49 protein-coding genes and 2 pseudogenes (1 of these 51 cut by a window edge) are annotated in these 55,846 nt (G+C 73.5%); 30 read left to right on the forward strand and 21 right to left on the reverse strand.

Annotated elements, in window-relative coordinates; genetic code table 11:
- Together ACIO5E_RS33635 and ACIO5E_RS33640 are read left to right on the forward strand one after the other, a co-directional pair.
- Nucleotides 1-156, forward strand: a pseudogene (locus ACIO5E_RS33635) (aminopeptidase P family protein); the annotation flags it as partial.
- A complete protein-coding gene (locus ACIO5E_RS33640) occupies nt 153-2,945 on the forward strand; it encodes a LuxR C-terminal-related transcriptional regulator (RefSeq protein WP_400675344.1) in 2,793 nt (930 codons plus the stop codon). The pseudogene ACIO5E_RS33635 and the gene ACIO5E_RS33640, both read left to right, overlap by 4 nt.
- A gap of 11 nt (nt 2,946-2,956) precedes the next feature.
- On the opposite strand, the gene ACIO5E_RS33645 is transcribed toward ACIO5E_RS33640, so the two are convergent.
- Complete coding sequence (locus tag ACIO5E_RS33645) at nt 2,957-3,874, reverse strand: LLM class flavin-dependent oxidoreductase (RefSeq protein ID WP_400675347.1); 918 nt, start codon at nt 3,872-3,874, stop codon at nt 2,957-2,959.
- A 341-nt stretch (nt 3,875-4,215) separates the two neighbouring features.
- Between ACIO5E_RS33645 and ACIO5E_RS33650 the strand changes: the two genes are divergently transcribed.
- Nucleotides 4,216-6,330: a phosphocholine-specific phospholipase C gene (locus ACIO5E_RS33650; RefSeq protein ID WP_400675349.1), complete on the forward strand. Its 2,115-nt coding sequence runs from the start codon at nt 4,216-4,218 to the stop codon at nt 6,328-6,330.
- A gap of 152 nt (nt 6,331-6,482) precedes the next feature.
- Here the strand turns inward: ACIO5E_RS33650 and ACIO5E_RS33655 are convergent, their stop codons facing one another.
- Nucleotides 6,483-8,378, reverse strand: coding sequence for a sensor histidine kinase (locus ACIO5E_RS33655; protein ID WP_400675351.1), 1,896 nt, complete (start codon nt 8,376-8,378; stop codon nt 6,483-6,485).
- Nucleotides 8,368-9,084: a response regulator transcription factor gene (locus ACIO5E_RS33660; RefSeq protein WP_400675353.1), complete on the reverse strand. Its 717-nt coding sequence runs from the start codon at nt 9,082-9,084 to the stop codon at nt 8,368-8,370. Before ACIO5E_RS33660 ends, ACIO5E_RS33655 begins: the two co-directional genes overlap by 11 nt.
- 229 nt (nt 9,085-9,313) lie before the next feature.
- On the opposite strand from ACIO5E_RS33660, the gene ACIO5E_RS33665 reads away from it, so the two are divergent.
- Together ACIO5E_RS33665 and ACIO5E_RS33670 are read left to right on the forward strand one after the other, a co-directional pair.
- Entirely contained in the window at nt 9,314-10,279 is a 966-nt protein-coding gene (locus ACIO5E_RS33665; protein ID WP_400675356.1) for a M20/M25/M40 family metallo-hydrolase, read from the forward strand.
- 25 nt (nt 10,280-10,304) lie between these two features.
- Nucleotides 10,305-11,729, forward strand: a complete 1,425-nt coding sequence (locus ACIO5E_RS33670; protein WP_400675358.1) for a M1 family metallopeptidase — start codon at nt 10,305-10,307, stop codon at nt 11,727-11,729.
- Nucleotides 11,730-11,795: 66 nt separating this feature from the next.
- On the opposite strand, the gene ACIO5E_RS33675 is transcribed toward ACIO5E_RS33670, so the two are convergent.
- The gene (locus ACIO5E_RS33675; RefSeq protein WP_400675360.1) at nt 11,796-12,761 is read right to left on the reverse strand and encodes an NAD-dependent epimerase/dehydratase family protein; all 966 of its coding nucleotides are present in this window, start codon (nt 12,759-12,761) and stop codon (nt 11,796-11,798) included.
- A 202-nt stretch (nt 12,762-12,963) separates the two neighbouring features.
- Here ACIO5E_RS33675 and ACIO5E_RS33680 point away from each other — a divergent pair, with 202 nt between their 5' ends.
- The gene (locus tag ACIO5E_RS33680) at nt 12,964-13,971 is read left to right on the forward strand and encodes a cytochrome c oxidase assembly protein (protein ID WP_400675362.1); all 1,008 of its coding nucleotides are present in this window, start codon (nt 12,964-12,966) and stop codon (nt 13,969-13,971) included.
- 72 nt (nt 13,972-14,043) lie between these two features.
- The gene (locus ACIO5E_RS33685; protein ID WP_400675364.1) at nt 14,044-14,676 is read left to right on the forward strand and encodes a YdcF family protein; all 633 of its coding nucleotides are present in this window, start codon (nt 14,044-14,046) and stop codon (nt 14,674-14,676) included.
- A gap of 25 nt (nt 14,677-14,701) precedes the next feature.
- Here the strand turns inward: ACIO5E_RS33685 and ACIO5E_RS33690 are convergent, their stop codons facing one another.
- From ACIO5E_RS33690 to ACIO5E_RS33705, 4 genes are all read right to left on the reverse strand, one after another.
- Nucleotides 14,702-15,934 carry an RICIN domain-containing protein gene (locus tag ACIO5E_RS33690; protein WP_400675366.1) on the reverse strand — a complete coding sequence of 411 codons (1,233 nt, stop codon included), beginning with the start codon at nt 15,932-15,934 and terminating at the stop codon, nt 14,702-14,704.
- 246 nt (nt 15,935-16,180) lie between these two features.
- Nucleotides 16,181-18,403 (reverse strand): NADP-dependent isocitrate dehydrogenase, encoded by a 2,223-nt coding sequence (locus ACIO5E_RS33695; protein ID WP_400675368.1) that lies wholly within the window; start codon nt 18,401-18,403, stop codon nt 16,181-16,183.
- A gap of 166 nt (nt 18,404-18,569) precedes the next feature.
- Nucleotides 18,570-18,926, reverse strand: coding sequence for a DUF4180 domain-containing protein (locus tag ACIO5E_RS33700; RefSeq protein ID WP_400675370.1), 357 nt, complete (start codon nt 18,924-18,926; stop codon nt 18,570-18,572).
- Nucleotides 18,927-18,997: 71 nt separating this feature from the next.
- Nucleotides 18,998-19,426 (reverse strand): helix-turn-helix domain-containing protein, encoded by a 429-nt coding sequence (locus tag ACIO5E_RS33705; protein WP_400675372.1) that lies wholly within the window; start codon nt 19,424-19,426, stop codon nt 18,998-19,000.
- 236 nt (nt 19,427-19,662) lie between these two features.
- Here ACIO5E_RS33705 and ACIO5E_RS33710 point away from each other — a divergent pair, with 236 nt between their 5' ends.
- Nucleotides 19,663-19,971 carry an SAV_915 family protein gene (locus tag ACIO5E_RS33710; protein WP_400675374.1) on the forward strand — a complete coding sequence of 103 codons (309 nt, stop codon included), beginning with the start codon at nt 19,663-19,665 and terminating at the stop codon, nt 19,969-19,971.
- The gene (locus ACIO5E_RS33715) at nt 19,968-20,312 is read left to right on the forward strand and encodes a hypothetical protein (RefSeq protein WP_400675376.1); all 345 of its coding nucleotides are present in this window, start codon (nt 19,968-19,970) and stop codon (nt 20,310-20,312) included. The genes ACIO5E_RS33710 and ACIO5E_RS33715 overlap by 4 nt, the downstream gene beginning before the upstream one ends.
- A 31-nt stretch (nt 20,313-20,343) precedes the next feature.
- Here the strand turns inward: ACIO5E_RS33715 and ACIO5E_RS33720 are convergent, their stop codons facing one another.
- Complete coding sequence (locus tag ACIO5E_RS33720; protein WP_400675378.1) at nt 20,344-21,207, reverse strand: DMT family transporter; 864 nt, start codon at nt 21,205-21,207, stop codon at nt 20,344-20,346.
- Between the two features lie 297 nt (nt 21,208-21,504).
- On the opposite strand from ACIO5E_RS33720, the gene ACIO5E_RS33725 reads away from it, so the two are divergent.
- Nucleotides 21,505-22,440: a serine/threonine dehydratase gene (locus tag ACIO5E_RS33725; protein ID WP_400675380.1), complete on the forward strand. Its 936-nt coding sequence runs from the start codon at nt 21,505-21,507 to the stop codon at nt 22,438-22,440.
- 124 nt (nt 22,441-22,564) lie between these two features.
- On the opposite strand, the gene ACIO5E_RS33730 is transcribed toward ACIO5E_RS33725, so the two are convergent.
- Nucleotides 22,565-24,286 (reverse strand): FAD-dependent oxidoreductase, encoded by a 1,722-nt coding sequence (locus ACIO5E_RS33730; protein ID WP_400675382.1) that lies wholly within the window; start codon nt 24,284-24,286, stop codon nt 22,565-22,567.
- Nucleotides 24,287-24,491: 205 nt separating this feature from the next.
- Between ACIO5E_RS33730 and ACIO5E_RS33735 the strand changes: the two genes are divergently transcribed.
- The 9 genes from ACIO5E_RS33735 (at nt 24,492) to ACIO5E_RS33775 (ending at nt 31,559) form a co-directional block, all read left to right on the forward strand.
- Nucleotides 24,492-25,658: a SchA/CurD-like domain-containing protein gene (locus ACIO5E_RS33735; protein WP_400675384.1), complete on the forward strand. Its 1,167-nt coding sequence runs from the start codon at nt 24,492-24,494 to the stop codon at nt 25,656-25,658.
- 30 nt (nt 25,659-25,688) lie between these two features.
- Nucleotides 25,689-26,114: a cupin domain-containing protein gene (locus ACIO5E_RS33740; RefSeq protein WP_280686108.1), complete on the forward strand. Its 426-nt coding sequence runs from the start codon at nt 25,689-25,691 to the stop codon at nt 26,112-26,114.
- Nucleotides 26,111-27,367: a beta-ketoacyl-[acyl-carrier-protein] synthase family protein gene (locus ACIO5E_RS33745; protein ID WP_280686107.1), complete on the forward strand. Its 1,257-nt coding sequence runs from the start codon at nt 26,111-26,113 to the stop codon at nt 27,365-27,367. The genes ACIO5E_RS33740 and ACIO5E_RS33745 overlap by 4 nt, the downstream gene beginning before the upstream one ends.
- Nucleotides 27,368-27,372: 5 nt before the next feature.
- Nucleotides 27,373-28,614, forward strand: a complete 1,242-nt coding sequence (locus ACIO5E_RS33750; protein ID WP_400675387.1) for a beta-ketoacyl synthase N-terminal-like domain-containing protein — start codon at nt 27,373-27,375, stop codon at nt 28,612-28,614.
- Between the two features lie 33 nt (nt 28,615-28,647).
- Nucleotides 28,648-28,944, forward strand: a complete 297-nt coding sequence (locus tag ACIO5E_RS33755; protein WP_400675389.1) for an acyl carrier protein — start codon at nt 28,648-28,650, stop codon at nt 28,942-28,944.
- Nucleotide 28,945: 1 nt separating this feature from the next.
- Nucleotides 28,946-29,401 carry an SRPBCC family protein gene (locus ACIO5E_RS33760; protein ID WP_280686105.1) on the forward strand — a complete coding sequence of 152 codons (456 nt, stop codon included), beginning with the start codon at nt 28,946-28,948 and terminating at the stop codon, nt 29,399-29,401.
- A gap of 5 nt (nt 29,402-29,406) precedes the next feature.
- A complete protein-coding gene (locus ACIO5E_RS33765; protein ID WP_280686104.1) occupies nt 29,407-29,727 on the forward strand; it encodes a TcmI family type II polyketide cyclase in 321 nt (106 codons plus the stop codon).
- Nucleotides 29,728-30,095: 368 nt separating this feature from the next.
- A complete protein-coding gene (locus ACIO5E_RS33770; protein WP_400675392.1) occupies nt 30,096-30,686 on the forward strand; it encodes a hypothetical protein in 591 nt (196 codons plus the stop codon).
- A 96-nt stretch (nt 30,687-30,782) separates the two neighbouring features.
- Nucleotides 30,783-31,559, forward strand: a complete 777-nt coding sequence (locus ACIO5E_RS33775; protein WP_400675394.1) for a class F sortase — start codon at nt 30,783-30,785, stop codon at nt 31,557-31,559.
- A gap of 89 nt (nt 31,560-31,648) precedes the next feature.
- Here ACIO5E_RS33775 and ACIO5E_RS33780 read toward each other — a convergent pair whose 3' ends face one another.
- Both ACIO5E_RS33780 and ACIO5E_RS33785 read right to left on the reverse strand, forming a co-directional pair.
- Nucleotides 31,649-32,677 (reverse strand): methyltransferase, encoded by a 1,029-nt coding sequence (locus ACIO5E_RS33780; protein ID WP_400675396.1) that lies wholly within the window; start codon nt 32,675-32,677, stop codon nt 31,649-31,651.
- A gap of 100 nt (nt 32,678-32,777) precedes the next feature.
- On the reverse strand, nt 32,778-33,854 hold the full coding sequence (locus ACIO5E_RS33785; protein WP_400675398.1) for a nitrous oxide reductase family maturation protein NosD: 1,077 nt from the start codon (nt 33,852-33,854) through the stop codon (nt 32,778-32,780).
- 330 nt (nt 33,855-34,184) lie between these two features.
- On the opposite strand from ACIO5E_RS33785, the gene ACIO5E_RS33790 reads away from it, so the two are divergent.
- Nucleotides 34,185-35,126: a deoxyribonuclease IV gene (locus tag ACIO5E_RS33790; protein ID WP_280686099.1), complete on the forward strand. Its 942-nt coding sequence runs from the start codon at nt 34,185-34,187 to the stop codon at nt 35,124-35,126.
- Between the two features lie 84 nt (nt 35,127-35,210).
- Here ACIO5E_RS33790 and ACIO5E_RS33795 read toward each other — a convergent pair whose 3' ends face one another.
- A complete protein-coding gene (locus ACIO5E_RS33795) occupies nt 35,211-35,417 on the reverse strand; it encodes a hypothetical protein (protein ID WP_400675401.1) in 207 nt (68 codons plus the stop codon).
- A 401-nt stretch (nt 35,418-35,818) separates the two neighbouring features.
- Between ACIO5E_RS33795 and ACIO5E_RS33800 the strand changes: the two genes are divergently transcribed.
- The 3 genes from ACIO5E_RS33800 to ACIO5E_RS33810 all read left to right on the forward strand — a co-directional run bounded on the left by ACIO5E_RS33800 (nt 35,819) and on the right by ACIO5E_RS33810 (nt 39,610).
- Nucleotides 35,819-37,231 (forward strand): amino acid permease, encoded by a 1,413-nt coding sequence (locus tag ACIO5E_RS33800; RefSeq protein ID WP_400675649.1) that lies wholly within the window; start codon nt 35,819-35,821, stop codon nt 37,229-37,231.
- A 214-nt stretch (nt 37,232-37,445) separates the two neighbouring features.
- A complete protein-coding gene (locus ACIO5E_RS33805; RefSeq protein ID WP_400675403.1) occupies nt 37,446-38,879 on the forward strand; it encodes an MFS transporter in 1,434 nt (477 codons plus the stop codon).
- Nucleotides 38,880-38,944: 65 nt separating this feature from the next.
- Complete coding sequence (locus ACIO5E_RS33810; RefSeq protein WP_400675405.1) at nt 38,945-39,610, forward strand: cysteine hydrolase family protein; 666 nt, start codon at nt 38,945-38,947, stop codon at nt 39,608-39,610.
- Here ACIO5E_RS33810 and ACIO5E_RS33815 read toward each other — a convergent pair.
- Entirely contained in the window at nt 39,607-40,056 is a 450-nt protein-coding gene (locus ACIO5E_RS33815) for a MarR family winged helix-turn-helix transcriptional regulator (RefSeq protein WP_400675407.1), read from the reverse strand. The genes ACIO5E_RS33810 and ACIO5E_RS33815 overlap by 4 nt on opposite strands.
- Nucleotides 40,057-40,134: 78 nt before the next feature.
- A pseudogene (locus ACIO5E_RS33820) lies at nt 40,135-40,921 on the reverse strand (alpha/beta hydrolase); the annotation flags it as partial.
- A 181-nt stretch (nt 40,922-41,102) separates the two neighbouring features.
- On the opposite strand from ACIO5E_RS33820, the gene ACIO5E_RS33825 reads away from it, so the two are divergent.
- The gene (locus ACIO5E_RS33825; protein WP_400675651.1) at nt 41,103-41,396 is read left to right on the forward strand and encodes a hypothetical protein; all 294 of its coding nucleotides are present in this window, start codon (nt 41,103-41,105) and stop codon (nt 41,394-41,396) included.
- Nucleotides 41,397-41,731: 335 nt separating this feature from the next.
- Complete coding sequence (locus tag ACIO5E_RS33830) at nt 41,732-43,846, forward strand: glycoside hydrolase (protein ID WP_400675409.1); 2,115 nt, start codon at nt 41,732-41,734, stop codon at nt 43,844-43,846.
- Between the two features lie 163 nt (nt 43,847-44,009).
- Here ACIO5E_RS33830 and ACIO5E_RS33835 read toward each other — a convergent pair whose 3' ends face one another.
- Both ACIO5E_RS33835 and ACIO5E_RS33840 read right to left on the reverse strand, forming a co-directional pair.
- Nucleotides 44,010-45,734 carry an amidohydrolase gene (locus ACIO5E_RS33835; protein ID WP_400675411.1) on the reverse strand — a complete coding sequence of 575 codons (1,725 nt, stop codon included), beginning with the start codon at nt 45,732-45,734 and terminating at the stop codon, nt 44,010-44,012.
- A 580-nt stretch (nt 45,735-46,314) separates the two neighbouring features.
- Nucleotides 46,315-46,683: a hypothetical protein gene (locus tag ACIO5E_RS33840; RefSeq protein WP_400675413.1), complete on the reverse strand. Its 369-nt coding sequence runs from the start codon at nt 46,681-46,683 to the stop codon at nt 46,315-46,317.
- Nucleotides 46,684-46,881: 198 nt separating this feature from the next.
- On the opposite strand from ACIO5E_RS33840, the gene ACIO5E_RS33845 reads away from it, so the two are divergent.
- The 3 genes from ACIO5E_RS33845 to ACIO5E_RS33855 are packed head-to-tail and all read left to right on the forward strand — an operon-like array spanning nt 46,882 to nt 50,323.
- Nucleotides 46,882-47,466 carry a hypothetical protein gene (locus ACIO5E_RS33845; RefSeq protein WP_400675415.1) on the forward strand — a complete coding sequence of 195 codons (585 nt, stop codon included), beginning with the start codon at nt 46,882-46,884 and terminating at the stop codon, nt 47,464-47,466.
- A complete protein-coding gene (locus tag ACIO5E_RS33850; RefSeq protein WP_400675417.1) occupies nt 47,391-48,929 on the forward strand; it encodes a flavin monoamine oxidase family protein in 1,539 nt (512 codons plus the stop codon). Before ACIO5E_RS33845 ends, ACIO5E_RS33850 begins: the two co-directional genes overlap by 76 nt.
- Nucleotides 48,926-50,323: a glutamate-cysteine ligase family protein gene (locus ACIO5E_RS33855; RefSeq protein ID WP_400675419.1), complete on the forward strand. Its 1,398-nt coding sequence runs from the start codon at nt 48,926-48,928 to the stop codon at nt 50,321-50,323. The genes ACIO5E_RS33850 and ACIO5E_RS33855 overlap by 4 nt, the downstream gene beginning before the upstream one ends.
- Nucleotides 50,324-50,604: 281 nt before the next feature.
- On the opposite strand, the gene ACIO5E_RS33860 is transcribed toward ACIO5E_RS33855, so the two are convergent.
- Nucleotides 50,605-52,098, reverse strand: a complete 1,494-nt coding sequence (locus tag ACIO5E_RS33860) for an SDR family oxidoreductase (protein WP_400675421.1) — start codon at nt 52,096-52,098, stop codon at nt 50,605-50,607.
- Between the two features lie 276 nt (nt 52,099-52,374).
- Between ACIO5E_RS33860 and sigK the strand changes: the two genes are divergently transcribed.
- The gene (sigK, locus tag ACIO5E_RS33865) at nt 52,375-52,938 is read left to right on the forward strand and encodes an ECF RNA polymerase sigma factor SigK (protein ID WP_400675653.1); all 564 of its coding nucleotides are present in this window, start codon (nt 52,375-52,377) and stop codon (nt 52,936-52,938) included.
- Nucleotides 52,935-54,020, forward strand: coding sequence for an anti-sigma factor domain-containing protein (locus tag ACIO5E_RS33870; RefSeq protein WP_400675422.1), 1,086 nt, complete (start codon nt 52,935-52,937; stop codon nt 54,018-54,020). The genes sigK and ACIO5E_RS33870 overlap by 4 nt, the downstream gene beginning before the upstream one ends.
- Here the strand turns inward: ACIO5E_RS33870 and ACIO5E_RS33875 are convergent.
- The 3 genes in view from ACIO5E_RS33875 to ACIO5E_RS33885 are tightly spaced (at most 16 nt apart) and all read right to left on the reverse strand, a layout consistent with a single transcriptional unit that may run on beyond the window.
- Nucleotides 53,974-54,624, reverse strand: a complete 651-nt coding sequence (locus ACIO5E_RS33875; protein WP_400675424.1) for a VWA domain-containing protein — start codon at nt 54,622-54,624, stop codon at nt 53,974-53,976. The genes ACIO5E_RS33870 and ACIO5E_RS33875 overlap by 47 nt on opposite strands.
- 16 nt (nt 54,625-54,640) lie before the next feature.
- On the reverse strand, nt 54,641-55,780 hold the full coding sequence (locus ACIO5E_RS33880; RefSeq protein ID WP_400675426.1) for a hypothetical protein: 1,140 nt from the start codon (nt 55,778-55,780) through the stop codon (nt 54,641-54,643).
- Nucleotides 55,777-55,846 carry the 3' end of a protein phosphatase 2C domain-containing protein gene (locus tag ACIO5E_RS33885; RefSeq protein WP_400675428.1) on the reverse strand. The gene runs 1,121 nt beyond the window's last position, so the window shows 70 of its 1,191 coding nt (coding positions 1,122-1,191); its start codon lies off the right edge, out of view; it ends in the stop codon at nt 55,777-55,779. The genes ACIO5E_RS33880 and ACIO5E_RS33885 overlap by 4 nt, the downstream gene beginning before the upstream one ends.

A 55,846-nucleotide genomic window follows, 5' to 3' on the forward strand; every position in this document is an offset into this window, starting at 1 on the left:
CAGAGCGACGACCTCACCGTCCCCGAGGAATACCGCGGCATCGGCATCCGCATCGAAGACGACATCCTCGTCACCGACAACGGCAACGAAAACCTCTCCACCACCCTCCCCCGCACACCCGACCAGGTCGAAACCTGGATGGCGACGCTGCGATGAGCAGGCGCAGCCCGCTGGTGGAGCAGGTCTGCGGACAGCTGCGGCAGGGCGGCGCGGTGGCGGTGGTCGGGCCGACCGGGTTCGGCAAGTCCGAGGTCCTGGACGCCGTGAGCACCCAGTGGCAGGCGGCCGGGGAACCGGTGGTCCGGCTCAGCTCGGCCCCCGCCGACGCGCACATCGCCTACGCGCCCCTGGTGGACCTGTTCGCCGTCTGCCCGGCCGAGGTGTCCGGCCAACTGTCCGATCTCCAGCGCTCGGCGATGGATTGGGTGCTGCGCCGCGTCGCCGGGCCCGAGCCCGATGCCTCGACCTTCCGGGTCACGGTCCTGTCCTGCCTGCAGGCGTGGGGGCGCCGGGCCCGGCCGCTGCTGGTCGCCGACGACGTGCACTGGTGGGGGCCGGGCAGCCTGGACGTGTTCGGCTTCGCCGCACGACGCAGCCGCGGCAGCGTGTCGCTGCTCGCGGCGCTGCGCCCCGACGGCCCGTCGCCGCACGACGTCCTGGGCGGCGGCGCGGTCGAGATCGGGATCCCCCCGCTCAGCCCGCAGGAGTCGGCGGCCATCGTGCGCTCCTACGGGCTCCCGCTGCGGACCGCCGGCCGGATCCACGCCGCGACGGGCGGCAATCCGCGTCTGGTCTCGGACATCGCCTGCGGACTGGCCCGCGCCGGGACGTCCGCGACCGCGCTGGACGTCCGGCCGCTGGCCCCGCACGCGCGCAAGGCGACGCACGCCTGGCTGGCCGATCTCGCCGAACCGGTGCGCCGGGTCCTGCTGTTGGCGGCGCTCGCGGCGGATCCGTCCCTCGACGCGATCCGCCGCGCCGCCGGTGTGACCGCCGACGCGGCGCTGGCGGCCGCCGAGGCGGCCGGGCTGATCCGGGTGGCCGACGGGGCGGTGCTCTTCCCGGCGCCGGTCGTGCGGGAGGGCGTCATCGCCGAGGCCGGCGGCGAGGCCGTGGGCCGTGCCCACCGCGCCCTGGCGGAGGTCTCGGCCGGAGCCGACGACCGGACCTGGCACGAGGCCTCCGCGCTGGCCCCCGCCTCCAGCGCCCCGCGCCTGGTCCCCGGGCTGGCCGACGCCGCCGCGGCCGCGCGCGAGCGCGGCGACCGCGCCCGGGCCGCCGAGTTCGGCCTGCTGGCGGTCGACCGCGCCGACGGCACCCGGTCCGACCTGCTGGTCGAGGCCGCCCGGGACGCCGCGGCCGCCGGGCGCCTCGACCTCGCCTGGACGGCCCTGGACCGGCTGGAGCGGACCCAGGCCGGGCCCGCGGCGTCGGCCCGGGCCCGGATCGCCGTCGTCGACGCGGCCGGGCGGGGCGCCGCGCTGCTGGCGGACGTCGCCGCCCAGGCCCTGGCCGACGCCACCGCCGCCGGCGAGCCGATGCTGGTCTCGGCGGCGCATCGGCGGCTGGCCTGGAGCACGCACGTGAACCGGGGCTACCCCATCGAGGCACTCGCCCACGCCCGGCACGCCGTGACGTGGGCGGAGCGGGCCGGCGACCGGGCCGGACACGCGGCCGCCGTGACCCTGGCCGCCCGCATCCAGCAGGGCCGGGGCCTGACCGGCGACGCCGGGGCGTTGCGTCTCGTGCTGGAGTCGGGCGGGGAGATCGGGCTGGGTGGGGCCGGCGGGTCCGGCCGGGCGAACGGGTCGGGCGGCGTGTTCGCCTCGGCCGGACCGGACTGGTCGGCCGGGGGCAGTCGGATCGACGACGACCCGCGGTGGGTCCTCGTCCGCTTCGCCCTGCTGGACGACCGACTCGGCGAGGCCGGCCTGCTGCTCGACGAGCTCACCCGGACGCTCGGACGCGACGGTGGCCCCGCCGACCTGAGTCGGCTGGTGGGCATCGCCGTGCAGATCCACGCGCACAGCGGGGAGGGTCACACCGCGCGCGAGGAGGCCGGCCGGCTGCTGGACCTGGGCCGCGAGCTGGGCGCGGCCCCCGGTCCGCCCTGGTACGCCGCGGCGACCGCCGAACTCGCCGGCGGGACCCTGGAACAGGCGCTCGCGTACGCACGGCTCGGCCTGTCGGCGTCGGAGGAGGAGGCGGACATGGTCTTCGTCGCCCAGTGCCTGCAACTGACCGGCATGACGCGGCTGCTCCTGCGGGACACCGCCGGCGCCCTGGCGGACCTGCTCCGGGTCCGTGAACTGGCGCGGGACCTGGCCATCGGGGATCCGGCGGCGATCCGCTTCGACGCCGATCTCGCCGAGGCCCTGGTCTCGGCCGGGGATCTCGACGCGGCGGCGCGGACGGTCTCGGCGGCCCGGCACCGGGCCGAGGAGCTGGGACGGCGGGGCGTACTGGCCTCGCTCGACCGCGCCGAGGCGCTGTGCCGCACCGCGACCGGCGACTTCGGCTCGGCCGAGGAACTGCTGGTCCGGTCCCTCGACGCGTTCGCGGAGTTGGGATACCCCCTGGAGTGCGGCCGGGTGCTGCTGACGCATTCGGCCGTCGAACACCGACGCAGACGCCCGGCCCGCGCCCGGGAGTTGCACGCGCGGGCCGAGGAGGTGTTCCACCAGGCGGGGGCGCCGTTGTGGGGGCCGGGCCGGCCGGAGCAGGCCGGGACGCCGTCCTGGCTGGCCGGACTGACGGACGCGGAGAAGCGGATCGCCGAGCTGGTCGCCGAGGGGTACGGCAACCGGGACATCGCGGCCGCCCTGTACGTCAGCGTCAAGACCGTCGAGGCGATGCTCACCCGGATCTACCGCAAGTTCGGGGTGCGGTCGCGGGTCCAGCTGGTGGCGCTCGCCCGCAAGGACGAGCGCCACCAGGGCCGATGACCGCGGCCAGGTCAGGCGCGAGCGCGGTTCGCCGGCGCGATCTGCTCGAGGACGTGCGCGGGAGTGGCGAAGTGCCCCGACTCGCGCGGGTAGTGGACCACGATGTCGGTGAAGCCCAGCTCCGCACAGCGCCCCGCGACGTCCTCGAAGGACTGCGCCGACTGCATCGTCGGCAGCGGCGAGAACCCGGTCAGCAGCGTCCGGCGCAGCGACTTCGGGTCGCGGCCCTCCTGCTCGCACGCCGTGTCGAGTTCCGCCATCCGGCGCGCGAGGATGCGCCAGGTCGACGCCTCGGTCCGCTCGACGTCCCTCGGCCCGTCCGCGTCGTCGGTGGCCACCCACGACGCGCCGTACCGCGCCACGGTCCGCATCCCGACCGGGCCGCTCGCCGCCAGCACGAACGGCACCCTGGGCCGCTGCACGCAGCCCGGCTCCATCCGGGCGTCGATCGCGTCGTAGTACCGGCCGCGGAAGGTCGTTCGCGGCCGGCCCTCGGGACCGGCGGTCAGCAGCAGGTCCAACAACTCCACCGACTCGCGGAACCGGCCGCCGCGTTCCCGCACCGACCAGCCCTTCCCGTCCTCGCCCTGGCCGACCACGGTGGCGTCGTTGTCGATCGAGCCGGCGCCGAAGCCGAGGACGAACCGGCCCTCGCTGATGGTGTCCAGCGTGAGCACGTCCTGTGCGAGCGGCACCGGATGCCGGTAGTTCGGCGAGGACACCAACGTCCCGAGCCTGAGCCGCGAGGTCACCACGGCAGCCGCGGCCAAGGTGGGAACGGCCCCGTACCAGGCGCCGTCCGGCAGACCCGCCCAGGTGATGTGGTCATAGCTCCAGGCGGTGTCGAACCCCAACTCCTCCACCCGCCGCCACATCGACACCGCCTCCTGGAACGGACGGTCGGGCAGGATACAGACGCTGATACGCACAACGGACTCCAGACGGTGATCGGTTTCTCCTCCGTCCCTGATACCCAGGCCCACCCCGATCCACCTGCGCCTCCTGTGCCCCGCCGGATTTCCTGACCGCTGCCAGCCCACGGGGGGAAGGCGGCCTCCCCCAACGGCCCGCGCCCCGCGCCCCACGGCCCGCGCCGCAGGGCCCGACGCGCGGCCGCCCGCCGGGATCCGGCGAAGTTGGCTGAACAGGAATTGGTCGAACGCTCATGCGGCGTTCGCCGGAGCACCGTGTACGGCCCGGTCGTTGCGCCTATGTTCGAACCTTCTTGGCACCCGTACACCTGTGCACCCGAGACAGGAAAGGACATCACGTGGCCTCCATCGACCGACGCCGATTCCTCCAGCTGGGCGGCGCATCCGCCGCCGCCGCCGGCCTGGCGGCGTTCCCGCCCGTGGTCAGCAAGGCCCTGGCAATGCCCGCGATCAGCAGGACCCGGTCGATCGAGGACGTCGAGCACGTCGTCATCCTGATGCAGGAGAACCGTTCCTTCGACCACTACTTCGGCACCCTGCGTGGCGTGCGCGGGTTCGACGACCCACGCCCCACGCTGCTGCCGAACGGGAAGCCGAACTGGCGCCAGCCCGCCGCCGGGGTGAAGACCGGCCGCTACCACGACCGCGGCCTGCCCGCCTCCGAGCAGGAGGTGCTGCCCTGGTACATCGACCCCGGGAACACCACCGAGTACCAGGCCGGCACCGACCACGGGTGGAGCAGCGGCCACCTCGCCTGGAACGAGGGGCGCCACGACCAGTGGGTGAACCAGAAGCAGGACGTCATGACGATGGGCCACCTCAAGCGCCAGGACCTGCAGTACCACTTCGCCCTGGCCGACGCCTTCACCGTCTGCGACGCGTACTTCTGCTCGGTGCACGCCGACACCGCCCCCAACCGCATCTACCTGTGGACCGGTACCGGCGACCCGCGCAACGCGTACGGCCGCAAGCCGAACGGGCCGGGCCTGTGGGAGCGCAACAACACCAACGGCTACACCTGGACCACGTACCCGGAGCGCCTGGAGGCGGCCGGCGTCAGCTGGAAGCTGTACCAGGGCGGCTCCGGCGAGCCGGGCACCCCCACGGACAACTACACCGACAACTCCCTGATGTTCTTCGAGCGGTTCCAGGTCGCCGAGGGCGCGTCGGGCCCGCTGGTGGACAAGGGCGCCACCGACCACACGCTCAAGGAGTTCCGCGCCGACGTCCAGCAGGGCCGGCTGCCGCAGGTCTCCTGGATCGTCCCGCCGTACAAGTACAGCGAGCACCCGTCCGCCACGCCCACCGACGGCGCCTACTACATCAACCTCGTGCTGGACGCGCTCACCTCCAACCCCGAGGTCTGGGGAAAGACCGTCTTCCTCATCGACTACGACGAGAACGACGGCCTGTTCGACCACGTCGTCCCGCCGATGCCGCCGGTCGTCAGCGGCCCGGGCGGCCAGGGCATGGTCTCCCGCAGCCTGGAGGCGAGCCTCGGCGACGAGCTGCTCGACCTCGGCAAGTACCCGGGCGAGATGAGCCCGCTGGTCCCCGGCGCCGATCCGGGCGGCCTGCAGCCGATCGGCCTGGGCCCGCGCGTGCCGCTGCTGGTCATCTCCCCGTGGTCGCGCGGTGGTTGGGTCTGCTCGGAGACCTTCGACCACACCTCGGTCCTGCGCTTCCTGGAGGCCAGGTTCGGCATCGCGGAGCCCAACATCAGCGCCTGGCGCCGTTCGGTCTGCGGCGACCTCACCTCGGCCCTCGACTTCTCCGGCGCCGACCCGAAGCCGGTCTCGATCCCGGTGCCCGCGCCGATCGCCTCGCAGGGCAAGCCCTACCAGGTGCCGCTGCCCCAGCAGATGCCCACCCAGGAGCGGGGCACCCGGCCGGCCCGCGCCCTCCCCTACGACCTGCGGGTCAACGAGGACGAGACGGACACCCCGGGGCAGTTCCGGCTGGAGCTGGACAACTGGGGCGACGCGGGTGCGTGGCTCTACGTCTACGACCGGACCGCCCCCAAGGCGGCCCCCCGCCGCTACACCATCTCGGCCTACGACAACTTCAGCGACTTCTGGCCGCTGACGGACGCCGGCGGCTACCACCTCGCCGCCCACGGCCCGAACGGTTCGCTGCAGGAGTTCGAGGGTGAGATGCGCGCCGAGTTGGTCGCGCGGTTCACCCCGCACGGCACCAGGGTGAAGGTCCAGGTCCGCAACAACGGGGAGGCGACCCGCACGGTGACCGCCGCCGACGCCTACGCGAAGGGCCCGTCCGCGCCGGGCCACCGCATTCGCCCCGGCGACTCGGCGCAGTTCACCTTCGACGTGGACGCCCACAGCCGCTGGTACGACATCACCGTCGCCGCCGTGGACGGACCGGCGTTCCGCCGCCGCTGGGCCGGCCACCTGGAGAACGGCCGCCCCGGCACCAGCGACCCCGGCCCGCGCTGACCCGGTCTGCCCCGACCACGCCCGTGCCCCGTCGCCGAGCGGCGACGGGGCACGGGCGTCGGTGCGGGCGCGGGCCGGGGCAGAGCGCCGGCCCGGGTCAGTCCTCCGCCAGGACGCGTACGCGGCGCCGGGCGGGGAACCCGATGCGCGGGTCAGGGCGATCGGGAGTCCCGCACGATGCCGGTACAGGTACGGTCCTCCGGGCCGCGGGAGCCCGACGGCAGCCGCATGGTGAACACCGACCCCGCGCCCGGGGTGCTCGCCACGTGGACGCCGCCGCCGTGGAGTTCGGCGAGCTTGCGGACGATGGCGAGGCCGAGACCGCTGCCGCCGGTCTGGCGGTTGCGGGACTTCTCGGCCCGCCAGAAGCGCTCGAACACCAGCGGCAGGTCCGCCGCGGCGATGCCGGTACCGGTGTCGGCGACCTCGATGAGCAGGGCGCCGGCCCGGGCGCGGGCCCGCAGGGTGACCGCGCCGCCCGCCGGGGTGTGCCGGACGGCGTTGGCGACCAGGTTGCCCACCGCCTGACGCAGGCGCACCGGGTCCGCGAAGACGTCCACGCCGGCTGCGGCGCCGACCGGCTCGACGGCCAGGGCCACGCCGGACGCCTGTGCCTGCGCTCCGTGCGCGGTGGCGACCTGCGCCAACAGGTCCTCGACGTCGACGGGTTCGCGGTACAGGGCCAGTTCGCCCGCGTCGGCGGCGGCGAGGTCCCGCAGGTCGTCGATGAGGTGCTGGAGCAGCAGGGCCTCTTCGAGCAGGGAGCCCGTCAGGGCCCGGTCAGCGGTGGCGACCCCGTCCTCGACGGCCTCCAGCCAGCCGCGGATGTTGCTCAGCGGGGTGCGCAGCTCGTGCGCGATGTCGCCGACCATCGCCTTGCGCAGGTCCTCCAGTTGCCCGCGCCGTTCGGCCATGGCGTTGAAGGCGGCGGCGAGTCCGGCGATCTCGTTGCGGCCGGTCACGGTCACCCGGGCCGAGAGGTCCCCGTCGGCCATCCGCCGGGCCGCGTGGGTGAGCGCGTGCAGCGGCCTGGAGAGCCGTAGTCCGACCGTCACCGTGATCGCCACGGTCACCACCAGCACCAGGGCGGCCACCTCGGTGACCCGCCCGGGGTGGGCGGAGGTCAGCACGGGGGCCGCGCCCCCGGCGCCGACCGGGGCGCCGACGAACAGCAGCACGGGCGGCGCCACGTACTGGACGAGCTGCTGCCGGCGGGCGTTGGTGAGGCAGGCGGAGGTCACCTGGTCCTGGTGCGGGTCGCCGGACGGGGTCCCGTCCGGCCCCAGGGTCAGGGTGACGGGACGGATCTGCTGGCGTGCCAGGCAGGCGTTGACGAGGCCGGTGAGGTCGGCGAGGGCGGCCGTCTCGGTACGGGTGGGAGCGTTCACCACCACGGGGGCCACACACCGCACGCCGAGGGCACGGTCGTCGGCGGTGCGCAGGTGCGGCCGCCCGGCGGGGTCGTCGGTGACGGTCACCTCGATGCCGAGCGCCGTGCGCAGACAGTCCGCCTGCTTCACCAGGCCGTCCTCCAGCGCCGCGCGCTCGGCCGGGGTCAGCCGGAACGGGCCCACCGCGCGGGCGTCGATCCGGTCGCTCGGCGCGCCGGGCAGCATGGCGAGGTCGACGGAGAGCGGGTCGACGATGGTGGTGGGCGTACGGGGCAGGGCCACCCGCTCGACGGCCTGGCCCTGGGTGGCAGCCGTGCCCGACCCGGCGGACGCAGCGGGGGCGGGGCCCGCCGCGGAGTCGATGACCGGTTCGAAGCGCGGGGTGGCCAGCACGATGCGCTGCCCGGTGGCGGCCGCGAGCCGCCGCACGGTCTCCTGCGCGCCGTTCCAGTCGGGGTGGGTCGCGGCGTAGCCGAGCAGTTCGTGGTAGATCCGGGTCTGGTCCGCGAGGACCTGGGTCTGCTCCTGCTTGATCGCGCCGGTGGTGGTGCGGGCGGCCAGCCAGGCCGTCGCGGCGATGGAGCAGAGGGAGACCAGCGCGGAGAGCGCGAGCAGTCGGACCGTCAGGCTGCGGCGCAGCGGGGTGTCACGACGCAAGGCGCGGTTCCTCCGCGAGCTTGTAGCCGATGCCGTACACCGTCAGGAGGCTGACGGGGCGGCGCGGGTGCGGTTCGATCTTGCGGCGCAGGTTCATCACGTGGGTGTCGACGGTACGGGTGGTGATGTACCGGTCGATGCCGTGCAGGTGTTCCAGCAGCTGGGCGCGGGTGAAGACCCGGCCCGGCTGGGCGGCCAGCACCTCCAGCAGCCGGAACTCGGCGGGGGTGCAGCTGACGGGCCGTCCGTGGGCGGTGACCTCGTGGCGCAGGGGGTCGACGGTGAGGGGCCCGACGCTCAGTGCGGTCGCCGGCGCGGCGGCGTCCCGGGGAGGGGCCGTCGGGGAGCCGCGGCGCACCAGGGCGCGGACCCGGGCGACGAGTTCCCTGGGGCTGTAGGGCTTGGTGAGGTAGTCGTCGGCGCCGAGGTCGAGGCCGAGCAGCAGGTCCTCCTCGGCGGAGCGGGCGGTCAGCATCAGCACCGGCAGGGCGGACTCGGCGCGCAGGACGCGGCAGACGTCGAGGCCGTCCAGGACGGGCATCATCACGTCCAGGACCAGGAGTTGTGCCGGGCCGCGGCGGGCTTCCTCCAGCGCGGCCCGGCCGTCGTGGACGACGACCACGTGGTGCCCTTCACGTTCCAGGTACAGGCGGATGAGGTCGGCCTGCTTGGGATCGTCCTCGGCGACCACGACATGTGCGCACATACGGATGATCGTAGAGCGCCCGCGAACGGCTCTCGACCTGGCCGTCGGGCCGGGCCGGCGGTCGGGGTCCGCACCAACCCGGTACGAACCATGCCACTTCACCACCACTTCCAGATCATGCTCCGACCGCTTCCCGACCGCTTCCTGACAACTTCCTGACACCGACCGGCCAGTGTGGCGGGATCCGCCGGGGGGCGAACCCCCCGGCCCCGCTCCGAAAGGTCCCCGCGTGAAGTCGTCCTCCCGCCTGCTGCCCCTCGCCGCCCGCGCCCTCGGGGCGGCCCTGGTCCTGTCCACGGTCCCCGTCGCCGCCACCACCGTCGCCGCCACCACCGTCGCCGCCACCACCGCCTCGGCCGCGTCCGTCGAGGGCGTGCGGGCCCCCGCCGCCCCGACCGTCTCGGAGCAGGACGTGATGCCGCACCTGCGCGCCCTGCAGCGGATCGCCGACCGCAACGGCGGCAACCGCGCGCACGGCACCCGGGGGTACGCGGAGTCGGTGGCGTACGTGCGGCACGCGCTGGACCGGGCCGGCTTCCACACCGAGCTGCGCCGCTTCGACCACGGCGGCGAGGCCGGCTACAACCTGATCGCCGACTGGCCGGGCGGCGACCCGAACCACGTGCTGCTCACCGGCGCCCACCTGGACAGCGTCAAGCAGGGCCCGGGGATCAACGACAACGGCTCCGGCTCGGCGGCGGTCCTGGCCACCGCCCTCCAGGTGGCCGAGGCCCGGCTCAAGCCCGCGCGGCACCTGCGGTTCGCCTGGTGGGGGGCCGAGGAGGTCGGGCTGGTCGGTTCCGCCGACTACGTCAAGGGCCTGTCCGCCGACGACCGCAAGGCGATCGACCTCTACCTCAACCTCGACCAGGCGGGCAGCAAGAACACCCAGCAGTGGTTCGTGGTGAAGGACGGACAGCAGGCCGACAGCGCGGCCGGGCAGGCCTTCGAGGGATGGTTCGCCGCACACGGCCACGCCACCTTCGACGTCGGCGTGGGCGGCTCGGACAACGAGTCGTTCGGCAAGGCCGGCATCCCCTCCTCCGGCTTCAGCACCGGCATCTCGGACTGCATCCACGAGGCCTGCGACAACCTCGCCAACGTCGACCCGGCCACGGAGGCCGTCAGCACCAACGCCCTGATCGGCGTGGTGTGGCAGCTCGCCGCCACCACCCCCGCCGCCACCCGGCCCTGACCACCCGACACCCCAGGAGGCACAGATGCGCAGCATACCGACGACCCGCCGCCGGACCGCCGCCGCGCTGGCGACCGCGACCGCCCTCGGCGTCGCCCTGACGGCCCTGCCCGCCTCGGCCGCGACCGGCATCGGGGACCCGTACTTCCCCGACGACGGCAACTCCGGCTACGACGTGGGGCATTACGACGTCCGGATCGCCTACGACCCGGCGCGCACCGACCACCTGGACGGCGACACCACCGTCACCGCCCGGGCCACCCGGGCGCTGGAGCGCTTCAGCCTGGACCTGAAGGGCTTCACGGTCGCCTCGGTCACCGTGAACGGCGCGCCGGCGAAGGCGTTCTCGCGCTCCGGCGAGCACAAGCTGGTCGTCGTCCCGGCCCAACGGGTCGCCCGGGGAGCCACGTTCGCCGTCCGGGTGACGTACGCCGGCACGCCCGACCCCGAGGGCTGGCACACCCTGACGGACGGCGGCGCGAACGCGGCGGGCGAACCGCACTCCGCGACCTCGTGGTACCCGTCCAACGACCACCCGTCCGACAAGGCCACCTTCGCCCTCACCGCGACCGTCCCCGACGGCTGGACCGCGATCGGCAACGGCCTGCCGGGGCCGACCACCACCGACAACGGCACCACGACCTTCCGCTGGCACGAGGACCGCCCGATGGCGACGTACCTCAGCACGGTCGCCATCGACCGGTTCACCGTCCGCCGGGCGCAGCTGCCCGACGGCAAGCCGGTCATCTCGGCGTACAGTCCGGGCGTTGAGATCGACGCGGCCCTGGATGCCGCGCAACCGGAGATCCTGGCCTTCCTGGCCTCGAAGTTCGGCCCGTACCCGTTCTCCTCTGCGGGCTCGATCGTGGTCGGTCCGGCCACGACGCCCAGCCGCGGCGCGGGGGCCCTGGAGACACAGAGCCGGCCGACGTACAAGGAGATGATCTCCGACGAGGGGGTGGTCCACGAGAGCACCCACCAGTGGTTCGGCAACAGCGTCTCGTTCACCGACTGGCGTGACGGCTGCATCGCCGAGTGCTTCGCCCAGTACGCCAACCAGTTGTGGGACGAGCACAAGGGCGCCGACCTGGACACCGGCTTCTACGCCCACACGGTCGCCGACAACAAGGACAACCCCTCGTACTGGTCCACGAAGCTGTACGACCCGGGGAAGGGCAGGGAACTCGACCCCGCCCTGTACTTCAAGGGCTCCCTGATGCTGCACGCCCTGCGGCGCACCGTCGGCGACGACGCGTTCTTCGCCACCCTGCGCCGCTGGACCGCCGACCACGCCTACGGAAACGCCTCGTTCCCGCAGTTCGAGGCGCTGGCGGCGCAGGTGTCGGGCAAGGACCTCAAGGGCTTCTTCGACGCCTGGGTCCACGGGACGACGGTCCCCGCGAAGGAGTACCTCTACCCGGGCGCCCTGGCCGCCCTGGCCGGCCGGTAGCCCTCCCCGGGCCGGTGCGGCTCCGGACGGAGCCGCACCGGGTTCGCCCCGGCGAACACGGGCCGGCTACGAGCCGACGGCGAGCCCGAGCGCCCGGCGGTACCAGGGCGCGGCGGCGGGCAGCCCGGCGAGGGGTCCGGGGCCGGGCGGGCAGGCGGCGCGGCGCCAGACGTCGTCGCTGCGGTACCAGTGGTCGCGGGCGATCAGGGCGAACTGGCGCTCGGAGACCCGGCCGGGAGTGGCGGCGAGCAGCCGGCGGCACTCCTCCCAGGGCGTGTCCGGACCGTCCAGGGCGGGCAGCAGGCCGAGCCCGGCCAGCGCGCCGAGCAGGTCGCCGGCCCGGACCGGCTCGGGGTGGCTCGCATGGTGGACGCCGGGCGGGACGACGTGCTCGTCCAGGGCGAGGGCGGTGATCAGCCGGGCCAGGTCGGCACGGTCCACCACGGAGAGCCGGGCGTTCCCGCCCGCCCAGGGCACCGGCACCCGGCGGACCAGATCGGCCAGCGCGGGCACCACCCAGCGGTCGCCCGTCCCGGTCACCAGGCCGGGCCGCAGCACGACGGCGCCGGCCGCCAGCGCGACGCGTTCCCCGAGCAGTCGGGTCCGGCTGGCCTCGGAGACCGGGGCGGCCGGTATCTCGTCGACCCCTATGCCCGCGTGCGGCCCCTCGCCGTAGACCGCCGTCGTCGACAGGTGGACGATCCGGCGCACCCCGGCCCGGGTCGCGGCGGCCGTCACCGCCTCGGTCCCGAGCACGTTCACCGCCTCGCACTCCTCGGCGCCGCCGGAGACCCGGGAGGCCAGGTGGAGCAGCACCTCGGCGCCCTCGCAGAGCGCGGCCAGCGCCGCCTCGTCGGCGAGGTCGCCCGGCACCCAGGTGGTGGCGCCGCGCTCCGCCGGCACCGCGCGGGCCAGCGCGCGCACCCGCGCGCCGCGGGCGGTGAGGGCGGCCAGCACGGCGGAGCCGATGAAGCCGGTCGCCCCGGTCAGGGCGACCGTGGTCCGCCCCTGGTGTTCCTGTCCCGCCGCCATGGCACCGTCCCTCCCCGTCGACCGGCCGACCAGTCTATCCAGCCGTCGCCCACCCGGCGGCCACCCGTACGGAGGGGGCGGGGCACGGCCCGAGGTAAGGCCCGCCTAGGCTGTATGCCAAGCAAAACGGGCGAACCGGACCCTCCCCAGGGGCCACGAGGACGGAAAGCAGGGCCCCCCGATGGGCGACGGAATGTCAGGCATGCACCACCACGGCGGGATGACCCAGCTAGGCCCGTTCACCCTCTCCAACGTCTGGACCTGGTCCCCCGACTGGGTGTTCCTGCTGGGCGGTCTGGTCGCCCTGGCGCTCTACGCGGCGGGCGTGGTCCGGCTCCACCGGCGCGGCGACCGCTGGCCGATCGGCCGGATGGTCGGCTGGGCGGCCGGTGTCGGCTCCATGATCCTGGTCACCTGCACCGGGCTGAACGACTACGGCATGGTGCTGTTCAGCGCGCACATGATCCAGCACATGGTGCTCTCCATGCTGACGCCGATCCTGATGCTGCTGGGCGCCCCGATCACGCTGGCGCTGCGCGCGCTGCGGCCGGCCGGCAAGGGCCGCCCGCGCGGGCCGCGCGAGCTGCTGGTGGCGCTGCTGCACAGCCGGTACGTCCGGGTGGTCTCGCACCCGGCGTTCACCATCCCGCTGTTCATCGCGAGCCTGTACGGGGTCTACTTCACCCCGCTGTTCGACTTCCTGATGCAGTACCGCGCCGGGCACATCTTCATGATGGTGCACTTCCTCCTCACCGGCCTGGCCTTCTTCTGGCCGATCATGGGCGTGGACCCGGGCCCGCACCGCCCCGGCCACGTGATGCGGATCATCGAGCTGTTCATGGGGATGCCGTTCCACGCCTTCTTCGGCGTGGCGGTGATGATGGCCGCCCACCCGCTGGTCACCACCTTCACGGTGGAGGGCGCACCACCGGGCACCGACCTCCTGGAGGACCAGAAACTGGCCGGCGGCATCACCTGGGCCTTCGGTGAGATCCCGACCGCGATCGTGCTGATCGCGCTGGTGTACCAGTGGATGCGCTCCGAACAGCGGCAGGCCCGCCGCAGCGACCGCGCCGAGGAGCGCAGCGGCGACGCCGAGCTGGAGGCGTACAACGCCTACCTGGCCTCGCTGCACAAGCGCGGTCCGCGCGCGGCGGCCCCCGCCGCCACCCCGGCCGCCCCCGTGACCCCGGCGGCCGACGCGGGCTGAGCCCGCCGCCGCCCGCTGCGGAACCCCCGTTCCGGTCCGGAACGGGGGTTCCGCTGTAGACGTTCGGATGGTATGCACGCTCTGCTGATCGTCGCCGCCCTGCTCTGCGGGTACGTCCTGCTCTGGCTGCTCGGCTTCCTCGGCTGCGCACTGCGGCAGCGACGCCGACCCGTCCCCGCCGGGGCCGACTACCTGGTCGTCCTCGGCGCCGCGCTGGACGGCTGCGAGCCCGGACCATCGCTGGCGGCCCGGCTGGACGCCGCACTGGAACGTCTCACCGCCGAGGAGGCCGCGGGCCACACCCCGCTGCTGCTGGTCACCGGCGGGAAGGGCCCGCACGAGGAGTGCACCGAGGCCGCCGCGATGGCCCGCTACCTGGCCGCCCGGGGCGTCCCGGCCGACCGGATCCGCCGCGAGGAGCGGGCCGTGAACACGGTCGAGAACCTGCGGTTCAGCGCGGCCCTGATGGCCGCCGAACGGACCGGCTACCGGTGCACGGTCGTCACCAGCGGTTTCCACACCGTACGCGCCGCCCTCGCCGCCCACCGGGCCGGCGCCCCCGCCCGGGTGGTCGGCGCGGACGGACTGCTCGCGCACGGCCCGTACGCGCTGCTCCGGGAGGCGGTCGGGACGGCGCTGGCCTACCCGCGCGCCAACGGCGCCGCCCTCCTGCTGCTGACCGGGACCGGGGCCCTCCTGGGCTAGGTCCAGGCCCCGGACACGCCGGCTCCTACTGGAGACTCCACTGCTGGTTCCAGCCGTTGTTGCAGGTCCAGACGCCCAGGGCCTTGGCGTCCTCGTCGTAGGTCAGGCAGTCCTGGTCGGTGATCCGGATCTGGTACTGGCCGTCGCCCTGGCCGACGAGCTGCCACTTCTGCTCGTCGGCGCCGGTCCACGGCTTGGCGTCGGCGACGTAGCCCTTGGTGTTCTCGGTCAGCGCGAGGCCGGACACCGCACTGGTGATCTTGTAGCGGCCGTTGCCCACCGCGGCGAACCGCCAGCCGGTGTTCTTGGGGCCGCTGCTGCCGGCGAGGATCGAGGGGCCCGACGCGGCCCCGGTGGCCACCGGGCCCCGGCCGGTCTTCACCTTCGGGTACAGCAGGCCGGTCACGGTGTCACCGCCGCCACCATCGCCACCCTGGTGCGCGGGGACGCCGGGGGTGGCGGGGGTGCCGCCCGTGCTGACGCCCGGCACCGTACCGGGCTTGGCGGGGACGCCCGGGGCGGGGGTGCCGCCCGTGCTGACGCCCGGCACCGTACCGGGGGTACCGGGGGTCACGGGGACACCCGGGGTGCCGGGGGTCCCCGCGATGTCGGCCGGGATCTCGCGGGCCGGGAAGTGGATGATCCGCTTGCTGTCGGTGCAGCGGATCAGCACGCAGGACCGGGTGGTGCTCACGGTCCGGTCGGAGTCGTTGCCGACGAAGGCCCAGTTCCCGAAGCCGCCGTCGCCCTTGTTGGTGAAGGTCGAGTCGCCCGCGAAGACCCAGATCCGGAAGTCGTCGTAGCCGGCCGGGCCACCCTCCGAGTCGTGGTGCTCCAGCTTCACGGTCTGATCGATCAGCACCCCGTGCATGTCCGCCTCGTAGACGTTGCGGAACCAGATGGTGTCGTAGAGGTCGGTGCCGTCGTACTTGAACACCATGACGTTGAACCCCGGTGCCGCAGCGCTCAGTTGGCTGGCCATCCCCTGGGTGAACGCCGCGTTGTCGGCCTGCGCGGTGCGGGCCGCGCTGCGGAAGGCCCCGATCATGGTGCCGATGGAGTTGATCAGCGCGCTGTAGCAGTTGCCGTTGCCGATGTTGGCCGGCCCGCCGACTCCCGGTTCTATGCCCGGGCAGTCGGTCGCCGCCGAGGCCTGCTGCGGCACGGCCATCAGGCCGGTCGCGGCCAGAGCCGTCAGCAGGGTGCCGGCGACGGCCCGTTGGGTGACCCTGGTCGTCCGGCGGGAGGAAACGCGCATGCTGAAGTGCCCCGATCATTCGGCGTGGTGACGTCCGCCTGCGGATCCGCAGCGGAGAAACGGTTCTTCGGATGTTAGGGCCGCTCAGAGACCCCGCCCAGGGTCCTTGACGGCTCCCTGACGGAGCACTTCGATCTTCTTCCGGCCGGGCCCGGCCGGATCCTCGGGACACGCCCCGAAAACGCGGGGAGGCCCCCGGGTCCAGTACGGACCCGGGAGCCTCCCGGTGCGTCAACTCCCCTGATATCAGGCGAGGTTGGCGAGCGCCTCGTTGAAGGTCTTCGACGGGCGCATCACGGCCGCGGCCTTGGCCGGGTCGGGCTGGTAGTAGCCACCGAGGTCGACCGGCGAGCCCTGGACGGCGATCAGCTCGTCGACGATGGCCTTCTCCTGCTCGCCGAGGGTCCTGGCCAGGCCCTCGAACGCCTGGGCCAGCGCGGCGTCGGCGGTCTGCTTGGCCAGCTCCTGGGCCCAGTACAGGGCCAGGTAGAAGTGGCTGCCGCGGTTGTCGATGCCACCGAGGCGGCGGCTCGGCGACTTGTCCTCGTTGAGGAAGGAACCGGTGGCGCGGTCCAGGGTGTCGGCCAGCACCTGGGCGCGGGCGTTGCCGGTGCTGGTGGCCAGGTGCTCGAAGCTGGCGGCCAGCGCGAAGAACTCGCCCAGGCTGTCCCAGCGCAGGTAGTTCTCCTTGACCAGCTGCTGGACGTGCTTCGGGGCGGAGCCGCCGGCGCCGGTCTCGAACAGGCCGCCGCCCGCCATCAGCGGGACGACCGACAGCATCTTGGCGCTGGTGCCCAGCTCCAGGATCGGGAACAGGTCGGTCAGGTAGTCGCGCAGCACGTTGCCGGTCACCGAGATGGTGTCCTCGCCGCGGCGGATGCGCTCCAGCGAGAACGCGGTGGCCTCGACCGGCGACTTGATCTCGATCTGCAGGCCGGTGGTGTCGTGCTCCGGCAGGTACTTCTTGACCTTCTCGATCAGGACGGCGTCGTGGGCGCGGTTCTCGTCCAGCCAGAACACGGCCGGGACGCCGGTGGCGCGGGCGCGGGTGACGGCCAGCTTGACCCAGTCCTGGATCGGCAGGTCCTTGGTCTGGCAGGCGCGGAAGATGTCGCCCGGCTGGACGGCCTGCTCCAGCACCACGTTGCCCTCGGTGTCGACCAGGCGGACGGTGCCGGCCGCGGCGATCTCGAAGGTCTTGTCGTGGCTGCCGTACTCCTCGGCCTTCTGGGCCATCAGGCCGACGTTCGGGACCGAGCCGATGGTGGCCGGGTCCAGGGCGCCGTGGGCACGGCAGTCGTCGATGACGGCCTGGTACACGCCGGAGTAGCTGCTGTCCGGCAGCACGGCGAGGGTGTCGGCCTCCTGGCCGTCCGGGCCCCACATGTGGCCGGAGGTGCGGATCATGGCCGGCATCGAGGCGTCGACGATGACGTCGCTCGGGACGTGCAGGTTGGTGATGCCCCTGTCCGAGTCGACCATCGCCAGGGCCGGGCCCTCGGCGAGCTCGGCCTCGAACGAGGCCTTGATCTCCTCGCCCAGGTGCGGCACGCCGTCCAGGCCGTTGAGGATGCCGCCGAGGCCGTTGTTCGGGTCCAGACCGGCGGCGACCAGCGCCTCGCCGTACTTGGCGAAGGTCTTCGGGAAGAAGGCGCGCACCACGTGGCCGAAGACGATCGGGTCGGAGACCTTCATCATGGTGGCCTTGAGGTGCACCGAGAACAGCACGCCCTCGGCCTTGGCACGGGCGACCTGGGCGGCCAGGAACTCGCGCAGCGCGGCGACGCGCATCACCGAGGCGTCGACGACCTCGCCGGCCAGCACCGGCACCTTCTCGCGCAGCACGGTGGTGGTGCCGTCCTCGGCGACCAGCTCGATGCGCAGCGCACCGTCGGCGGCGACCACGGCGGACTTCTCGGTGGAGCGGAAGTCGTTCTCACCCATGGTGGCGACGTTGGTCTTGGAGTCGGCCGACCAGGCGCCCATGCGGTGCGGGTGGGTCTTGGCGTAGTTCTTCACCGAGGCGGGGGCACGGCGGTCCGAGTTGCCCTCGCGCAGGACGGGGTTGACGGCGCTGCCCTTGACCTTGTCGTAGCGGGCGCGGACGTCCTTGTCCTCGTCGGTCTGCGGGTCGTCCGGGTAGTCCGGCAGCGCGTAGCCCTGCGCCTGCAGCTCGGCGATGGCCGCCTTGAGCTGCGGGATGGAGGCCGAGATGTTCGGCAGCTTGATGATGTTGGCGCCCGGGGTCTTGGCGAGCTCACCCAGCTCGGCGAGGGCGTCCTCGATGCGCTGCCCCTCGGCGAGACGCTCCGGGAAGCTCGCGATGATCCGCCCGGCCAGGGAGATGTCGCGGGTCTCCACGCGCACACCCGCCGTCGAGGCGTATGCCTGGACAACCGGCAGGAACGAGTAGGTCGCCAGGGCCGGAGCCTCGTCGGTGTGCGTATAGATGATGGTCGAGTCAGTCATCGGTACTCCGCTTCACGTCTCCAACGTCTTGACGTCAAGATATCTCGTCACGGGCCCCCAGCTCCACCTCCCCCCGCCCCGGAGCACGCACCGGGGCGGCTCGGGGGCGCACCGGCGGTCAGCTCCACCGTGGTCCCGAGGCGGGTGCGGGGCAAGCGGAGGGCGCTCAGACCTCGGCGAACCGGGCCGCCAGCTCGGCCTCGTCGGCGAGGAACCAGAGCTGCCGGCCGCGGTTGCTCTCCCGGACGAAGTCGCGCAGGGCGTCGCTCGCCGCGATGTGGTCGGCGACGTCGCCGAGGACGACCAGGCCGACCCGGTAGTTGACGAACTTCTGCACGATGCCGCCGGCGACCCGGGTGCGCAGCGCGAAGAAGTCCGGGTGCAGCCGGGCGGCGGGGACGACCACCCAGGAGGCGCCACGGCCGAAGGCGTCGCCGATCACGTCCATGGCGTCCTGCTCCTCGCGGATCAGCGCACCCTCCGCGGGCAGCCTGAGGACCGTCGTGCCGTACTGCTCGGACATTGCCGTTCTCCCTGGTCGAGTCGATGGGTGGACGAGGTCGGTGCGCGCGTGCGGCCGGTGCGTGAACGAGGTCAGTACGTGGCCGAGGTCAGCGTGTGGACGATGCCGAGCAGCGCCGCGGTGTCGGCCGGATCTCCGAGGACGACGACCCGCAGAGTCTCCCGCTCCGGGTCGTGGACGGTCTCGACGTGCAGCGGCCGACCGCCCTCGCGCGGTCCGGCGATCGCGGCCAGCACGGCGGTGGTCAGCCGGTCGGCGCCGGCCCGGTCGACGTTCTCGATCCGGACGACGGCGGACACCTCGGCGCGCGCCCGGTCGACACTCGGCGTGGCCGGAGCGGCCGGGGCACCGGCGAAGGCCTCCAGGTCCGCGCGGGCGATCCGGTACTGCTTGCCGATCCTGGTCGCGGCGAGCCGGCCGTCGCGGATGTAGCCACGGACGGTGCGCACGTGCAGACCGAGCAGTTCGGCCACCTGTTCCACCGAGTAGTACTGCGCCACCTGCAGCCATCCTCCCTGATGTCCCTATCATCACGGACCATACCATCCGATAGGGATGTTTACGGAAGGATAGGGAGTTGAGTAGTCCAATCGGGTGAGTCGACCGTCAGGACTGCGTCAACGCACCACCCCATTCGGTCAACGCCGCGTCAGGACCGGCGACGACCGGCGGAACCCGGCCTAGCGTCGAAGCAGCAGTTCCGGCAGGCACCACCACCCCACCCGGGAGCACCCGCATGGCCCGCGTCGTCTGGCACGTTCCGGTCACCGTCTCCAGCACCGGCACCACCACCGCCCTCCGCCTCTTCCGCCTGCGCCACGGCCGCCGCTGCGCCGTCGGCTTCTCCAGCCCCGAGTCCCTCGCCGCCCTCCTCGGACCCGACCAGGCCTTCACCGAGCTCGGCGAACCCGCACTGCGCGCGCTCGTCGCCCCACTCGGCGTCGACACCCTCGTCCTGGACCCGCGCATGGTCGCCCCGCCCGCCACCACCCCGACACCCGTCGTCCCCGCCCCCGCCCCGACCGCACAGCTCCAGCACCGGTGACCGCCCTCCAGCTGGTCTCCGACGATCCGGACCCCGAACCGGAACGGCCCGAGCCGGCCCGGGCGCTGCACGCGCTCGCCCGGGTCAGCTACGGGCCGATCCCACTCGACTTCGATCGGCTGGCGGCGGAGCACCCGGCCGTCCAGGGCGGGCTCGCCCTCGCCGGCGACGCCGACCTGGAGCTCCGCCTCGCCTGCACCGGCCCCGAGGAGCTACGGGCGGTCGCCGCCGCCCTGCAGCGCGCAGGCGCCGCCAAGGTCAAGGTCGACCTGGTGCTGCGCGCCCTCACCCCGACACCCGTCGTCCCCGGCCCGGTCACCCTGCGGCCGGTGCCCTCCTGAACAAGCCCCACCCACCATGTGCCGGTCGGTCTTACTCGCGGGCCAGGGCCGCGATCGCGGCGAGCAGCAGCGCCGAGCCCGCCAACAGGCCAGCGGTGAGCGGCTCTCCGAGCAAAACCGCTCCCATCACGGCCGCCGTCGCCGGTTCCAAGAGGACCAGCACGGCGGCCGTGGTGCCCGGGACGACACTCAGGCCGGTGAAGTACCACCGGTAGGCGAGCAGCGTCGGCACCGTCCCGAGGAACAGCAGCGCGCCGCCGGTCACCGCCGGGTGGCCCTCGGTCGGCAACAGGCCCTGGACGACCGCCAGCGGCAGCAGGCAGAGCAGCCCGGTGGTGAACGCGCCCGTGCTGGCGCGCGCCGAACCGCCGCCCCGGGCCCACAGGGTCAGCCCGCTCTGCCCGGTGCCCGCCAGCACGGCCAGCGCGACTCCCAGGGCCGGGCGCGGCCCCGCCGCCGGGGCGGCCACCAGCAGCGCGAGGCCGCCCAGTGCCAGCCCGACGGCGAGGACGGCCCGGCGGGTGAGGCGCTCGCCCAGCAGGACGTGCCCGCCGAGGCTGGTCAGCACCGGCCCGGCGCCGATCGTGATCAGCGTGCCCAGCCCCAGGCCCGCGTACTGCACCGAGCCGAAGTAGGCGCACTGGCTGACCGCCAGGCCGAGCCCGGTCAGGACGGCGGCGCCCCGCCGGGCGGGCTCGGCCGCCCGACCGCCGGACGGCAGCAGGGCCAGGCAGAGCGCCGCGACGGCGAAGCGCCAGAAGGAGACGGCCACCGGGCCGAGGCCGCTGGTGCGCAGCAGCAGCGCGGCCACGGCACCGCCCACGCCCCAGGCGACGGCGGCGGCCGAAATGGACAACAGGCCGTGCCGGAAGGGCACGGCGGCGTACGAGGTCATGCGTCGGTACTCCACGATGAGATGCCGGATGAGGTCCGCGGGGTACGCGGGCGGCAGCCAGCGCCCCGGTGGCCGCGAGCTGGCCGACCGGCCGGGGTGGGTGGAGTGCGCCGCCCGCTAGCGGGCCGGCGGCGGAAGGATCACATGACGCACGGGGCCAGCCTACGCCCGCGCCCGGTCGCCCGGCCGGGCGCGGGCGGCGTCCCGGTCCGGCCTGATCGTGATCTTCTCCTCCTCCGCGGGCGCGACGTACCGTCAAACCCTGACGTGACGCACCCGGCATAAGGAGCAGGCCCGATGGACCGATTGACGTACGACGAGGTCAAGGCCGCAGGGGAGCGGATCGCCGGCCGGGTGCGGCCGGTGGCCGTCGCCCCCGGGGACGACGCCGGACGGACCTGGCTGGCGCTGGAGTTCCTGCAGCACACCGGCAGTTTCAAGGCGCGCGGCGCGCAGAACTTCCTGCTCGCGCACGCCGAGGCGGGCACCCTTCCGGACGCCGGGGTCACCATCGCCTCGGGCGGCAACGCCGGCCTGGCCTGCGCCTGGGCGGCGCGTGAACTCGGCGTCCGCGCCACGGTGTTCCTGCCCGAGACGGCCTCACCGGTGAAGCTGGCGCGGCTGCGCTCGTACGGCGCCGAGGTACGGCTGGTCGGCCGGGAGTACGCGGAGGCGCTGGCCGCCTGCGAGGAGTTCGCGGCGAGCGGCGGTGCGCTGGCCTCGCACGCGTACGACCACCCCCTGATCGCCGCCGGCGCGGGCACGGTGCTGGAGGAGATCCGCGCCCGGGTGCCCGGACTGGACACGGTGGTGGTGTCGGTCGGCGGCGGCGGGCTGTTCGCCGGGGTGGCCGTCGCGGCCCGCGAGCACGGCGTGCGCGTGGTCGCGGTGGAACCGGAGGGCAGCCGGGCGCTGCACGCCGCCCTCGCCGCCGGCCGGCCCGTCGACGTCCCGGTGGCCTCGGTCGCCCAGGACGCCCTCGGCGCCCGCCGTGCCACCGCCCTCGCCGTCCACGCCGCCCGCCACGAGGGCGTCCGGTCCGTCCTGGTCGACGACGAGGCCATCGTGCGCGCCCGCCGGCAGCTCTGGGAGGACCGCCGCATCGCCGTCGAGTACGCGGCCTCCACCGCCCTCGCCGCCCTCGACCAGGTGGCGGGCGAGCGCGTCGCCGTCCTCCTCTGCGGCGCCAACACCGATCCCGCCGACCTGGCCGCCGCACCGGACGCCGGCTGAGCGGTCGCCGACCGACCGGCGGGCGGCCGCTGATGCCCTCCGTCAGCAACCGGCACTCCGCCGACCACCACGACCTGCCCGCCGGTCGGTGAACCGGCGGGCAGGTCCGCGGCCGCGCCTCCGGCTACAGGCTCAGCACCGTCCGCAGGGCCTTCGCGAGCTCCCGCTCCGGATCGTCCGCCGCGCCCGTCGAGCGCCAGGCCACGAAGCCGTCCGGCCGGACCAGCACCGCGCCGTCCGGGCCGATCCCGTGCAGTGCGGCGAAGTCCGTGCCCGGCTCGGGCGCCAGGTCGTCCTCGGCGCCGTCGCCGATCCGGTAGGCGTCCAGCGGGACGGCCAGCCGGTCGGCCGCCCGCCGTGCGCCGGACCGCCAGGCGGCGCCCTCCGGTCCGGTGAGCAGCACCATCGCCTGCTCGTACAGGTCCAGCGTGGACAGCCGCACGCCCGCCCGCAACAGCCACTGGTGCGGGGCGCGGCTGCCCGGCTCCCCCGCCGACTCGAACGCCTCGGGGACGACGGCCCCCGCCCGGTCCGTGCCGGTCACCGCGCCCACCGGGTAGCGGTAGCCGAGCGCCACCGCCAGCACCCCGGCCTGCCGCCCGATGCCCGGCACCACCGCGTACCCGGGGTGGCTGTGCTCGGCCGAGCGGGCCGAGGCGCGCTCGCCGGTCACCTGCGCGACCGGACGGCGCTCCTGCCCGTACGTCTCCAGCAGCTCCGGCCCGGCCCAGCCGCACAGCACGGCGGCGAGCTTCCAGGCCAGGTTGTGCGCGTCCTGGATGCCGGTGTTGGAGCCGAACGCGCCGGTCGGCGACATCTCGTGCGCGGAGTCCCCGGCGAGGAAGACCCGCCCGGCGCCGTACCGCTCGGCCACCCGTTCGGCGGCGTGCCAGGGCGCCCGGCCGGTCACCTCGACGTCGAGTTCGGGCAGGCCGACGGCGGTGCGGATGTGCCGCTCGCAGCGCTCGTCGGTGAACGCCTCCAGCGGCTCGCCGTGCTCGGGGTGCCAGGGCGCGTGGAAGACCCACTCCGCCTGGTTGTCCACCGGCAGCAGCGCGCCGTCCGCCTCCGGGTTGGTCAGGTAGCAGGCGATGAAGTGCCGGTCGCCGACCACGTCGGCCAGCCGCTTGGCACGGAAGGTGATGCTGACGTTGTGGAACAGCTCGCCCCGGCCCGTCTGGCCGATGCCCAGGCGCTCGCGGGCCGGGCTGCGCGGGCCGTCCGCCGCGATCAGGTACTCCGAGCGCACCCGGCGCTCCTCGCCGGTCTCCCGGCTGCGCAGCAGCGAGGTCACGCCGTCGGCGTCCTGCTCGAAGGAGACCAGCTCGGTGCTGAAGCGGATGTCGCCGCCGAGGTCGCGGGCGGCGCGCAGCAGCACCGGCTCCAGGTCGTTCTGGCTGCACAGGCACCATGAGCTGGGGCTGAACCGGGCGAGCCGGCCGCCCGGGTCGATCTCCCGGAACAGCCACTCCTGCTCGTCGCCGGTCAGCGAGGGCGCCTGCAGGATGCCGCGGTTCGGGGCGAGCACCGAGGCCGCCTCACGGATGGCCGACTCGATCCCGGCCACCCGGTAGAGCTCCATCGTGCGGACGTTGTTGCCTCGGCCACGCGGGTGATGCGAGGTGTCGGCGTGTTTCTCGACCAACAGGTGCCTGACACCGAGTCGACCGAGGAAGAGCGAGGCCGACAGTCCGACCAGCGACCCACCCACGATCAGGACCGGCACCCGGTCGTCAACCTTCGGATTCATCAATTGCTCCACCCTGTAAGGGGATTCCACGGCCCGGCGACTGGGCTCGGGGCCGCCCTCGACGGGGCCGCACGACCGGGGGCCCCGCTCTTCCATCCCCCGCCGGAGGGTGCTTGTGCCGCTTCTTCCCTCGGATGGCCCGCAAATCTCGCGGCGCCCCGTTACGCCGCTCACGATCGACCTCAGGCCTGGCGCCGAACGACCGGGCCGATCGCCGTCGCACCGCCCTCCCAGCCCGGGAGCACCCTCCGGACGCGGCCACCACGGCCCGCAGCGTGCGGCCCAGAGCAGAAAGTGGATCATGACAACTCTGTCCGAACCGCAGCGGAAGCAGCACGCCGAATCCGACACCCGGCTCCGGGTGGTGCTGATGCTGGAGATCCAGGACGGCGCCCAGCAGCGCTTCCTCGACGTCTACGAGCAGCTGCGCCACCAGGTGGCATCGGTGCGCGGCCACGTCAGCGACCAGCTGTGCCAGTCGATCAACGACCCCCGCCAGTGGCTGATCACCAGCGAGTGGGAGGACCAGGACACCTTCCTGGAGTGGGTGGACAGCTCGGCCCACCGCGAGATGGTCAAGCCGATGCACGGCTGCGTCAGCGACAACTTCCGCTCGCTGCGCTACGCCGTCCTGCGCGAGACCTCGGCGGCCGGCTCCACCGGCACCCGGGCCCCGGTCGAGGTCCCGCCCGGCCTGCCGCGCAGCGAGCCCGCCGGGCACGTCGGCCCGCCGAAGGCCGAGCCCGGCCCGGACGGCGTGGTGCGGCACGCGCTGACCTTCACGGTCAAGCCCGGCAGCGAGCGCGAGGTGGCCCGGATCCTGTCCGGCTACGCCTCCCCCAGGGCCCAGGTGGACGAGCACACCCGGCTGCACCGCACCTCGCTGTTCATGCGCGGCAACCGGGTGGTCCGGGCCGTCGAGGTGGTCGGCAGTCTCGGCGACGCGCTGCGCCACGTGGCGATGCAGCCGGAGGTTCGGGCCGTCGAGGAGGCGATCAACCCGTACCTGGAGGAGGCCCGCCAGCTGGGCGACCCGCAGGCCGCGCGCGCCTTCTTCGCCCGGGCCGCGCTGCCCGCGAAGCAGCAGGCGATCGCCAGCTCCCCCGCCTCCGCCCGGCTGCACCGGCACGCCGTGCTGTACCCGGTCCGGCCCGGCGAGGGACAGGCCGTCGCCGAGCTGCTCGGCGGGTACGACGACCTCGCCACCGCCGACCCGACCGGCCCAGTCGCGGCGAGCACGGTCTTCCAGCGGGAGGACGTGGTGGTGCGCCTGGTCGACCTGCGGGTGCCGGCCGAGGCCGACCCGGCGGCCGCCCTCGGAGTGGCGGGCGACCAGGAGGCCGCCGCGCTCGGCAAGCTGCTCGACCTCGGCGCCCAGGGCGACCTGCGCACCGCCGCCGGGCTGACCGCCGTCCTCGCCGCCCACGCCATGAACCCGATCACCGACCGTAGCTCGAACGACAACTGACGTTCCGTCATCTCTCTCGGAGGAAACACCATGACCACGCAGTATCCACGGATCGTGCACGTCGACGAGGCCCCGGAGAACCGTCGGCGCGGCGGCGATCTGCGCGCCATGCTCACCCCGTCCACCTGCGGGGCGACCAGCGGGTTCATGGGCCTGGCGATCGTCCGGCCCGGTGAGCGGATCGGCGAGCACTACCACCCGTACTCCGAGGAGTTCGTGTTCGTGGTCTGCGGCGACCTGGAGGTGGACCTGGACGGCGAGACCCGCCCGATCAAGCCCAACCAGGGCCTGATGATCCCGGTCAACATGCGCCACCGCTTCCGCAACGTCGGCGACACCGAGGCCCGGATGGTGTTCCACCTCGGCCCGCTCGCCCCGCGCCCCGACCTCGGCCACGTGGACACCGAGGAGACCGCCGCCGCCGGTCCGCCGGAACACGCCAAGGTGGCCTCGTGACCCGGCGCGTCGCCGTCACCGGGATCGGCGTCGTCGCGCCCGGCGGAATAGGGGTCCCGGCCTTCTGGGACCTCCTCACCGCCGGCCGCACCGCCACCCGGGGCATCACGCTCTTCGACCCCACCGGGTTCCGCTCCCGGATCGCCGCCGAATGCGACTTCACTCCGGTGGCCCACGGGCTGGGCCCCGAGGACGTCCAACGGGCCGACCGCTACGTGCAGTTCGCGATGGTCGCGGCGGACGAGGCGATCGCGGACGCCGGCCTGGTCCTGGCGGACGAGGACCCGTGGCGGATCGCCGTCTCCCTGGGTACGGCGGTCGGCGGAACCACCCGGCTGGAGCACGACTACGCGCTGGTCAGCTCCGGCGGCGCCCGCTGGGACGTCGACCACCACCGGGCCGAGCCGCAGCTGCACCGGGCCTTCGCGCCCAGCACGCTGGCCTCCGCGGTGGCCGAACGCACCGGCGCGCACGGCCCGGTGCAGACCGTCTCCACCGGCTGCACCTCCGGGCTGGACGCGATCGGCTACGGCTTCCAGGCCGTCGAGGAGGGCCGCGCCGACATCTGCATCGCCGGCGCGTCCGACTCCCCGATCTCGCCGATCACCGTCGCGTGCTTCGACGCCATCAAGGCCACCAGCGAGCGCAACGACGACCCGGAGCACGCCTCCCGGCCCTTCGACGCCCACCGCGACGGCTTCGTCCTCGGCGAGGGCGGCGCCGTCCTGGTGCTGGAGGAGCTGGAGCACGCCCGCCGCCGCGGCGCCCGGATCTACGGCGAGGTCGGCGGTTTCGCCACCTTCGGCAACGCCTACCACATGACCGGCCTCACCCAGGAGGGGCTGGAGATGTCCCGGGCGATCGACGACGCGCTCGCCCACGCCCGGGTCGACCGCACCGACGTCGACTACGTCAACGCGCACGGTTCGGGAACCAAGCAGAACGACCGGCACGAGACCGCCGCCGTCAAACGCTCGCTCGGCGACCACGCCTACCGGACGCCGATGAGCTCCATCAAGTCGATGGTCGGGCACTCGCTCGGCGCGATCGGCGCGATAGAAGTGGTCGCCTGCACCCTGGCGCTGGCCCACGGCGTCGTGCCGCCGACCGCCAACTACGAGACTCCGGACCCGGAGTGCGACCTCGACTACGTGCCGCGCACCGCGCGCGAGCTGCCGCTGAGCCACATCCTCTCGGTCGGCAGCGGATTCGGCGGATTCCAGTCCGCCGTCGTGCTCAACAGAACGGGGTGATTCTCATGACGTCACGTCAGCAAGGCCGCCGGGCGGTGGTCACCGGCCTCGGCGTGGTGGCGCCGAACGGCGTTGGGGCCGACGCCTTCTGGAAGGCCACCAGGCAGGGCGTGAGCGTCCTCGACCGGATCTCCCGCGAGGGCTGCGCCGGGCTCCCGCTGCGCGTCGCAGGCCAGGTGCAGGACTTCGACCCGCAGGCCGTGATCGACAGCCGGTACCTGGTACAGACCGACCGGTTCACGCACTACGCGATGGCCGCCGCCGACCTGGCGGTGGCCGACGCCGGGTTCCAGCCCGACAGCGAACAGCCCTTCGCGGTCGGCGTGGTGACCGCAGCCGGCTCCGGCGGCGGCGAGTTCGGCCAGCGCGAGCTCCAGCAACTCTGGGGCCAGGGGCCGAGGTTCGTCGGCCCCTATCAGTCCATCGCCTGGTTCTACGCGGCCAGCACCGGCCAGATCTCGATCCGCGGCGGCTACAAGGGCCCGTGCGGGGTGGTCGCCAGCGACGAGGCCGGCGGCCTGGACGCGCTCGCGCACGCCGCGCGCACGATCGAGCGCGGCACCGACGCGGTGGTGGCCGGCGCCGCCGAGGCCCCGCTGGCGCCGTACTCGATGGTCTGCCAGCTCGGCTACCCCGAGGTCAGCCTCGCCGAACAGCCCGACCGGGCCTACCTGCCGTTCACCGCGCAGGCCTGCGGCTTCGCCCCCGCCGAGGGCGGCGCGATGCTGCTGCTGGAGGACGAGCAGGCGGCCCGGCGGCGCGGCGCCGCCGTCCGGGCCCACCTGGCCGGGCACGGCGCCACCTTCACCGGGGCCTCGCGCTGGGAGGAGTCCCGTGTGGGGCTGGCCGCCGCGATCCGGATCGCGCTGGACGAGGCCAGGATCGCGCCCGAGGAGATCGACGTGGTCTTCGCGGACGCGCTCGGCGTCCCGGCCGCCGACCGGGCCGAGGCGCTCGCGCTGGCCGACGCGCTCGGACCGGCCGCCGAACGCGTCCCGGTCACCGCTCCCAAGACCGGCACCGGACGCGCCTACTGCGGCGCCCCGCTGCTGGACGTCGCGGCCGCCGTCCTGGCCATGGAGGACGGCGTGCTGCCGCCCACCCCCAACGTCACCGAGGTCTGCCACGACCTCGTCCTGGTGACCGGCCGCGCCCGCCCGGCCGAACTGCGCACCGCTCTGGTGCTCAGCCGCGGGCTGATGGGCTCCAACTCCGCGCTGGTGCTCCGGCGCGGGGAGCAGCCCTGACCCCCACCCGCACACTCTTCCGAAGGGACTCCCGTGAGCAACACCCTCAGCTATCCCGAGCTGGCCGCCCTGATCCAGTCCCGGGCCGGCGTCACCGTCGACCCGCAGCACCTGGAGCGTCCGGGCGCGCAGTTCGACGACTTCGGCGTCGACTCTCTCGGACTCCTCGGCGTTGTCGGCGAGTTGGAGAACCGGCACGGCCTCAAGGTCACCTCCGGCGCCGAATCCGCCAAGACCCCGGCCGAGTTCCTGGAACTGGTCAACACCTCCCTCGCCACCTCCCTCGCCACCGCCCTCTCCACCACCCTCGCCCCGAAAGCCGATGCCTGAGATGCCTGGACACACCGACAACGAGATCGTCATCGCCGCCCCCCTCGACCTGGTCTGGGAGGTCACCAACGACCTGGAGAACTGGCCGGACCTCTTCAGCGAGTACGCCTCGGTGGAGGTGCTGGAGCGCGACGGCGACAGCGTCCGCTTCCGACTGACCATGCACCCGGACGAGAACGGCCAGGTGTGGAGCTGGGTCTCCGAGCGCACCACCGACAAGACCTCGCTCGCGGTGCGCGCCCGCCGGGTCGAGCCCGGCCCGTTCGAGTTCATGGACATCCGCTGGGAGTACGCGGAGGTCCCGGCCGGGACGAGGATGCGCTGGATCCAGGACTTCGCGATGAAGCCCACCGCCCCGGTCGACGACGACGGCATGGTCAACCACATCAACCGCAACTCCCGGATCCAGCTGGAGCTGATCCGCGAGAAGGTCGAGAAGCGGGCGGCGGAGCGGTGACCGGGATGCACCGCGCCCTGATCGTCGCCCGGATGAAGCCGGAGGCCGCGCCGGACATCGCCGAGGTGTTCGCCGCGTCCGACCAGGGCGAACTGCCGCACCTGATCGGCGTCACCGGCCGCAGCCTGTTCCAGTTCGGCGACGTCTACCTGCACCTCATCGAGGCCGAGCGCCCGCCGGGCCCGGCCGTCGCCAAGGTCGTCGGCCACCCGGAGTTCCGGGCCGTCAGTGACCGGCTCACCGCCTTCGTCCAGGCCTACGACCCGGCCACCTGGCGCGAGCCGAAGGACGCGATGGCGCACGAGTTCTACCGCTGGGACCGCTGATCCAGCCCGCCCCGTCCCGCTCGTCCTGGGCCCGCCCCCGGCCATCCGCCGGGGGCGGGCCCACGCGTGTGCCCCCGGGCAGGGCCCGCCGTCAATCCCCCGCCCGCGCGCCTTCGGGCGGACGACGGGAGTTCGACGACGGGATTTCGACGATGGACCTTAGACGATTCACCCGGATCGCCGGGGCACCCGGGTGAAACACGCCCGGGACTCCACTCGAAGGGCTCACAGTCCGTACCGGATCGACCACCCTCCGGTGGCAGCGGGCGCCGCGGTGGTTGACGGTGGATCAGGCGCACTTCCCGCGAGTTCCCTCGTCCGGCACCGTGCCGGCGGTCGCGGGCCTGCGCATCGGAAGGATCATCCTCATGCGTTCTGCACGCACACTGCTCGCCGGAGCGGCCGTCGCCGCCGTCCTGACCGTGGGCACCCCCATGGCCTTTGCCGACGGCTCCTCCTCCTCCGACTCGGGCAAGAACCTCACCTGGCAGGAGAAGCAGGACAGGGGCGGGGAAGGCCGAGGCGGCGAAGGCCGAGGCGACGAGGGCCGGGGCGGGGAAGGCCGAGGCGGCGAAGGCCGAGGCGGCGAAGGCCGAGGCGACGAGGGCCGCGGCTCCGACGGTCGCGGTCGGGGCGACGAAGGCCGAGGCGGCGGGGAAGGCCGAGGCGACGAGGGCCGGGGCGGGGAAGGCCGAGGCGGCGAAGGCCGAGGCGGCGAAGGCCGGGGTGGCGAAGGCCGAGGCGACGAAGGCCGAGGTGGCGAAGGCCGGGGCGGCGAAGGCCGGGGCGGCGAGGGCCGCGGCGGCGAAGGCCCGCGCGGCGGCGTGCACACCGGCGGCGGCGGCCTGGCGCTGTCCGGCGGCGGTCTCACCTCCGGTGCGGTGCTGCTGCTCGGCGGGCTCGGGGCCGGCGCGTACGCGCTGCGCCGTGGCCGCCGTACCGTCGGCGCCGCGGTCTGACGCCCACCGTCGCCCCCACGCGTCTCCCCCTCCCGGGGTGAGGCGCACGGGGGCGGCGGACCGTTGCGACCCATAGGCGAGTGGAGGAGAGGAGCGATGGGCGGTCCCGTCTCTGGTACGTCCCGGCTGCTGCGCACGGGTATGGGCGCAGCTGCGGTCGGTCTACTGCTGATCTACAACTCGGTGGACACCGCGCCGAGCGCCGACTCGGTGTCCGGTTCTGCGGCTCCCCCGGCGGCGGTCGCACCGGCCGTCCCGGTCCCGGCCGTCCCCGGACCGGCCGCACCGGCTGCCACGGCTGCCGCGCCCTCGGCGGCCGCCGCGCAGCCGAGCCCGACGGCCGCGCCTGCCGCACCCGCGGCACCCGCGGCACCCGCGGCACCCGCGGCACCGGCGGCACCGGCGCTGAAGCCCGCCAAGCCGACCCGGCTGCGGATCCCGCAGATCGGTGTGAACGCGCCGTTCACCGAGCTGACGCTCAACCCGGAGGGCCAGCTCAACGCGCCGCCGCCGAACGACAAGAACCTGGTCGGCTGGTACCGGGACGGCGTCAGCCCGGGCGAGCGCGGCAGCGCGGTGGTCGCCGGACACCTGGACACCGCCAAGGGCCCGGCGGTGTTCGCGCTGCTGAGGCTGCTCCTGCCGGGCAACAAGGTGGAGGTGGCCCGCGAGGACGGCACGGTCGCGGTGTTCTCGGTGGACTCGGTGCAGACCTTCGCCAAGAACGCCTTCCCGGACCAGAAGGTGTACGGAAAGACGCCCGACGCCCAGCTACGGCTGATCACCTGCGGCGGCGCGTACGACAAGAAGCAGCGGGACTACGTGAACAACGTGGTGGTCTTCGCGCACCTGGAGTCCTCGCACAAGGCCTGACGGAGGACACGGACGACCGCCGGCCCCTGGAACTCTGGGGCCGGCGGTCGTTTCGGGTGGGGCTCGGTCGTTCGGGGTGGAGCCGGGGCTCAGCCGCGCACGGTGGCCTCGAAGGCGTGCAGGTAGGGGTTGACCAGGTGGACGCCCTCGACGTCCAGTCCGGCGTCCTCCATCAGCCGCACCATGCTCTCCTTGGAGTGCTTGGCACCGCCGACGTTGAGCAGCAGCATCAGGTCCATCGCGGTGGTGAAGCGCATCGACGGGCTGTCGTCGACCAGGTTCTCCACCACCACGACGCGGGCGCCGGGCCGGGCCGCGGCGACCACGTTGGCGAGGGTGCGACGGGTGCTCTCGTCGTCCCACTCCAGGATGTTCTTGATGATGTAGAGGTCGGCGCGGACCGGGATCTCCACCCGGCAGTCGCCGGGCACCAGCCGGGCGCGGGCGGAGAAGACGCCGCCGTCCTGCAGCCGGGGTTCGGCGCCGGCGACCACCTTGGGCAGGTCGAGCAGGGTGCCGTGCAGCGCCGGGTGCTTCTCCAGCAGGCTGGCCAGCACGTGCCCCTGGCCGCCGCCGATGTCCACCACCGAGTCGACCCCGGTGAGGTCCAGGTACTCGGCGAGGTCGTGCGCGGACTGCCGGCTGGAGGCGGTCATCGCCTTGTCGAAGACCTTCGCGGAGTCGCCCGCGTCGCTGTGCAGGTAGTCGAAGAACTCCTTGCCGAACAGGTCGGGGAACACGTTGCGGCCGGAGCGGACGGCCTCGTCCAGCTTGGGCCAGGCCTCCCAGGTCCACGGCTCGGTGCACCAGAGGGAGATGTAGCGCAGCGAGTTGGGGGAGTCCTCGCGCAGCAGGCGGGACATCTCGGTGTGCTCGAAGCGGTCGTCGGTGGTCTCGGCGAAGATGCCGTAGCAGGTGAGCGCGCGCATCAGGCGGCGCAGCGGGCGGGGCTCGGTGTCGAGGGCGGCTGCGAGGTCGGTGACGCTGGTCGGGGTGTCGCCGAGCGTGTCGGCCACACCGAGCCGGGCGGCCGCGCGGACGGCGGCGGCGCAGGCGGCGCCGAAGACGAGCTCGCGCAGGCGCATCGCGGCCTGGGGACTGGGCGGTGCGGAGGTCATGAAAGGTCTTCCTTCTCGACGGGGGTGCGGGAGAGGGGTGCGGACGAGCGGTACGGGCGGGCGGGTACCGCGGGTTGGGGCCGGGGTTCGCGCCGGCGACTCAGCAGTGGCCGGACGGCTCGGACCGCGCGCAGGTGTTGCGGGAGAACGCGTTGTCGCTGCCGGTGTCGCGGTCGGCGATGTCGGCCGGGCTGTTGCCGCTCAGCCTGTTGCCGGTGACGGTGTTGCGGGCGTTGGCGGCGCCGACGACGCTCTTGAAGAGGACGATGCCGCCGGAGAAGTCGGAGGTGCCGACGTTGTCGCGGACCTCGTTGTCGGTGACCCGGGCGTCCTCGACTCCGGTGAGCACGATGCCCGCGCCCTGGATCGCGCCCAGGCGCGGGTTGGCCGGGCAGAACAGGTTGTTGGCGACGACCCGGTTGTGCCGTACGTCGAGGTCCCCGGCCCGGGGCACGCCCTCGTCGCCGACCACGAAGACGCCGCCGCAGTTGCCGCGGATCTCGTTGCCCTGGACGGCCAGCCCGCGCAACCGGCGGACGGTGACGCCGATCCGGTTCCCGGTCAGTTCGTTGCCCTCCACGAGGGTGCCCCCGGTGTCGGGCGCGCCGCCCTCGCGGTAGGCGTAGTTGGCGAGGAACACCCCGGACTGGCCGTTGCCGGTCGACCGGTTGCCGACGATCACGGCCCGGGTGGAGATCTCCTGGCTGATGCCCTGCTGGGCGTTGTCGTGGACGTAGGTGGCGCGCACGGTCAGCCCGGTGGTGCCGCTGGCGTCGATGCCGTTCCTGCGGAAGCCGGTGACGGCGAGGGCCTCGACCGTGACGTCCGGCAGCGGGGCCGCCTCGGTGCCGTCCACGCAGATGCCGTGCCCGGCGGTGGCGCAGGCGTTCTCGGTGCCGGTCCCTGGGGTGATCACGGTGTCCCGGCCGGCGCCGCGCAGGGTCAGGCCGGGGGTGGTGATGCGGACGCTGCCGGGGTAGGTGCCGGCGAGCAGTCGGACGGTGTCGCCCGGGTGGGCGGCGTCGACGGCCCGCTGAATCGATTCGCCCGGCCGGACGACGTGCAGGAAGCCGACGGCATGGGCCGCGGGCGCGGCGGCCAGGGTGGCGAGGAGGGTGGTCAGGGCGGTGGCGGCCGCGGTGGCCGCGGCGAGGTGGTGGACCCGTCGCGTGGGCATGAGTGGTGACCTGTCTTTCCGGCGCGCTCGCGGGTGTGCGGCCGGGGCCTGCCGGGCGGCGCGCTAGGTACGCGGTGTGTTCTGGAACGGCGGTTCTCACGCGGTGTGCGTGCTTGGTGACGGCCGGTGGGTGTGGCCGAGTCGACGCTATGGGCCGCCGGGTGGGCCCGCCACCAGGGCTGGGCTGCGGGACTGACGGGGCGTCGGCCGGTGGTGCGACGGCCCGGCGTGGCGCGGGCCGCCCGGAGCCGACGACACGCCCGACCGCGCCGGGCGGACGGGGCCGGGCCGCCCGCCGACGCCGCCTCGCGGCGTGGCATGCTCGGGGCCATGACCACCGCACCCGCAGCGCCCCTCGGCACCCTCCGCAACCCGGTCGGCGCCCACGTCCCGGTGGCCGCCCGGGGGCTGGCCGGAACGGGTCTGGCCTACGCGCGGCGGGTCGGCGCCGAGACGGTGCAGGTGTTCGTGGCCAACCCGCGCGGCTGGGCCACTCCCCCGGGCAACCCGGCGCAGGACGAGGAGTTCCGGACGGCCTGCGCCGAGCAGGGCCTCCCCGCCTGGGTGCACGCGCCGTACCTGATCAACTTCGGCTCGGACAACCCGGCCACCCGCGAGCGCTCGGCCGACTCGCTGCGGCACTCGCTGCGCCGCGGCCACGCGATCGGCGCGCTGGGCGTCGTCCTGCACACCGGTTCGGCGGTCGGCGCGGCGCCCGGCGGCGGCTCCCGGCGGGCCGAGGCGATGGCGCAGGTGCGGGCGGACGTACGGCCGCTGCTGGACGAGCTGGACGCCCTCGGCGACGACGCGCCCTGGCTGCTGCTGGAGCCGACCGCCGGCCAGGGCAGCTCGCTCTGCTCCCGGATGGAGGAGCTCGCCGAGTACGTCGAGGCGCTGGACGGGCACCCCCGGGTCGGCGTCTGCCTGGACACCTGCCACGCCTTCGCCGCCGGGCACGACCTGGCCGCGCCGGGCGGGGTGACGGCCGCGCTCGACGCGCTGGCGTCGGCGGCCGGCCCGGGCCGGCTGCGGCTGATCCACGCCAACGACTCCGAGGACGTCGTCGGCGCGCGCAAGGACCGGCACGCCAACATCGGCGCCGGAATGATCGGCGCGGAACCGTTCCGCGAGCTGTTCGAACACCCGGAGACGGTCGGTGTCCCCCTGCTGGTGGAGACCCCGGACCGCAAGCACGGCGGGGACGGCACCGGGCACGCGATGGACATCGCCGTGCTGAAGGAGCTGCGCGAGCGCGCCGCCGTCCGCGCCTGACCGCTCGGACCGGCACACCCCCCGCCCGGTAACAGCAGTGAGCCCGGGGGCCCACAGCGGCCCCCGGGCTCGAAGCTCGGACGATCAGCCCTCGCTGTGCTCGTGGTAGTTGAACCAGTTGGCGTGCGGGCCGAACAGGCCGACACCCGCCGAACCCGACTCCAGGCCCTGCCCGGAGGACGGCACCGGCGCGTGGCCGAACGCCATGGCCGAGGTCGGCACCGCCACCACGGCGGCACCCGTCACGGCCACGATCACCGCGAGCTTGCGGATCTTCCCACGAAGCGACATCTACTGTCCCCTAGTTCGTCTGTGGTCCTCAACCAGCGCCCCCGACCGGCCACTTCGACCGCCCGGCGGACGCAACGACGCCCCCACCGGGGAGGCGCCGGGCCAAGGTTCGCACGCGAACACGCACCTTCCGCGGCGCGGCGCAACCGGGCTGAGGCGTCCGGGTGACGACGTCCCTCGTCCGGGGGAACGCCTTCGGACGCCCGGCCGCACTCCGCACGGTCGGGTCGAACCGCCGCAGGACGAGTGCCCGTCCCGCCACCGTGGAACCGCAAGTCTTGCGGTGACCTGCCAGGTCGGCTGAACAAATCCCATCGATTTGGTGCAAGGTACCGCCTGGTTTGAGCATGAACAGTCGCTCCACCGAGCGCGAGCAGGACCACGAAAGGCGCACCACCCTCATGCAGACCAGCCCGGCCGCACCCCGGCAGGCGACCCGACCCAACCCGCCGGACACCCCGGAAGCAGTCACCCCGGAAACGGTCACCCCGGACGCGGCCACCCCGACACCCCGCCGGGGCGGACGCTTCGGCCTGCCGACCGCCACCGCCCTGGTGATGGGCAACATCATCGGCGGCGGCATCTTCATGATCCCCGCCGCGGTGGCCCCCTACGGGACGGTCAGCCTGGTCTCCTTCGCCGTCCTGACCGTGGGCGCGATCGCGCTCGCGCTCGTCTTCGGGCAGCTCGCGCGCCGCAACCCGCGCACCGGCGGGCCCTACGTCTACGCCCGGGAGGCCTTCGGGGACTTCGCCGGGTTCCTGTCGGCCTGGTCGTACTGGATCACCACCTGGGTCAGCAACGCCGCGCTCGCGGTCGCCGCCGTCGGCTACCTCGACGTGCTGCTGCCCGTCGGCCACTCCATCGGGCTCAGCATCGCCGCCGCGCTCACCTTCCAGTGGCTGCCCGCGCTGGCGAACCTGGCCGGCACCCGCTACGTCGGCGTCGTCCAACTCGTCTCCACCGTCCTCAAGTTCATCCCGCTGCTGCTGGTCGCGGTGGGCGGTCTCGGCTTCTTCGACGCGAAGAACCTCGGCCCCTTCGACGCCACCGGCCACGGCTGGGCCGGCGGGATGACGGCGGCCGCGGCGATCCTGCTGTTCAGCTACCTGGGCGTGGAGTCGGCCGCGGTGAGCGCCGGCCAGGTGCGCGACCCGGAGCGCAACGTCGGGCGGGCCAGCGTGCTCGGCACGGCCGGCGCCGCGGTGGTCTACCTGCTGGGCACGCTCGCGGTCTTCGGCACCGTCGCCCACGAGCGGCTGATCCACTCCACCGCGCCGTTCTCGGACGCCGTGGACGCCATGTTCGGCGGCTCGTGGGGCGGCACGGCCATCGCCGTCGCCGCGCTCGTCTCGATGACCGGCGCGCTCAACGGCTGGACGCTGCTGGCCGCCCAGGCACCGTACGCGGCCGCGAAGGACGGACTGTTCCCGGCCGCCTTCGCCAAGGAGCGGCGCGGGGTCCCGGTCTTCGGCGTCGTGGCCAGTGTCGCGCTGGCCTCGGTGCTGACCGTCCTCAACTTCGCCACCGGCGCCAAGGGCGCCTTCGACATCCTGGTGCTGGTCACCACCTTCACCGCGACCGTCCCGTACCTGCTCTCCACCGCCGCCCAGCTGTACTGGCTGGTCCGCGGCGAGTCCGGCAAGGTCGCCGGCGGCCGGCTCGCCCGGGACGCGGCACTGGGCCTCGGCGCCTTCGGCTTCTCCCTCTGGCTGGTCGCCGGCGCCGGCTACGCGGCCGTCTACCAGGGCGTGCTGTTCCTGTTCGCCGGAATCCTGGTCTACGTCTGGATGGCCGCCCGCCGCCCGGCCTGACGCCCGCAGCCCGCCGCCCGCCGCCCGCCGCCCGCCGCCCGGCAGTGGCGCACGCCGACGGGCCCGACACCGCCCCGCTCCGCCACCCCGCCGGGGGAAGCCGAGTAGATAGGCAGGCAACCTGCTAATATTTGACAGGTGGCCTGCCTATCTCCGCCGGGATCTCCCCAGCAGGCCCGCCTCCCGCAGAGGTCCCGGAGGAAGGAGCCGCACCGTGTCGACAGCCGGAGACACCAGCACCTCGCGGCAGGCATCCGCGATCGGCGCGCCCACCGGTGACGCCTTCGGCCCCCGCTTCACCGCTCCGCTGTACCTGGGGGTCGCGCTCAACCCGGTCAACAGCTCGCTCATCGCGACGGCGCTGGTCCCGCTCGCCGCCTCCCTGCACATCGCCGTCGGCGACACCGCGATCCTGATATCCAGCCTCTACCTCACCAGCGCACTGGCCCAGCCCGCCGCCGGGCGGCTCGCCGAGGTGTTCGGGCCCCGCCGGGTCTTCCTCACCGGCATCGCGCTGGTCTTCGCGGCCGGCCTGGTGGGCTCGCTCGCCCACTCCCTGCCGGCGCTGATCGTCGCCCGGGTGCTGATCGGCGCGGGCACCTCGGCGGGCTACCCCGCGGCGATGCTGCTGATCCGCCGCCGCGCCCAGGACGCCGGGTACCGGACCCCGCCACGCCGGGTGCTCGGCGGCTTGGCCGTCACCGGATCGGCGACCGTGGCCGTCGGCCCGGCCATCGGCGGCCTGCTGGTCGGGTGGCTCGGCTGGCAGACCGCCTTCTGGATCAACATCCCGGTCGCGGCGGTGGCCCTCGCGCTCGCCCTGATCGGGATCGCCCCCGACCCCGACCCGGTCGGCCCCCTCGCACCGCGCGCCCTGGCCGGCCGCCTCGACCTGCCCGGCATGCTGGGGTTCGGCGCCATGCTCACCGCCGTGGTGGTCCTCCTCTCCTCGCTGCCGCACCCGAACTGGCCCGCGCTCACCGCCGCCCTGGTGCTCGCCGTGGCCCTGGTCGGCTGGGAACTGCGCGCCGCCCACCCCTTCCTGGACGTCCGGCTGCTCGCCACCAACGGCGCCCTCACCCGCACCTACATTCGCAACGGCCTGACGCTGCTGGGCACGTACGTGATCCTGTACGGGCTCACCCAGTGGCTCGAAGCGGCCCGCGGACTGTCCGCCTACCAGGCAGGACTGGCGCTGCTGCCGATGGGCGTGCTGTCCGCGCTGACCGCCCGGGTGGTGTCGCGGCGGGCCGGCGTGCGGATGCCGCTGGTCGCCTGCGCGGTGCTGCTGCTGGTCGGCGCGGTGGCCGTGCTCCTCGTCGGCAGCAGCACCCCGATCGCCGCGGTCGTCGCCGCGAGCGCCGTGTTCGGCCTGACCTCCGGCGCCGGGTCGGTCGCCAACCAGACCGTCCTCTACCAGGAGGCCCCGGCCGCCACGGTCGGCACCGCGTCCGGGCTGCTGCGCACCTTCGGCTACCTCGGGTCGATCGCCTCCGCGGCGATCACCGGCGCCGCCTTCCACCAGCACGTGGACGACAGCGGCCTGCACCAGATCGCCTGGGTGCTGGTCCCGATCGCCGTCGTCGTCCTCGTCCTGACCGTCTGCGACCGCCGGTTGGCCACCGCCGACCGGCGGGACACGGACTGAACCGCCCTCATCAACCGCCGCCCGGACCGGGACCGGCACCGATCCAGAGAGAGTTGCCCACCGACATGACCACCGACATGACCACCGACCAGACCGCTGGCCGCACCGCCGCACCGGGTTTCACCGCCGCTGCCGCTGCCGCCGCCATCGACCCGGCCCGCACCGCACTGCTGCTGATGGACTTCCAGCCCGCCGTACTGGCCGTCGTCCCCGACCCGGAGGGCCTGCTGGCCCGCGCGGGCGAGGCACTGGCCTGGGCCCGCGCCCACGGCGCACAGGTCGTCTTCGTCCGGGTCGCGCTCACCGAGGCGGACGCCGCCGCGGTGCCCGCCCACAACAAGACCTTCGCCCAGGTCGCCGCGGCCGGGTACCTCGCCGACGGCAGCCCGGCCACGGTGCCGCACGCCTCGCTGGAGATCCGGAAGGAGGACCTGTCCGTACGCAAGTTCCGGTTCAGCGCCTTCGCCAGCGACACCGATCTGCGGGCCGAGCTGCGCGCCCGGGGCGTGGACACCCTGGTCCTGGCCGGGCTCTCCACCAGCGGCGTGGTCCTGAGCACCCTCCGGGAGGCGGCCGACGCGGACTACCGGCTGTTCCTGCTGGCCGACGCCGTCGCCGACCCCGACCCGGAGGTGCACCGGGTACTCGTCGAGAAGGTCTTCCCGCGCCAGGCCGAGATCGTCACGACCGCGGACCTCGACACGCTGACCGCTGCGGTCAGCACCGATTAACGGTCGGAGTCCGCCAGCCGGTTCATGATCTCCGCGGCGCGGTGGAGCGTCCTGCGCTCCTCGGCCCGGAGCGTGGAGCGCATGGCCTCCGACAGCCAGGCCTCGCGCGCCGCCGGGATGCGCTCGCACAGGACCCGGCCGGCCTGGGTCGCGCTGACCAGGGTCTTGCGGCCGTCGTCGGGGTCCTTGGCGGTGGTGACCAGCCCGCCCTCGCGCAGCGCGGCCAACGTCTCCGCCATCGACTGGCGCCGCACGTGCTCGGCCTGGGCGAGCTCGCTCGCGGTCGTCGGACCGTCCTGGACGATCCGGTGCAGGGTGGTCAGGTGCGACCAGTTCCAGGGCAGGTCGTCGATCGGGGCCTCGGTGCGCAGCCGCGCCCGCAGCCGTGTCATGGCCCGCATCAGCTCGACGGCGGTGGCCTCGGGCGAAACCGGTTCACTACTCACCGGGCCAGCATAGGACAGGGCCCACGCGCCCTGACCAGGGATGGAGCCGGGGCGGTGGCCTGCCGGGGGGTGGGGCGGCTACTCCGTCCGGGGCAGCCGGTCGCGGAAGAAGTCGGCCAGCCGCTCGACGGCGGGGGTGACGTACCGGTCCTCGTCGTAGAGGTCGATGTGCACGGCGCCGTCGATCCAATGCAGTTCCTTCGGGCCGGTGGCCTTCTGGAACGCCTCCACGCTCATCCAGGAGGTCACCGCCTCCCGGCCGACGACCATCAGCAGCGGGCGCGGGGCGATCAGGTCGAGGCCGCGGAAGGCGTCGAAGAGCGCGATGCGGTCGACGCTGGACCAGGTCAGGGCCTTGGCCGACCGGGGGTGCCCGGCGCGGGGGGGTGCAGTAGTACTCCCAGCCCTCGTGGACGTGCGGGCCGCCCCGCCGGGCCTCCTGTTCGGTGTCCGGGAAGAGCCCGAAGGTCCGGACGCCCTCGCCGCGCGCCTCGGCGGTACGGGCCGCTGCGGCCGCGGCCAGCATGCCCTGGAGGACGGCCGGGTCCTGGGTGCCGTCGGCGCCGAGGCGGAACTGGCGGGAGATGTCCACCGCGCTGACGGTGGCGACGGCCTTGATGCGGTGGTCGGTGACGGTGGCGGCGAGGGCGTAGCCGCCGGAGGCGCAGATGCCCAGGGCCGCGATGCGGTCAGGGTCGGCCTCCGCGCGGCCGGTGAGGAAGGTGACGGCGGCCTTGATGTCCTCGACCCGGCGGGCCGGGTCCTCCAGGCCGCGCGGCTCGCCCTCGCTCTCGCCCTGGTGGGCGGCGTCGAAGGCGAGGGTGACGAAGCCGCGCTCGGCCAGGCCCCGGGCGTACCGGCCGGTCCTGGACGCGCTCGCCGACGCGCTGCAGTTGGCCCCGGACGAGCGCGCCTACCTGTTCACCGTCGCCGACACCACCCCGGCCGCTCCCGCCGCCCGGCCGGGGCGCCCGCCGGTCGACCCGCAGCTGCGGCAACTCCTGGCGACCATGCGGGACATCCCCGCCATGGTCCTCAACCGGCGCATGGAGGTCGGCCGACACCCGGACGACCGCGCACTGGCCGCGCTGGTCGGCGAGTTGAGCGTGCGCGACCCGGACTTCCGGCTCTGGTGGGCCGGCCACCGGGTGCGCGGGCCGCGTCAGCTCAGCAAGACCTACCTCCACCCCGTCGCGGGCGGCATCACCCTGGACGTCCAACAGTTCTCCGTCGACACGCAGCCCGACCAGCAGCTCGTCGCCTACACCGCCCCGCCCGGCTCCCCCTCCCAGCAGGCCCTGCACGGTCTCCTCCAACGGGCCCGGGAGGGCGACTCGTAGCACCCGCCACGCGCCGCACGGTGATCCGACTGTTCGTCACACTCCTTGTGGTGGTGGATGCTTGCGGACGCCCTTGGGCTTTAGCCGGGGGAGGATGTCAAACGCCGCCTCCCCGCGCCGCACCGCGACCGCCGCCCCCTGCTGCTGCGCCCCGTCGCCTTCACCCCGACGGCGCGCGGACCGCGCGCACGGTGGAAGGCCTGCCCGACGGCCGGGACCGATCCGGCCAACCGGGGATGACAGCACGACAGAGGGGCGGCGGTGCCATCGGCATGAGCAGTGGTCAGCGGCCGGTTTCTTAAGGACCTCTTAGGAGTGCTCCGTATCACTGTGTCATGCCCACCAGTACTCATACGTCATCCCTTGCGAGCCCGGCCCGCCGGTACGTTCCGCGCGCCGCTCTCGTCCTCGCCGTGGCCACCGCGCTGGTGTCCGGAACCGTGGCGAGCGCCACCGGCAGCCCCGCCTCGCAGGTGCGGATCCACGGCGGGCGCGTCGACGTGCCCGTACGCGGCGGCACCGCCAGCATCGACGCCGCCACGCTGCGGACCGAGGCCCGGACCGAGGACGGGCAGGTGATCCTGCTCTCCGCGCCGGCCGCCCAGGGGCTGGGCACGGCGAGCGCCCCGGTCCGGACGGCGGACGGCGCCGGCTGGTCGTATCCGGAGAAGGGCCTGCGGGCCGAAGTGCGCGCCGATCACGGCCGGTTGCTGGTCACCCTCACCGACACCGGCGGCGACACCTCGGTGCGGTGGCCGGTGACCGCCACCGATCCGGCCGCCGCCGCGATCCAGTTCCCGCGCGGCGAGGGGCTGTCCGTTCCCGTCGACGACCCGTTCTGGAACTCCTCCGACGGAGCGCTGGTCGGCGAGGAGCAGGAGCTGAGCTCGCAGCTGTCCATGCCGATGTGGGGCTACACGCTGCGCCCCGGCCGGGCCGGCGTCAGCTTCATCGTCCCCACGGACATCGGCACGTCGCTGACGTTCGCCTCCCAGGACGGGCGGCTGCGGGCCACGGCCGAGCACGGGTTCGCCGCCGGGAACGGCACCGGCGCGTACACCGTGGCCTTCTCCCTCACCGACGGCTCCCCGGTGGCCCCGGCCGTGGACTACCGCAACTGGCTCGCGGAGCACGGGCAGCTCGGCAGTCTGAGCGAGAAGATCAAGCAGAACCCGCAGACCGCGAAGCTGCTCGGCGCCTTCCACGCCTACGCCTGGGGCGGCGCCCGCCGGCCCGCCTACCTCGACCGGCTCAAGGATCTGGGCGTCTCCCGGCTCTGGCTCGGCTACGACTCGGACGACTCCCCGATGACGAGCGGGGACGTCAAGGCCGCCGAGGCCGCCGGCTATCTGGTCGGGCCGTACGACTCCTTCGCCAACGGCCAGCAGAAGACGGACGATTCGTCCCCCAACACCGTCTGGCCGGACGAGGTCTACCCCCGGTTCTGCGTACTCGGGGCCGACGGAACGCCGCAACCCGGCTTCCACAAGAAGGGCTGCTACCTCAGCTCGCAGGCGTTCGAGCAGGCCGAGCCACAGCAGCACTACCTGGCCGACCGCACCCGCTCGCTGGTCACCAACGGGGCCGACAGCTACTTCCTCGACGTGGACGCGGCGGGCGAGCTCTTCCGGGACTTCGACCCCGGCCACCCGATGACCATGGACGAGGACCGTGCCAACCGGCTCGCCCGGATGCGGCGCCTGACGGACGGCTCGTACGACGCGTCGACGCACCGGCCCGCCCCGCTGGTCCTGGGCTCGGAGTCCGCCGGCTCCTGGGCCAACGAGGTGCTGGCCTTCGACCACGGCTCGGGAACCCCGGTGGACGGGCGGCTGTGGGCCATGGAGAGCGGACACTTCGACAGCGGGCCGCAGGACCCCAAGGACGACGGCGCCTGGGGCGGCTACACCCCGGAACAGGCCGCCGCCACCTTCTTCAAGCCGGTGCGGACCACGGACTTCAAGCCCGAGCACCAGGCCCAGGTGGCCGCCGCCCTGAAGGCGATGTACGACCCGCGGTACCGGGTGCCGCTGTACGAGACGGCGCTGCACGGTTCACTGGTCAACGTCGAACGCTGGGAACTGCCCTTCGGCAAACTGCCGGAGCAGAAGACCACGCGTGCGCTGCTGGCGATGCTCTACAACACCCCGCTCAACTTCGTGCTCAGCGACAAGGACCCGCGCGACGGGCAGAACCTGCGGGAACTGGCCTCCCTGCAGCAGTACTTCGCCCCGCTGCACCAGGCGGCCGGCACCCGGCCGCTGACCTCCTTCCGCTGGCTGACCGACGACCACCTGGTGCAGCGGACCGTCTTCGGCGACGGCACGCTGACCGTCACCGCCAACTTCGGCACCACGGTCCACGACGGCCTGCCGGGCGGCTGCGTGGACGCCACCCTGCGCGGGCGGCCGGGCACCCAGCGGCTCTGCCCGGGTGACGTGGTCTCGTGAACGTGTCCGACGAGCCGCCGGGCCGGTGGGTGGTGTGGGCGGCGCAGCGCCCCCCGCCGGGGTGGGGGTGGCCCCGGGGGAGTACCGCCGCGCCGTCCACGGCCGGGGCGGCTGAAGCCCGGCGGCCGGGGCCGCCGGGCGTGGCTCGGCCGGACGCCGCCGTTCAGCAGCAGCCCCACTGCGGGGTGGGCGCGGTGGCCGGGCTTGCGAAGGCCCGGCCGGCGGGTGCGGGCGGGTGGACGGTCGTCCCCGCCTTGATCGTCTCGACGACCTCGATGTCACGGATCGCCTCCGGGTCGACGGTCAGCGGATCGGCGCTGAGGATCACCAGGTCCGCGAGCTTGCCGACCTCGATGCTGCCCTTGCGGTCCTGCTCGCCGTACTGGTGCGCGGCGTTGAGGGTGATCGCGCGGACCGCCTCCAAGGCCGACACCCGCTGCTCCGGCCCGAGGACGACCTCGTCGGTGCGGGTGCGCCGGGTCACCTGGCTGGACAGCACGGCGATCGAGTTCGGCAACGCCACCGGCGCGTCGTGGTGCGAGGTGTAGCGCAGGCCCCGGTCGAGCGCCCAGCGGGCGGGGGAGATGACGGCGGCCCGCTGCTCGCCGAGGACGGTCCTGCGGTACCAGTCGCCCCAGTAGTAGGTGTGCATGGAGAAGAAGGACGGCACGATCCCCAGCCGGGCGAACGCCTCGACCTGGTCCTCGCGGGCGGTCTGCGCGTGGATGGCCACGGTCGGCCGCCGGCTTGGCCCGGCCGCCTCGACCGCCCCGAGGAACTGGTCGATCGCCGCGTCGCCGTTGACGTGCGCCAGCACCTGCCAGCCCCGCTCGACCGCCGTGCTGACCTGCTTGGCCACCACCGCGTCGTCCGGCTCCGCCGGGTACCCGCAGTAGTCCTCGGGCTTCCCGGTCGGCGGCGTCAGGTACGGCTCGGTGAGCCACGCCGTGCGTCCCTGCGGCGAGCCGTCCAGGACCAGTTTCACCCCGGCCGCGCGGACGCCGTCCACGTACTCGTCGCTCACCCCGATCGGGTCGTCCAGTGCGGAGGAGATCGCCTCGCCGGCCTTCACGTACGCGACCACGTCGATCCCGAACGGCACGGCGGCGGCCGTGTCCCGCAGCGCCTTGAGGTTGGCGAGGGTGGTGCCGCCCTCCTGGACGGTGGTGAAGCCGAAGCTCGCCGCCGCGGCCGCGCCGGTGACGAACAGCGTCAGCAGCTCCCGCTCCGGCAGCCCCGCGAGCGCCAGGTCCGAGGCCGGGGTGAACGCCTTCTCCTCCAGCACCCCGTCGGGCTCGCCGTACGCGGGTGGGACGGCGAGTTCGCGTCGTCGGATCACCCCGCCCTCGGGGTCGGGTGTGGCGGCCGAGTAGCCGAGCCGCTTCAGGCCGAGGCTGTTCACCGCGCCGAGGTGGAAGGACTGGTGGATGGCGAGCACCGGGCGGTCCGTGGACACCTCGTCGAGGTCCTCGCGGGTGGGGTGGCGGCCCTCGACGAGCATCGCGTCGTCGTACCCGAACCCGACGATCCACTCGGAGTCCGCGCCCACCGGGCTCGCGGCCCAGGCCCGCAGCTTGTCCTTCAGCGAGTCGAGGCCGGTGACGTCGCCGTCCGGCGCGGCCAGCAGGTTGGCGACGGTGGCCTGGAGGCCGATGCCGCCGAGGTGCCCGTGCGCGTCGACGAACCCGGGCAAGAGGGCGCGGCCCTCGAGGTCCCGCACGACGGTGTGCGGGCCGCTCCACCGGTCCAGCGCCTCCTGTCGGGGGCCGACGAAGACGATCGTGCCGTCCTTGACGGCCACGGCCTCGGGCCGGGCGTCGTCGCCGGTGCTCTCGGCGACGGTGACGATCTCGCCGCCGTGGAGGATGAGGTCGGCCTGCTGGGCCATGTGGGTCTCCCGTGGGTAGGGGGTCGGCGCCCCGCTCCTACCCATTGTGATCGCGGTATCACCTCTTGTGGTCGACCCGTCGGCGCGGCGCTCCCGCATGCGCCGGCTGTGGCGCCGCGCCAGGCGGCGGTGCGGCCGGCCGTCGCCGGCCTGGACGCCGACCTGGTCGACCGCGTCCACGCCGCCGCCACCGCCACCGCCACCGCCTGATGGGACCGGCTACGGCCCATCGCCGGCGACAGCGACCAGGCCCAGGCCGTCGAGGTCATCGCCCGCGCCCACCAGACCGGTCGGCTGGTACCAGCTGCCCGGAGGCGTCGAACACGTCATCCCGCAGCACAGCACCCTGGCGGGGACGGTCGGCCGGATCCTCGCGGACACCGCCCTCACCCCACCCGGCTGGACACCCCGGCCCTGACACCGAGGTCCCGGTCGCCCTGCTGACCGGGACCTCGATCGGAGGCCTTCTCGGCACGGGTACCACCACCGCTGGGCATCCGGCAGCGGGAACATCAGGATCCGTCGCCCTTGAAGCTCTGAAGTCGGGTACCCGACCGAGGATCCGAGCCGGGTCGCCGGATCAGGAGACGCGCTTCAGCTGCCAGGCGTTGTTGTTGAGGCTCGGGTTCGACCAGGCGACGCAGCTGCTGCTGTAGTACGAGCCGGTCTGGACCCAGCCCGCAGGCGGGTAGGTCGAGGAGCAGGCCTGGACCACGGTGCCGACGGGCAGTCCGGTGAGCTGCTTTATCTGCTTGATGTTCGGGCTGAAGCTCTGCGTGCCGCAGCTGCTGCTGTAACCCCAACTCACGTCGACATAGCCGGTCGGGGTGAGAACGCTTCCGCACGAGGTCGTGACGTCACCCGGGGCGGCCTGGGCGGGCGCGGCGGTCAGGGCGAACATCGCTGCGGCACCGACGATGGCCATACAGGTGGTACGAAGGCGAATCATGGATGGTGGCTCCTTCTGATCGCGGGTGGCCGGTCAGGCCGTGAAGCCATTCCTACGGCTTGATCACCGGTTTCGGATAGCGGCTTTCAGGCCTAAAGATCAAGGCCATGAAGTTAGGGCTGCATGGTCGTCGGCAAGGGTCCTTGATCTGGGGATTTGCCGGACGCGGGAAGCGGAGCCCCGGTAGAACGGCTTGTCGTGCTCCTGGACCGCGGCTTCTCCTCCAACACCTTCCTCGAAGCCGCGGCCGGCACCGGGGCAGCGTTCCTGGCCCGCCTGTCGGCCCTGCGCAAACCGCCTGTCCTGCGACGCTTCGACGACGGCTCATTCCTTTCCAGAATCGGCCAGTTGGAGGTCCGTGTCATCGAATGCGAGATCGCCACCGCCACCGCCACCGGACGCTCCAGCGGCGTCTACCGCCTGGCCACCACCCTCCTCGACCACCGCCGTCACCCCGCGTTCGAGCTGGTCAGGCCCCGCGAACCGTTCCTCCCGATCGGGGGTGATCGCCGAGTCGTCACGCGGACCCTCGAAGAGGCAGCGCGCCTTGAGCGTGGCGAGGGGGCCGGCCGGCCTCATCGGGCCGGTCGGCCACGGCGGTCGGCCACGGCGGTCGGGCTTCGAATGGAGGTGTCCCGGTTGTTGGCGGTGCTGCGCTGGCCCAGGCTGGGGCGTGGCGGGGCATCGACGCAACTGCGGAGGCGCGAGTGTTCGACAGGAGCTTCGCGTTCCCGGCCGGTCTGCTGGAGCCGGCGGTCGGCGCTTCGGGTCGGGTCGCGGTGATCGGGGCGGGCGTGGCGGGCCTGGTCTGCGCGTACGAGCTTCAGCGCCGCGGCTGCGACGTCGTCCTGTTCGAGCGGTCGAACCGGCCGGGTGGGCGCGTGCGTACGCATCACTTCTGGGACGGCACGCACGCGGACCTGGGAGCCATGCGCATCCCCTCCAACCACCACTGCGTCCTGCACTACGTGTCCGAGTTCGCCCTGGCGACCCGCCCCTTCGTCAACGTCAACCCGCTCGCCTACTACCACCTGCGCGGGCGCCGGGCCCGGGTCCGTGACGTGCGCGAACTGTTCACGGCGTTCTCCCTGCGCGCCGCCGAGCAGGAGGCCCCGGCCCGCCTTCTCCACCGCCTCCTGGTGAGCGTCTGGCAGACGCTCACGGCGGGCCAGCAGCGGCGCCTGCTCGACGGCTGCTGGGACGATCCCGCATTCGAGCGGCTCGTCTCGATGTCGCTGTGGCAGTTCGTCCGCGAGCACCTGTCGCAGGACGCCTGGGACCTGGTGGGCCATGCGAGCGGATTGGTCCACTACGAGCAGTCCTCCCTGATCGAGGTCCTGGTCGACTACTTCGGCCTGTTCCACGCCGGCCAGCTGGAGCTGGTCGACGGCATGGACGCCCTGGTGCGCGCCTTCGTCCGCGAGCTGCTGCCGGGCACCCTGCGGCTGTCCACCTGCATCGACGAACTCGCGCTGACCGGCGACGGCGTGCTGGTCAAGGGGAAACGGCTGGACCACGTGCTGACCGAGCACGTCGACGTCGTCGTCTGCTGCGTCCCGGCGCCCGCGCTCGACCACGTCGCCTTCGTCCCGGGCCTGCCGCACGCCCAGCGCCACGCCATCCGCGGCATCAACTACGCCAGCAGCACCAAGACGCTCCTGCACCTCACCCGGCGCAGGTGGGAGCTGGACGACGGGATCTACGGCGGGGGCAGCTTCACGGACCTGCCGATCCAGCAGTGCTGGTACCCCTCCGACAACGCCCGTCTCCTTGCGGAGGCCCCGAACGGGGACGGCGCCGGCCGAGAGCGGTGGGTCGCCCGGGACCCCGGCAGGTCCCGGGAGCCCACGGTTCTCCTGGGGGCCTACCCGTGGGGAGCCAACGCGCGCAGGCTGGCCGCGCTGCCGGACGCCGACCGGGACCGGCTGGTGCTGGACTGCCTGGAACGGCTGCACCCCGGTATCCACGGCGACGTGGACGACATCGTGCACTGGAACTGGGACCAGCAGCTCGGCATGGGCGGCGGCGCCTTCGCCCACCTCACGCCCGGCGAGCACACCCGCTACCTCACGGCGCTCGGCTCGCCCCACCCGGCCGGCGATCCCCGGATCTTCTTCGCCGGTGAACACCTGTCCGGTGCGCACGCGTGGTGCCAGGGCGCCATGCAGTCGGCCCTGAACGCGGTGGGCCACGTACTCGAACGCGGGCGGCAGGCGCGGATCCCGGCCCGGGTGAAGTCCGAATGACCGGCACCGCCCGGGCCGGCGAACACCGGCCCGGGCCGTCCACGGCGACCGCCGGAGGGCTTGACCGCCAAGCCCTCCGGTCGCTGCTCGCCCCGCCCGCCGGCGCGTGCGAGCGGGTCGGACTGGAGATCGAGAGCGGCCTGGTGGACCCGCGAACGGGCCTGGCCGCCCCCTACTCGGGCGAGCGAGGAGTGCAGGCGGTGCTGAAGGCGGTGCTCTCCCGGTGGGGCGGACAGCCACTGGACGACTCCGGCAACCTGACCGGCGTCCTCCTCGACGACGGTAGCCAGATCACGCTCGAACACGGTGGGCAGGTGGAGTACTCCTCCGCCCCGACCATCGGCCTGGGAACAGCCGTCGACGAGATGCGAACCGCCATGGAGCGCCTCGCGGAACTCGCCGCCGGCTTCGGCTGGGCCCTGCTGCCCGGAGCCTGCCTGCCCTTCGACGCCCCGGGCAGCATCGCCTGGGTGCCCATGCGCCGCGGCGCCCTCATGCGCGACTACTTCGCCCGCATCGGCGAGGCGGGCAGCCGGGCGCCGGAGATCATGTCGATGTCCCTGTCCACGCAGGTGCACCTGGACTACGTCTCGGTCGACGACTTCGCCCAGAAGCTGCGGATGCAGACGGTCGCGTCGCCGGTCATCGCCGCTCTGCTCGTCAACTCGCCGCTCCAAGGCGGCCGGCCGAACCGGCTGCTGTCCCACCGCTCCCATGCCTGGCTGCGGATGGATCCGCGTCGCTGCGGTGTCCTGCCGCCCGCCCTGCGGCCGGACGTGGCCGCCGACGACGTCATCGACTGGGCCCTCGAGATCCCGATGATCTACTACCGCAGCGAGGACGGCCGGTTCCGTCCGGCCCCCGACCGGCCGTTCGGCCTGCTCCTGGAGCGGGGCTTCGACGACGGCTCGGTCCCCTCGCTCGACCACTGGGCCTCGCACCTGTCGCAGATCTGGACGAACGTGCGGGTCCGCCGGACCCTGGAACTGCGCGAAGCGGACGGCCCGCCCTACCAGCACATCCCGGCCGTCCCCGCGCTGTGGGTGGGCCTCACCTACCACGAGCCCTCGCGAACGGCGGCCTGGGACCTGCTCAGGCGCTACACGCTGCGGGACCACCGCGCCGCGATGGCCGAACTCCCGAGCTCCGGGCTGCACACCACGCTCGGTGGCGACCCCGTGCGCGAACTCGCCCACGAGCTGGTCCGGCTGGCCCGCGCAGGGCTGAGCGCACGGGTATCCGCGGGGCTGGAGCCCGCGAAGGTACTGGACTACCTCGACCCCCTCGACGAACTGCTCGATGGGGGAAAGACGTTCGCCGAGCAGTGCCTGGACCGTTGGGACAAGGACCTGGCCCGCGACCCCGCCCGCTACGTCGCGGCCTTCCGGGTCTGAACCGCGTACCAGGCCGGAACCCGGCGACGCCCGGCCCGGCGGCGCGGTGTCTACCCGGCAGAGGTCCGCATTCGCCGGCGAAGGCCGCAACGAGCTTGCCCGCCCCGAGCGCAAGGGGCGCGCCGCTACGAGTCCGGCCACCGCGGCGGCTCCGACATGCTGAAGTCGGTTCAGACACCCGGTGTGTGGCGAGTTCGCCTGAGGTGGGTCATTGCTCACAGCAGCGCCCGGGTGGAGGCGCTTGTCTCCGTGCCGCTGATAACGGACTGGTGGAGAGCCGTTCAATCGGCACGGAGGGCGCGTTCCGTGATGTTGCGGGCCATGCCCCCGAACACCGCCGTGTGAAAGGGCGCGACGGCCCACCAGTAGGCGTGTCCAGCGAGGCCGTGCGGGTGGAACAGAGCCCGCTGCCGGTAGCACGCCCCGCGCTCGCCGTCCGGTGTGACGGAGAGTTCGAGCCAGGCGAGCCCGGGTAGGCGCATCTCGGCGCGCAGACGGAGCAGCCGGCCGGGTTCGATCTCCTCGACCCGCCAGAAGTCGAGCGAGTCCCCGACCCGCAGGCGGGCGGGGTCGCGGCGTCCCCGGCGAAGGCCGACGCCGCCGACCGCGCGGTCGAGCCAGCCGCGCAGGGCCCAGGCGAGGGGGAAGGAGTACCAGCCGTTGTCACCACCGATGCCTTCGATCACCCGCCAGACGGCGGCGGGTGATGCGGCCACGGTGCGTTCCTGGATGTCCTGGTAGAGGCTGCCGCCGGCCCAGTCGGGGTCGGTGGGCAGGGGGTCGCTCGGGGCGCCCGGCAGGGTGGCAGAGGACCAGCGGGTGGCAACGTCGGCGTCCTTGATACGGCGCAGGGCGAGTGTGACGGCCTGGTCGAAGCCGGTGAGGCCCTGTGGCGGGTCGGGCACCCACCGGGCGATGTCGTGCTCGGCGCAGACGACTTCGTGGCGCAGGGACTCGACCAGTGGGCGGGCGATGGAGCTCGGCACCGGGGTCACCAGGCCGACCCAGTGGCTGGAGAGACGGGGAGTGAGGACGGGCACAGGGACGATGAGGCGACGGCGTAGTCCAGCCATACGGGCGTAGCGCTGCATCATCTGCTGATAGGTCAGGATGTCGGGGCCGCCGATGTCGAAGGTGCGGTTCACCTCGGGCGGCAGATCGGCGGCGTCGGCGAGATAGCGCAGGACGTCGCGGACGGCGATCGGCTGGATACGGGTCGACACCCAGCGAGGGGTGACCATCGCGGGGAGGCGTTCGGTGAGGTAGCGCAGCATTTCGAAGGAGGCGCTGCCCGAGCCGACGATCACGGCGGCGCGCAGCTCGGCGGTCGGAACACCGCTGGAGCGCAGGATGCGACCGACCTCGGCGCGGGACCGCAGGTGGGGTGAGAGGTCCGCTTCGGGCACCGCGGCGGGGACGAGACCGCCGAGGTAGATCATCCGGGTGACGCCGGCGGCTGCTGCGGCGGCACCGAACACTCGCGCAGCGTCCCGGTCGGTGGTTTCGAAGGCGGGGCCGGTGCCAAGGGAGTGGACGAGGTAGTAGACGACGTCGACGCCGTCGAAAGCCCCGGCCAGGGTTTCGGGCCGGCTCACGTCGCCTGCTGCGATGTCGACGTCCGCTCGCCATGGCTGATCCCGCAGCCGACCGGGGTTGCGCACCAAGCAACGCACGGAGTACCCGCGGGCGAGGAGTTCGGGCACCAGACGGCCGCCGATGTAGCCGCTCGCGCCGGTCACCAGGCAGCGCTTCGAGTCGGGTCGCAACGTTCTCATCTCGGCTCCTCGTCGCAAAGCCAGGCCGCCGTGTCCTGTCGATGGCTGGATCGACGGGACCAGGATCGCGCACGCTGTTCGGAGTCCGCGACCGGGCGGATTGGCAGGCGCGTCGGCCAATCCGAGCGTTCGATCGCTCCGAAGGCCGGATGTGAGTTCCGAACCGTCCACCCGGCCGCGGCCGAGCTGCAGTCCTGCCGCGACTATAGGGAGGCCCTCGATGTGTGCCGTCCGCCGACCGGGCTCATCGCCCGCCCGCTGCAGACGAGCGAGCGGATGAGCGCCGTCGTCCACCTTGCCGGTCCCGGACGGCCGGGCCCGAATCTGAAGGAACTCCTGGCGCGGGTCACGCGCGGCGACCAGGACGCGTTCTGCAAGCTCTACGACGCGGTGGCCGGCCCGGTGCTGGGACTGGTGCGGCGGGTGCTGCGCGATCCTGCGCGGTCCGAGGAGGTCGTCCAGGAGGTACTCCTGGAGGTGTGGCGCACCTCGGCCCGCTACCGGGCCGAGCGCGGCGAGGTGATGCCGTGGGTGTTGACCATCGCCCACCGCCGCGCCGTGGACCGCGTCCGCTCCGCACAGGCTGCCGCCGACCGCGACGAGCGCGTCGCGGCGTTCGACGAGGTGGCCGAACAGGTCGAGGGCCTGCTGGAACGCGAGCAGGTCCGGCGTTGCATGAGAACGCTCACCGAACTGCAGCGGGAGGCGTTGACGCTCGCGTACTACCGCGGTTACACCTACCCGCAGGTCGCCGAGGTCCTCGGCGCACCGCTGGGCACGATCAAGACCCGCATGCGCGACGGACTGATCCGCCTGCGTGACTGTTTGGGGGGAGCATGAGCGTCGCCGACCTGCACACCCTGACCGGCGCCTACGCCGCCCATGCCCTCGACCCCGCGGAAAGTACGGAGTTCGAACGCCACCTGGCCGTCTGCCCGGCCTGTGCCCAGGAGGTGGCCGAGTTCGCCGCGACCCTGGCCAGGCTCGGGGCCGCGCAGACCGTCGTGCCGCCCGCGGCCCTCGAGGAGCGGGTGATGGCCGCGCTGCCCAGCGTCCGGCAGGAAGCCCCCCGGACCGCGCCTACGCCTGGCGGAGGATCCCGGTCCTACGCGCAGGCGGGCGGTTGGACGAAGTTCGCTCTGGCCGCCTGTCTCGCGATCGCGGCCGGTGCCGGTGGCCTCGCCGTCCAGCAGCACCAGCAGGCCACCCAGGCGCGCGCCCGGGCGGTCGTGGTTCAGCAGCAGGCGGAGCGTCTGACGAGCCTGCTGACGGCACCCGACGCGCGCACGGCCACCGGAACCGCGGCGGGGGGAATCGGAGCGGGGACGGTGGTGTCGTCGCACGACCGCGGCCAGGCCGCCTTCCTCGCCTCCGGCATGCCCACGCCGGTCGCGGGCACCACGTACCAACTGTGGTTCAACGACTCCGGGACGATGCGATCGGCCGGACTGCTACCGAGCGGGGAGGGCGGGGTGGTGCTGTCCGGGCCGACCGGTCCTCGCAGCTACGGAGCAGCACTCCTCGTCACAGGAGTCCTCGTCCGGGAAGCCCCTCTCCCGGGAGGACGCTCCGGAGGAGACGCCGGTGTGGTGGCGGTGATCGTAGGCTCGGGCAGCTGGGTGGGTGAGGCCGAGGGCGAGCAACTCGGCGACGGCGCCGCGGCGGGAGAGGAGACGTCAGGGGTCGGGGTCGGCTGTACCGGCACCGGCGTCGCCGGGTGCGAGCCGCCTCCGCCCCCGTTCGTCGAGGGGCCGCGGAGATTGCCCGCCACCTCGACCACGCCGCCGCAGGCGAGCAGCACCGCGGCCAGCACGGACAGCCCGGCGGAGGCCCGCAGCGCCCGGGGCGCCGTGGTACGCGGGTCGGTGTCCACGCTCAGTCCACGTATTCCTGGGCGACCTGGACGTACTCGAAGCCCTTGACGTCGGTGGCGATGTGCATCTGACCGGTTTGCGAGGAGGCGATCAGGGTGTTGAGCAGGCCGGTGATCGCCCCGCTCAGCGCCGACTCGGTGTCCGAACCGTCGGCGATGAACAGCGCCTTGGTCGCCACCTCCTTCAGCACGTCGCGCCTGGCGGCGCCGAAGCCGTAGGCGATCACGTGCGGGTGGCGCGGCCAGTTCCGGTCCACCAGCGTGCGGAAGGAGTCCCGCCACCTCGCGTCGGTCGGAGCGCCGTCGGTCAGGAAGAAGATCGCCGGCCGCAGCACGCTGTACTGCTGCGCCCGCAGGCTGCTGACGTCCTGTTCGATGCTCTGCCGCAACTGGTCGAAGGCCTTGCCGTACTCGGTGCCCCCGCCGCAGATCACTTCGGGCATGCTCGGGACCTGCTCCATGTCCGACATCGGGATCACCACGTGCACGTCGGTGGAGAAGGCGACCACGCTGACCCTGGCGAACTCCGAGACGCGCGGATTCGTCGCCAGGTTGTAGTGCAGACGCGAGAGGGTCGCGTTGAGCACTGCCTCGTGCGGCTTCATCGACGAGGAGGCGTCGATCACCACGTAGGTGGGCAGGCAGAGTGACATTGTGTGCACCTCTGAGCTAGTGGTTGGAGGCGATGATGATGACCAGGATCACGACGAGGGCGAGCACCCAGATCCACTTGGTGGACCGGCCGGTCTCGGGCTTCTGCTTCTCCTCGACCGTGCTGCTGCGGGTGACGGTGGGGGACTCCGAGGTCGCGTGCGGCGCGGGCTGCGGAGGCATCACCGTCGGCTGCTTCGGGGGCAGTTCGGGCAGCGGCGTACGGGTCGGACGCGGCACGGCCCTGAGGTAGGGCCCGTTGTTCAGCGCCTGGTTCAACTGGGCGGCCGCGGGCCGTCGCTCCCGGTCGGTCGCGAGCAGCATGTCCAGCAGGACCTCGGAGACGGCGGGCTGGTTCAGCCAGTGGGCCGCGGCGACGCCGTGGAAGGTGCTCGCGTCGCGCCGGCCGGTCAGGCACTTGGCGACGAGCAGGGCGAGCCGGTAGCGGTCGGTGTACTGGTCCGCGTCGGAGCCCGGCGGCGTGAGCGGGTCGGCCCAGTTCGGCTGGTGGATGTCGGGCATCTTCTTCGGCTGGCAGCCGTCGACGTCGATCAGGTAGACGGAACGCCCCTCCGGGCTCCAGAAGGCGTTGGAGAACGACCAGTCCGAGTAGACCAGGCCCAGGCCCTCCAGGATCGCGGCGAGCTCCGTCAGTTGGCGGCAGGCAGCCAGTCGGCCCTCGAAGCCGGGGCACGGCAGGCCGACGCCCCGGATCGACTCGTCGGACTTCGCCAGCCAGTCGATCTCCAGGAACCGGCGCTCGCTGAACTTGCCGCGCCGCAGCTCGGAACGGTACTGCTCGGGCGCCATCGGGATCACGCACCCGACGGCCGGGTTGCCGGGCTCGTGGATCCGGGCCGCGGGCCAGCACGTCCCGGCGTACAGGGTCGCCCGCGCCGCCTCCGGCAGCGTGTCCGGAGCCGAGATCAGCAGGTCGATCCGGTGTCCGTCCTCCTGGTGCAGGCCGGGCCGGTAGAGCTTGGCCAGCCAGCCCGGATGGCCCGTCAGCGGCCGCACGGCGACGGCCTGGCCGTTGTGCTCGGAGATCGGCTCGGCGAGCGGTCCGAGATCGCCGAGGCCCACGGTCCTCGGCAACGCCCAGCCCCGCGGGTCCACCGCCGGGGCGCCGTCGCCGGCGACGGGATCGGAGTCGGTCATGTCCCGCTGCCGTTCCACACCACGACGGCGGTGCGGTCGTCGAGGCACTGCGGTGCGTCGAAGCCG

The organism is Kitasatospora sp. NPDC087314, from assembly GCF_044744365.1.
Classification (GTDB): Bacteria; Actinomycetota; Actinomycetes; order Streptomycetales; family Streptomycetaceae; genus Kitasatospora.

Excerpts from the sequence above, each read along its gene's own strand:
- ACIO5E_RS33770 (WP_400675392.1), top strand. The coding sequence starts at position 30,096 with ATGCGTTCTGCACGCACACTGCTCGCCGGAGCGGCCGTCGCCGCCGTC.
- ACIO5E_RS33750 (WP_400675387.1), top strand. The coding sequence starts at position 27,373 with ATGACGTCACGTCAGCAAGGCCGCCGGGCGGTGGTCACCGGCCTCGGC.
- ACIO5E_RS33825 (WP_400675651.1), top strand. The coding sequence starts at position 41,103 with ATGGAGGTCGGCCGACACCCGGACGACCGCGCACTGGCCGCGCTGGTC.
- ACIO5E_RS33725 (WP_400675380.1), top strand. The coding sequence starts at position 21,505 with ATGGACCGATTGACGTACGACGAGGTCAAGGCCGCAGGGGAGCGGATC.
- ACIO5E_RS33875 (WP_400675424.1), bottom strand. The coding sequence starts at position 54,624 with ATGTCACTCTGCCTGCCCACCTACGTGGTGATCGACGCCTCCTCGTCG.
- ACIO5E_RS33790 (WP_280686099.1), top strand. The coding sequence starts at position 34,185 with ATGACCACCGCACCCGCAGCGCCCCTCGGCACCCTCCGCAACCCGGTC.
- ACIO5E_RS33685 (WP_400675364.1), top strand. The coding sequence starts at position 14,044 with ATGCACGCTCTGCTGATCGTCGCCGCCCTGCTCTGCGGGTACGTCCTG.
- ACIO5E_RS33710 (WP_400675374.1), top strand. The coding sequence starts at position 19,663 with ATGGCCCGCGTCGTCTGGCACGTTCCGGTCACCGTCTCCAGCACCGGC.
- ACIO5E_RS33800 (WP_400675649.1), top strand. The coding sequence starts at position 35,819 with ATGCAGACCAGCCCGGCCGCACCCCGGCAGGCGACCCGACCCAACCCG.
- ACIO5E_RS33870 (WP_400675422.1), top strand. The coding sequence starts at position 52,935 with ATGAGCGTCGCCGACCTGCACACCCTGACCGGCGCCTACGCCGCCCAT.
- ACIO5E_RS33835 (WP_400675411.1), bottom strand. The coding sequence starts at position 45,734 with ATGGCCCAGCAGGCCGACCTCATCCTCCACGGCGGCGAGATCGTCACC.
- ACIO5E_RS33660 (WP_400675353.1), bottom strand. The coding sequence starts at position 9,084 with ATGTGCGCACATGTCGTGGTCGCCGAGGACGATCCCAAGCAGGCCGAC.
- ACIO5E_RS33795 (WP_400675401.1), bottom strand. The coding sequence starts at position 35,417 with ATGTCGCTTCGTGGGAAGATCCGCAAGCTCGCGGTGATCGTGGCCGTG.
- ACIO5E_RS33775 (WP_400675394.1), top strand. The coding sequence starts at position 30,783 with ATGGGCGGTCCCGTCTCTGGTACGTCCCGGCTGCTGCGCACGGGTATG.
- ACIO5E_RS33855 (WP_400675419.1), top strand. The coding sequence starts at position 48,926 with ATGACCGGCACCGCCCGGGCCGGCGAACACCGGCCCGGGCCGTCCACG.
- ACIO5E_RS33730 (WP_400675382.1), bottom strand. The coding sequence starts at position 24,286 with ATGGAAGAGCGGGGCCCCCGGTCGTGCGGCCCCGTCGAGGGCGGCCCC.
- ACIO5E_RS33680 (WP_400675362.1), top strand. The coding sequence starts at position 12,964 with ATGCACCACCACGGCGGGATGACCCAGCTAGGCCCGTTCACCCTCTCC.
- ACIO5E_RS33880 (WP_400675426.1), bottom strand. The coding sequence starts at position 55,780 with ATGACCGACTCCGATCCCGTCGCCGGCGACGGCGCCCCGGCGGTGGAC.
- ACIO5E_RS33675 (WP_400675360.1), bottom strand. The coding sequence starts at position 12,761 with ATGGCGGCGGGACAGGAACACCAGGGGCGGACCACGGTCGCCCTGACC.
- sigK (WP_400675653.1), top strand. The coding sequence starts at position 52,375 with ATGAGCGCCGTCGTCCACCTTGCCGGTCCCGGACGGCCGGGCCCGAAT.
- ACIO5E_RS33765 (WP_280686104.1), top strand. The coding sequence starts at position 29,407 with ATGCACCGCGCCCTGATCGTCGCCCGGATGAAGCCGGAGGCCGCGCCG.
- ACIO5E_RS33785 (WP_400675398.1), bottom strand. The coding sequence starts at position 33,854 with ATGCCCACGCGACGGGTCCACCACCTCGCCGCGGCCACCGCGGCCGCC.
- ACIO5E_RS33810 (WP_400675405.1), top strand. The coding sequence starts at position 38,945 with ATGACCACCGACATGACCACCGACCAGACCGCTGGCCGCACCGCCGCA.
- ACIO5E_RS33830 (WP_400675409.1), top strand. The coding sequence starts at position 41,732 with ATGCCCACCAGTACTCATACGTCATCCCTTGCGAGCCCGGCCCGCCGG.
- ACIO5E_RS33640 (WP_400675344.1), top strand. The coding sequence starts at position 153 with ATGAGCAGGCGCAGCCCGCTGGTGGAGCAGGTCTGCGGACAGCTGCGG.
- ACIO5E_RS33760 (WP_280686105.1), top strand. The coding sequence starts at position 28,946 with ATGCCTGGACACACCGACAACGAGATCGTCATCGCCGCCCCCCTCGAC.
- ACIO5E_RS33840 (WP_400675413.1), bottom strand. The coding sequence starts at position 46,683 with ATGATTCGCCTTCGTACCACCTGTATGGCCATCGTCGGTGCCGCAGCG.
- ACIO5E_RS33670 (WP_400675358.1), top strand. The coding sequence starts at position 10,305 with ATGCGCAGCATACCGACGACCCGCCGCCGGACCGCCGCCGCGCTGGCG.
- ACIO5E_RS33720 (WP_400675378.1), bottom strand. The coding sequence starts at position 21,207 with ATGACCTCGTACGCCGCCGTGCCCTTCCGGCACGGCCTGTTGTCCATT.
- ACIO5E_RS33700 (WP_400675370.1), bottom strand. The coding sequence starts at position 18,926 with ATGTCCGAGCAGTACGGCACGACGGTCCTCAGGCTGCCCGCGGAGGGT.
- ACIO5E_RS33860 (WP_400675421.1), bottom strand. The coding sequence starts at position 52,098 with ATGAGAACGTTGCGACCCGACTCGAAGCGCTGCCTGGTGACCGGCGCG.
- ACIO5E_RS33740 (WP_280686108.1), top strand. The coding sequence starts at position 25,689 with ATGACCACGCAGTATCCACGGATCGTGCACGTCGACGAGGCCCCGGAG.
- ACIO5E_RS33690 (WP_400675366.1), bottom strand. The coding sequence starts at position 15,934 with ATGCGCGTTTCCTCCCGCCGGACGACCAGGGTCACCCAACGGGCCGTC.
- ACIO5E_RS33780 (WP_400675396.1), bottom strand. The coding sequence starts at position 32,677 with ATGACCTCCGCACCGCCCAGTCCCCAGGCCGCGATGCGCCTGCGCGAG.
- ACIO5E_RS33695 (WP_400675368.1), bottom strand. The coding sequence starts at position 18,403 with ATGACTGACTCGACCATCATCTATACGCACACCGACGAGGCTCCGGCC.
- ACIO5E_RS33735 (WP_400675384.1), top strand. The coding sequence starts at position 24,492 with ATGACAACTCTGTCCGAACCGCAGCGGAAGCAGCACGCCGAATCCGAC.